This window comes from Aquisalimonas lutea, assembly GCF_030409225.1.
In the GTDB taxonomy this organism is placed as follows: Bacteria; Pseudomonadota; Gammaproteobacteria; order Nitrococcales; family Aquisalimonadaceae; genus Aquisalimonas; species Aquisalimonas lutea.
The window spans coordinates 350,604-405,376 of the sequence record NZ_JAUFPK010000001.1 but is presented as its reverse complement, the minus strand read 5'-3'; the positions used below and the strand labels follow the sequence as shown (position 1 = coordinate 405,376).

Here is a 54,773-nt window from a genome sequence, read left to right as displayed (position 1 = left end):
TACGCATGGCGATCACGGAAACCAGCGACACCGCGAGCATGGCGACGCCGATCTGCATGCCGATGAGGATCAGCACGAGCAGCGCGACGATGGCGAGGATGCCGATTTCCAGTGGCGTCATGGGGTCTGTCCCTTGCCGGCGGCGACGAGCCGCAGGCGGTATGCAAGCTGAAAGACGAACTGCAGGGCGGCGACGCCGGCCCCGAGCAGGATGAGGGCGCGGAACGGCCAGGTGGGCAGGATGAGCACACCGGTGACGCCGATGTACTGGCCTACCGCGATGTCACGCTCCAGCATGCCCAGCGTCGACCACGCGATCACGGCGATGACGACGGCGCCGACCAGGTCAAACAGGCATTCGAGCACCATCCGCAGGCGCGGCGCCGGGGCGTCCAGCAGGTTCAGGAGAATGTCCGAGCGCACCAGGCGGCGGTGGCGGATGGTCGTGGCCAGCTGGAGATAGACGATCATCACCAGCGCCAGCGCCCCGAACTCGGAGACCAGCGGCAGTGAGCCCCCCAGGAGGTTGCGGGCCAGGATGTCGGCGCAGATGATCGCCATGAGGACGCCGATCATCCCGGTGCCGAGCACGGCGAGCCCGTCGACCACCCATCCCCAGGCGCGTATCGCCAGAGGCTGCGGCCGGGAAGGGCCCTCGGCTCCCCCGGCCGCGTTGTCGGCCTCGCCGCGCATCAGTCGGTCTGGTCCCAGGCGCGCAGGGGCTCCTCGCCGCGCTCACGCAGGCCGTCCATGTAGGCCTCCAGGAACTCCTGCCCCGGGGCCCCGCGCTGCTCGGCGTCCGCCGCCCACTCGCCGGCCAGGTCGGGCAGATCCTGCGCCCACTGCTCCCGCTCGTCGGCGGGCAGGGTGGAGACGGTCACGGGCGGGTCCTGATCCGCGCCGAGCTCCTGCATCTTCTCCATGGCGGACTCCTCGCGGTCGACGAGATCCTGCGCGTGGGCGCGGGAGTAGAACTCGCCGGCCTCTGCCATGGCCTGCTGGACCTCCTCGGGCAGGGTCTCCCAGCGGGTGGCGTTGATGGCCACGCCGCCCGAGAACACGGTGCCGATGCGCACCCGCGTGATGTAGGGCGCGACCTCGTAGAGCCTTGCGGGCAGGGCGCCCAGGGCGACGATCACCACGCCGTCCGAGACCCCGGTCTGGATGTCGGTGTAGAAGCTGGTCAGCGCGCCGTCGACGGCGTTCGCGCCGATGCCGCGCAGCCAGTTCGCCAGGGGGCCGGCCACGGAGAGCTTCATGCCCTCCAGGTCGTCCAGCGAGGAGATGGGCTCCTTGGTATAGACGTCGTAGTTGTCCGACGCGGTCATGCCCAGCATGACGAGGTTGTGCTGCTCCCATTCCTCGCGGAAGGCGGGGATGTCCTCGTACAGCGAGCGCATGACGTTGAGCTGCGTGACCGGGTCGGAGGTCGAGAACGGCGTGTGGGCGGTGACCTGGCTCAGCGGCATGCGCGCCGCTTCCAGGTAGGAGAACACCCAGCCGATATCGGTGATGCCGTCGCGGACCGCGGTCAGCGTCTCACTGGTTCCGTAGAGCTGGCCGCCGAAGGCCTGCTGCCAATCGATCTCGTAGTTGCCCGTCTCCGCCAGAATGCGGTCGGTCTCCGCCATGAAATGGGTCTCGATCATGCCCACCCAGGGGATGGCCTTGGGGTGGCTCGAGCCCACGGTCAGGCTGATGGTCTCCTGCGCGCCGGCCGTCGGTACGGCGAGCGCGCAGCCCAGCATGGCTGCAAGAATTCTGTTCATGGTTCTCCTCCTGCCTCACTCTTATCGGTGTCATAGCATCGTCAGCTTCTGGCTGGACATCTCCAGCCGGAACGTCATTGCTCCTTCGTTGACCAGCCACGGGCGGACCGTGAACCGGCGCGCGCCGCACCGGTGCATGGGGTCGCGCTCGGCGATGGCGATCGCCTCGTCCCGCGAGCCGGCGCGCACGACCACCATGCCCTCGCCGTGCCATTCGGTCTCGTCGTCGTTCCACAGCGGGCCGGCGGCGAACATGGTGCCCTCGCGCTCGAGCTCGACCTGGAACGCCAGGTGCTCCTCCAGGTTCGCCAGCACGGGCCCGAGGTCCGCCGTCGGGGTGGTGAAGATGATATACAGCTGCTTCTGCAGCATCGCCGCGCTCGCCTGGAGGACATCGTCCTTGGGCAGCGCCCGGGGTCCGGCCTGATCGTCGGTCATGGCTGCTCCATCCTGCGGTTAACGTGAGCGCCCCCGCTCCAGCTCGGCGCGGATCGCCGCGCCGTGCTCGTCCAGCACGGGGGGCGGCAGAACGTCGGTATCCGGCTCGCCGTCGAAGGCATAGGGCGGCCGCACGGTGGTGAAGTTGCCCATCTGCGGGTGCTCGGCGCTGACGGCGATCTGCAGGTGCCTGGCCTGCGGATCCTCCAGGGCCTCGCTGGAGTCGTAGGCGGGCGAGTACGGCACCCCCGCGGCGGCGAGCCGCTCGCACCAGGTATCCCGCGATGCGGTCCGGAAGACGGGGGTGAGAATCTCGATGAGCTCGTCCTGGTGCTCGATGCGCTCGAGCCGCTCCGAGAAGCGCGGGTCGTCGGCCAGGTGCTGCTGCTCCGTGGCCTCCAGCAGGCCTTCCCAGAACTTCTCCGGCGACGACAGGTGGAAGGCGATCCACTTGCCGTCGCTGCACTCGAAGGTGTACGACTGCGACACCACCGGGCGCGACAGCGGCCCCATCACCTCGCCCACGCTGTAGTAGTGCGTGAAGCTGTCCAGGTTGAAGTGCGACATCGCCTCCAGCATGGAGATGTCCAGCCGCCGCCCCTTGCCCGTGGTGCTGCGCTCGATGATCGCCGCCAGGATGCCCAGGGCCGCGTACTGCCCGGTCACGGCGTCGGCGATGGCCGGCCCGATGACGCGGGGGTTGGTCGGCGGTGTCAGCAGCCGCAGATACCCCGCCGCGGCCTGGGCCACGGTGTCGTAGGCCGGGCGGTCGCGCGCCGGGCCCGAGGGCCCGAACCCGGAGATGGCGCAGTAGATGAGCCCGGGGTTGAGCCCGCGCAGCGTCTCCTCGCCCGCGCCCAGCCGTTCCGCCACGCCGGGGCGGAAGTTCTGGATGAACACGTCGGCGCCGGCGATGAGCTCGTGGAACAGCGCCAGATCCGTCTCGTCCTTGGTATCCAGGGCGATGGAGCGCTTGTTGCGGTTGTAGGTCTGGAAATGGGGCGAGTAGAGGCCGCCCTTGAAGGCGCGGAACGGGTCTCCCGTATCGGGACGCTCGACCTTGATGACCTCGGCGCCCAGATCGGCGAGGTGCATGGAGGCGGCGGGGCCCGTGATGTAGGTGCCCATCTCGACGACGCGGATGTTGCGCAGAATCTTCACCATCGTTCGGGTCTCACTTCTCGCCGTATTGTCCGGTTGCGGGGGCACCGTCATAGCTGATCGCCTGATCGGCGTGGTGGGACATGATGAAGCCGATGGAGCGCTGCGACTCCTCGAGCAGGTGCGCCGCGAGCCCCGCCGCGCGCGCCACCAGCGGCACCGCCTTGAGCGCGTCCGGTGACCAGCCGGCATCCATAAGCACCGCCGGGATCGCCCCGGAGACGTTCACCGGCAGCGGCCGGCCGATGATCCCGGGCGCGTGCACCTCCAGCAGCCGCAGGATGCCCGTGTAGCGGCCGGAGACGGCGTGCTCGTCCGCCAGCGCCATCAGGCGGTTGGCGCGCGGGTCGCCGCTGGAGTGCTGGGGATGGCCCAGGCCGGGCACCTTCGCCTTGCTCGCCTTCAGCGCCTTGAGGCTGTCGACCACTGCGGTCTCGTCATCACCGCCGTTGGCATCGGCGGTGCGGCGCAGCTCGTCGAGGTAGCGCCCGGCGGATTCCGTGGAGCCGGCCACCACCGTGCCCATGCCCAGCAGCCCCGCGGACATGGCCCCCTGCCAGGCCTCGGGCGCGGCCGCCAGGGTCATGCGCGCCGCCTGCACGCTGGGCACCAGGCCGTGCTCGGCGATGGCCACCAGGCAGGCGTCGAGCATGGCGCGCTGGCGCGGCTCGGGCTTGCTGCCCATGACCATCAGCCAGAAGTAGTCGGAGAAATCGATCTTGCCGATGAGCTCGTCGCACAGGTCGTAGCCGCGCACCGTGATGTGCTCGGCGTCCGAGGTGGCAATGGCCGTGTAGGGCTGCTCCTGCTTGCCAATTCGCATCCAGATTCCTCCGAGAGTTTTCGCTATGCGCAATAATTTTCGCTTGTCGTAAATTATTGCATCCCATATGATCGTGTCAAATAACGATCACGACCCGGGTGACGAGCATCGAGGGAGGAGAGGTCAGAAATGCGAGACGTCAACCAGTTCACGGTCACCGAGGCGGTGAAGAGCTCGTTCGACACCGAGGACGGCAGCCGCTTCCAGTTCCTGCTCGAGACGTTCATCGAGCATCTGCACGACTACGTGCGCGAGGTGAACCTCACCCACGACGAGTGGATGCGGATGCTGAACTTCCTCTACGACTGCGGGCAGATCTCCACGCCGGAGCGGCACGAGTACATCCTGCTCTCGGACGTCCTGGGCCTGTCGGCGCTGGTGGACATGATCAACACCCGCGGCGGCGCCACGGAGGGCTCGAACCTGGGACCGTTCTACCTGGACGACGCCCCCGTGAAGGAGCTCGGCGCGGACCTGGCCGAGGGCCGCGAAGGCGTATCCGTCCTGGTGGAAGGGGTCATCCGCGACACTCTGGGCAACCCGCTGCCCGGCGCCACCATCGACACCTGGCAGGCCGACAGCTCGGGCACCTACCCCATCCAGGAACAGGAGCAGGGGCAGGACAAGTACGACCTGCGCGCCAAGATTACCGCCGACGAGCAGGGGCGCTACTACTACACCACCGTGCTGCCCAAGCCCTATACCGTCCCCTACGACGGCCCCGTGGGCGAGCTGCTGCGGGCGGGCAACCGTCACGCGTGGCGGGCCGCGCACCTGCACTACATCGTCCGCCACCCGGGCATGCGCTCCATCACCACGGAAGTGTTCTTCGAGAACGCCGAGTACCTCGACAACGACGCGGTTTTCGGTGTCCGAAAGTCGTTGATCGCCAAGCTCGAGCCTGTTAAGAAGGCCTCGGCAATCGATCTTCCTCTGGAACGCCGGCCGGACGCGAAGGTGCACTTCGACTTCACGCTGGCGCCGGAGGGCTGAACCGGATGGAGGAGCTGGCCCGTCCCGTGACAGACCCGAGCAACCGGCCACCGGAGTTCGTCGAGGCGCTGGCCAAGGGGCTGGCCCTGCTGGAGGCATTCGACGCCGCCCACCCCGAGATGACGCTGAGCGAGCTCGCCCGGCGCATCGATGCATCGCCGGCGGCGGTGCGGCGCAGCCTGATCACCCTGCAGGCGCTGGGCTACGTCGGCCAGACCGGCAAGCGCTTCCATCTGCAGCCCAAGGTCATGGGGCTCGGGTCGTCGTTCTATTTCTCGGCCCGCCTGGACGAGCTGATGCTGCCCGAGCTGCGCCACCTGGTGGAGACGTTCGGCGATGCCTCGTCGGTGGCCACGCTGGACGAGCACGACGTCATCTACATCGCCCACCACTCGCGCCAGCGCGCCCGGCGTGCCAGCGCGGTGGTGGGGGCCCGGTACCCGGCCCACGCCACCTCCATGGGGCGCGTGCTGCTCGCCGGGCTCGACGACGACAAGCTGGACGCCTACTTCGCCACGGTGGAGCCGCAGGCCCTGACCAAGCTGACGGTGACCTCCGTCGACGAGCTGCGCGGGATCATCGAGCAGGCGCGCCGCGACGGCTACGCCACCGCGGTGGATCAGCTCGACTACGGCATCACCGCCCTGGCGGTACCGGTGCGCGATGCCGCCGGCAACACCCTGGCGGCGCTCAACTCGTCGGGGTACACGGGGCTGGTGACACCGCAGCAGATGGTCGCCGAACGGCTACAGGATCTGCGCGCCGCCGCCGACCGGATCGCCGAGGCCATCGCCCGCTACCCGGTTCTGACGTCCATTCTCGGCAGCACCTGAGCGTCGGGGCGTGCCCGCTGACGCGGGCGCGCGTCTTCTGCATGAAGCGCAACAATTTGCGCAATACGAAAAGACCCATGACAAACGCCTGGAGGATCCCATGCTTCTCCCTACATCTCTTGTCGGCAGCTACTGCCAGCCGGACTGGCTGATCGATCGTGACAAGCTCGCCGGGCGGTTCCCGCCCCGCGCCCGCGCCCAGGAGCTTTGGCGCATCCCCGAGCCCTGGCTGGCCCAGGCCCAGGACGACGCCACGCTGCTGGCCATCCGGGCGCAGGAGGAGGCCGGGCTCGACATCATCACCGACGGCGAGATCCGGCGCGAGAGCTACTCCAACCGCTTCGCCACCGCCCTCGACGGGCTGGACCTGGACAATCCCGGCACCGCGCTCGACCGCTCGGGCCACCCCAACCCGGTGCCCCGCATCGTCGGGCCCATTCAGCGCCGGCACGCCGTCGAGGTCGAGGACGTGAAGTTCCTCCGCGCGCACACCGACCGCATGATCAAGATCACCGTGCCGGGCCCGTTCACCATGAGCCAGCAGGCCCAGAACGACTACTACCCGGGCCTGGCCGAGGCGGCCATGGACTACGCCCGCGCCGTGCGCGAGGAGATCAACGACCTGTTCGCCGCCGGCGCCGACATTGTCCAGATCGACGAGCCGTACATGCAGGCGCGCCCGGAAGCGGCCGAGGAGTACGGGCTCGAGGCCCTGAACACCGCGCTCGACGGCGTCCAGGGAACCACGGCGGTGCACATCTGCTTCGGCTACGCCGCGCTCATCCACGAGCGCCCCGAGGGTTACTCGTTCCTGCCCCAGCTCAAGGACTGCAGCTGCAACCAGATCAGCATCGAGACGGCGCAGTCCAACCTCGACACCTCGGTGCTGGAGAGCCTGCGGGGCAAGTCGATCATCCTCGGGGTGCTCGACCTGTCCACCGCCGAGGTGGAAAGCCCCAAGACCGTCGCCGCCCGCATCCGGCGGGCCCTGCCGCACGTGGATGCCGACAAGGTGATCGTCGCCCCCGACTGCGGGTTGAAGTATCTGCCCCGCGATGCCGCCTTCGGCAAGATCAAGGCGATGGCCGAGGGCGCCCGCATCGTGCGCTCGGAGCTGAGCGGGACGGCCTGATCCGCAACGGCTGCCGTCGTCGGCCGCGACGGCGGCACGGTGCGTCGATGGCGCGGCGCGTACCCGGGGCCCGGGATGGCCCCGGGTGCGGGCCTACGTGCCGTCCGGATACCACACGGCCGTGATCACGTAGTGCACCTCCCCGGCGGGCAACCGCACGGCGACCTCGTCGTCGGCGCCCTTGCCGAGCACCGCCCGGGCCACGGGCGAGTCGATGCTGATGAAGTGCTGCTCCGGGTCGATCTCGTCCGGGCCCACGATCCGGTAGCGGTTGAGCGAGCCCGCGTCGTCCTCGACCTCGAACCAGGCGCCGAAGCGGATGCGCGTCGGGTCCGCCGGGCGCTCCTGCACCACGGTGAGCTCGTCGAGGCGCTTGCTCAGGTAGCGCACGCGCCGGTCGATCTCCCGCAGCTGCTTCTTGCCGTAGATGTACTCGGCGTTCTCGGAGCGATCCCCCATGGCGGCGGCTTCGGCAACCGCCTGGGTCACCTCCGGCCGGCGCACCCGCCAGAGCCACTCCAGCTCCCGCTCCAGCGTGCGCCAGCCCTCCCGCGTGATGTAGGCGGACCGCTTACCCTGCGGCGGTCGATATCGGCTCATGTGCGTCCATCGGTTATCATTGCCGGATGCCCGCAGCGCGGCGGGGAACCATGTCACGAAGGAGACTAGCGGGTGACGGCTGACGGGGGCAACAGCGGGCCCAAGGGACAGGATCGTTTCCAGCTCACGGATCGCTCGGACATCATCGCCGTGCTGCGGCAGCTGAGCCGCCGGCCCGAGCTGGTCACGGCCTACTTCAACCGGGGGCGCGAGAGCCTGGTCACCGCCGTGCTCGGGGTCGATATCGAGCGCGGCGAGGTCGAGCTGGACCAGGGGCCGGATGACGCGGTGAACCGCCGCGCCCTGGCGGCCGACAGCCTGATCTGCATGACCCGCGAGCAGAATGTCAGCGTGCGCTTCCGCGTGAGCGGGCTGCGCGCGGGCACGCGCAGCGACGGTCCGGTCTTCCGTGCGCCGCTGCCGGACAGCGTCCAGCGGATGCAGCGCCGGGAGTTCTTCCGGGTCCCCATGCCGGTGTCCACGCCGGTGATCTGCCGCATTCCCACCGAGGACGGCACCGTCTACACGCTGCGGGCCATGGATCTGAGCCTGGGCGGCGTGGGTCTGGTGGATGCGGCCATGTCGCTGCCGCTGCGGGTGGGCGACGTGTTCACCGACTGCGAGCTGGAGATCCCCGGGCAGGACGTCCTGGCTGTGCGCCTGGAAGTGCGCAACATCTCCCGGCACATCTTCCGCGACGGCAGCGTCGGCCGGCGCCTCGGGCTCGCCTTCGGCGGTGTCTCCGGACGCGGGACCACGCTGCTGCAGCGCTACCTGCAGCGCCTGCAGATCGCGCAGCGGGATACCTCCCCGGACCACCAGTAACGCCGCCTCCATCCGTGCCGACCCCTGTCTCAGATCGGAGACATCCGGAAAACCGAGAATAAACAGGGCATTGGTTGATTGCGCGGTGAATGGTGTCGCCGATCGTCGACAGTTCGAGCGCTGGGTGTCGGCGCGGGTTGACGGTAATTTACTGACAAAAAAGGGTTTTTCTTTTCTGGCACGACGCGTGCTACGTCATGGATGCCATCGCCTGGTCGTCGTGGCCCGCCTCAGCGTATGCCCTGCTACCACGACGACAGCGCGGCCATCGGTGTCCCGCGCACCCATCACCGGTGGCCGTCAGGCGGCGCGTCTGCCCACCCTGACGCGTTAATGTTGCCCCCGGTAACCCCGGGGGTTTTTTTTGCTCAGGCGTCGCAGAACGGGCCGAACTCCCAGAAGTGCCGGCACTGGAACCGGGACTCGCACTCCTGCAGCTGGGCACGGTAGGTGCGGGCCGTGCTCTCGACGCGCGCGGCGGTGCGCTGGAGCCGGGGGTCGTTCTGCCAGTGGCCGCGCCGGTAGCCGGTGTGGCCCTCGTGGTAGGCGAGGTACAGGTGGCGGGCGTTGCGCTTGCTGATGCCTAGGCGCTGGTGGGTGTTGTTGTTGTACCAGCCGATGAAGTCCAGGGCGTATTTCATGTGGGTGCGGCGCGAGAACAGCCCGCCGCGGTCGTCCAGGTACTCGCCCCAGACGGGATTCTGGGCCTGGGCGTAGCCGTAGGCCGTGGTCGGCCGCCGCCACGGGATGAAGCCGAGCAACCACTGGCGGGGCGGCCGGGCATCGTGGCGGAAGGATGACTCCTGGCGCACGAACGCCATCTGCACGGCGATCGGCGTGCCCCAGCGCTCCTCGCTGGCCCGGGCGTAGTCGTACCAGCTCGGCTGCTGCTCGAAGACCCGGCACAGGTTATCCGTGCGCTCCGGCGGCCCGCCGGCGCACCCGGCCAGCGCCAGCATCGCCAGTATGGCAAGAAGCCGTCTCATCGGTCCTCCAGGCGCCGGATCAGGCCGTCGACGCCTTCCCGGCGGATGATGCTGGTGTACTCCCGCCGGTAGTTGGTGAGCAGGCTCAGGTTCTCGATGACCACGTCGTAGGCCCGCCAGCCGTGGCCGTCGCTGCGGATCAGGCGGAACTGCAGGGGCACGGTGGTATCACCGGCGTGCAGCGCCGCCCGCACGGTCACGCGGCCCCGTTCGTCCGGGGGCGTCGCGCCCCGGATCTGCAGGATGTCGGGGTCATCGCGTACCAGCGCCACCGCCCGGTGCACGTGATCGCTGAGCGCGCGGGCGTAGACGCGCACGGAGTGCTCGCGGAAGGCCTGCGTGAAGCGCTCGCGCTGCCCGGGCGTGGCCTCGCCCCAGTAGCGGCCGAGGATCAGCCGGGCCATGAGCCTGAAGTGGAGGTGCGGGCCGAGGATGTCCTCGATCAGGCGCGCGGCGACGGCGGGGTCGTCGGCAATGGCCTCGTGGTGCTCCATCAGGGCGTTCAGCGCTTCCTGGAAGGCCTCGTGCACCACGGTCTCCGGCGCTGGGGGGTCGCTCTCCTGCGCCTGCGCTGCGCCGGTGGCCACCACGGCCGCCGCGAGGGCCCCGGACAGTAGCGCCCGGTGCCAGGTTGCGCGTTTGCTTGAGTCCCGCCGGTTACACTGCATGGTCTATACTGAGCGTACGCGGATTGGTACGTGATTATGCTCGATATCTACGTGTATTACCCCCGTCGCCTGGAGCTGACGCCCCCGCGCCAGGTCGGCCAGGTGCTGGCGCCGTCGCGGTACGCCGATCATGGGGTCGGCGAGCAGGAGCATACCGCGGGCCGGGACGCCGAGGATGCCTGGGTGCGCGATGCCATGCAGCGCCGCGGCCGGCAGCGGCGTCCGCAGCGCGCCGGCACGGCGGAAACGCCGGCGGAGCCGGCCGAGGAGGCTGACGACCGGCGCGTCGCCGACCGCCGTTCCGCTGACCGCCGCTCCTCCCGGGACGAGCCGCCGCGTTCGGGCGGGACCATCGATACCTTCGTCTGAGCCAGGTCAGTCGTCCGCCACCACCGCCTTGCCGCCGCCGCGCGGGTCGCTCTCGGCGGCCATCCGGCTCTCGCCCCGGTGCCACATCACCACCTGCATGTCGCCGTACCGGCGCAGCATGGGTCGCACCGTGTGGCCCATCTCCACCAGGGCGCGGCGCGTGTCCACGGAGATGGCGCCGGGCTCGTGCTGAATGCGATCCGGCAGGTACTGGTGGTGATAGCGCGGTCGCGAGACCCAGAATTCCGGCTCCAGGCCGTCGACGAAGCTCATGGTCGCCAGCAGGACCTGGGTGATGATCCGGCTGCCGCCGGGGCTGCCGATGACGGCCACGCGGTCGTCCGTCTCCAGGAACGTCGGCGTCATGCTGGACAGGGGGCGCTTGCCCGGCTCGATGGCGTTGGCCTCGCCGCCGACCAGGCCGTAGGCATTGGGCTCGCCCGGCCGCGTGGCGAAGTCGTCCATCTCGTTGTTCAGAACCACGCCCGAGCCCGGCGGCATGAACCCGGAGCCGAAGGGGTAGTTGATGGACAGCGTCGCCCCTACGCGGTTGCCGTCGGCGTCGATGATGGAGAAATGCGTGGTATTCCGGCCGCCGCCTTGGGCATCCTCCAGGGCCTCGCTCGGGGTGGCCCGCTCCGGGTCCAGGCTCTGCGCCAGGTTGCGCGCGTGCTCCCGGCTCAGCAGGCGCTCCCGCGGGATGTCGACGAAATCCGGGTCGCCCAGGTACAGGCGGCGATCGCGGTAGGCGCGGCGCATTGCCTCCACCTGGAGGTGGATGCGCTGTACTTCGGTGGCATCGTGGACATCGTACCCGGCGAGGGTGTTGAGCATGGTGACCAGGCCGATGCCTCCGGCCGAGGGCGGCGCCGCGGAGGTCACCCGGACGCCGCGGTAGTCGCCGCGCACGGGCTCGCGCTCGACGACGGCGTAGTCCTGCAGGTCCTCCCGCGTCCAGATGCCGCCGGCCTCCCGGGTTCCGGCGACCAGGCGCTCGGCCACCGCGCCGTCGTAGAAGCCCGCCAGGCCGTCGTCCGCCAGGCGCTCCAGGGTCAGGGCCAGGTCGGTCTGTACCAGGGTGTCGCCGACCTCGGGGACGTCGCCGTCGTCCAGGAACACCGCGGCGGCTGCCGGGGACTCGCGCAGGGCGTCGCGGCGGAAGTAGGCCATGCGCTGGTAGTGCTCGGTTACCGGAATGCCCTCGCGGGCATGCCGGATCGCCGGTGCCAGGTTCTCGGCGAGACTCCGGTTGCCGTACTCCCGGGTGATATGCACCAGCGCCGCCGGGGTTCCGGGGATTCCGGCGGCGCGCGGGCCGTCCAGGGAGTCCCGTTCGCGCAGCTCGCCGTCATCATTCTGGTACATGGTCCGGGTGGCGGCGCCGGGCGCCTCCTCGCGGCCGTCCACCATGACCTGGTGACCGTCGGCCTGCCGGTGCAGGAGCCAGAATCCGCCGCCGCCCAGGCCCGAGCCGTAGGGCTCCACCACCGCCAGGGTGGCGGTGGCCGTCACGGCGGCATCGAAGGCGTTGCCGCCGTTGTCCAGGGTCTCCAGCGCGGCTTCGGTGGCCAGCGGGTGGGCCGTGGCCACCGCCGCGCCCGGAGGATCGGCCGCGGCGCTGCCCGGGAAGGTGACGACGAGGAGGAGGGCGGCCAGGACTCCCTTGCAGCATGCGCGCATCATCGGGATCACCCCTGCAGGCGGTTCGCCAGGGCCTCGGCGACGCGGGGATGGACGAACCGCTCGATGTCTCCGCCCAGCGCCGCCACCTCGCGGACCAGGCTGGAGGAGATGTAGGCATATTCTTCCGAGGGCGTGAGGAAGACGGTCTCCACGTCCTTGATCAGCTGGCGGTTCATGCTGGCCAGCTGGAACTCGTACTCGAAGTCGGAGACGGCCCGCAGCCCGCGGAGGATGACCTGGGCGTTCTCCTTGGCCACGAAGTGCGCCAGCAGCGTATCGAAGGCCTTTACCTCGATGTTGGGGATGTGCTCCAGGGCGATACGGGCCAGCCCCAGGCGCTCGTCGTTGGTGAACGCGGGCTTCTTGGTCGGGCTGGGGAAGGCCGCGACGCCGATGATGAGCCGGTCGAAGATCCTGGCCCCCCGCTCCACCAGGTCGATGTGGCCGTTGGTGATGGGGTCGAAGGTGCCCGGGTAGATGGCTGTGACGCTCATGTGCTGGCCCTGTGTTTTACCGTTTAGGAAACGCTGAACAATTCCCGCGTGCCTCTGCGCTTCACGGCGGCGCTCTGGCAAGGCGGCGTTCGCAGTGAATGGCCGTCGCCCTTTACAAGAACGCCAACGCAGCCCAGAGCGCCGCCGTGAAGCGCCCTTCGGGGCCGCACAGCACGCCTGCAGCCATCGTTGTGCTGCTTGACTGTACCAGCCAGTACAGCGCTGCGCAGCCCGCCTCGTCTGCAGGCGTGCTGTGCGGCCAGAGGCGCGCGCGAATCGTTCAGCGTTTCCTTAAAGGGCTTCTCATCAAACCATCCGCCGGGCCCGCAATCAATCGCCGCCGGCCACCGCGAACAGCCGCATGGTCGCGTCGCCCGCCGTCCGCGCGCGGAGCTCGTGCCAGTCGCCGGGAACGGGCGGGGCGTGCTGGCGCGCGTGCTCGACGTAGATGCGGGTGCCGGCACGCAGCCAGTCGCCGGCCGCCAGCGCCCGGCAGGCGGGCTCCAGCAGGTCGCCGGCGAAGGGCGGGTCCAGGAAGACCACGTCCACGGGATGCCCGGGGCCGCGCAGCAGGGCGACGGCGTCGCCGTTGTGCACCCGGACCCGGTCACCTGCCTGCAGGAGGCCGACGTTGTCGCGCAGCTGCGCCGCGGCCTTGCGGTTGCGCTCGACCAGAAGCACCGAGGCGGCGCCCCGGGAGGCGGCTTCCAGGCCCAGGGCGCCGCTGCCGGCGAACAGGTCCAGGCAGTGGCTGCCCGGCAGCAGCGGCTGCAGCCAGTTGAACAGGGTCTCGCGGTTACTGTCCGCGGTGGGGCGCAGGCCCGGGCCGTCGGCGAAGCGCAGCCGACGGCCCCGCCAGGTGCCGGCGATGATCCGCACCTGGTTGCGGCCCCGCGAGCTCACTGCTCGCCTTCGTCCGCCGTCTCGCCTTCCGCGTCCCTGGGGCCGACGATGACCGTGACGAACGACTCCGGCTCCAGGTGCTGCTGCATGGCGGCGACCATGGCCTCCCGGTCCACCTCCTTGATGCGCTCCGGGAACCGCTCCAGGTAGTCCAGCGGCAGGTCGTGGAAGGCGATATTGGCGACGTAGGCGAGAATGTTGCGGTTGCCTGCCAGCTGCAGGGGGAAGCTGCCGGTGATGTTCTCGACGGCCCGCTCGCGCTCGTCCGGCTCCGGCCCCTCGTTGCGCAGGGACGTCACCGTGTCGCGGAGCACCTCCAGCGCCTCCGACGTGCGGTCGCTGCGGATCTGGGTGCTGATCAGGAACGGGCCGGCCCGCTCCATGGGAGTGAACCGGCTGCCCACGCTGTACGACAGCCCCCGTTCCTCGCGCATCTGCTGGGCGAGACGGCTCACCAGGCCGCTGCCGCCGAGGATGTGGTTGGCCGTGTACAGGGCGAAGTGGTCCTCGTTGCCCCGGGCGTAGCCCACCTGGCCCATCATGACGTGGCTCTGGCTGCTGTCGAAGGGGATGTGGATGGTCTCTCCCGCCCGGACGCTGGGTCCGGGCTTCGGCAGCGGCTCCGGCGCGGCTCCCGGGCGCAGGCTCTCGCCCAGGTGATTGGCGATGGCCTCGGCCTCGGCGCGGCTGAGATCGCCGACGATGGCCAGGGTGGCATTGCCGCGCACGTAGTAGTCGCGGTAGAAGCCGCGCACGTCGGCCCGCTCCAGGGCGTTGAGGCTCTCTTCCGTGCCGCCGGGCGGATGGCCGTAGGGATGATCCCCGTACAGCGCCTCCCAGAACGCCTCCTGGGCCCGGTAGCCCGGGTCCTGGCGGTTGTTGCGCAAGGCCGTGAGCATGCGCTGGCGCTCGCGGTCGACAGCGGCCCCGGGGAAATCCGGCTCGCCGACGACCAGGCTCAGGGCCTCGACCGCCGCGCTCATGGTCTCCGGGTCGTTCAGCGTACGCAGCCGCACGCTGGCCGAATCGCGGTCGCTGCTGGCGGAAAAGCGGGCGCCCTGGTCCTCGAAGCGCCGCGCGATCGCGCCGGCATCCAGCCCCGCCGCGCCTTCGCCGAGAACGTTGCTGGTCAGGCGGGCCAGGCCCGGGTGCTCGCCGTCCCGGGCGGAGCCGGCATCGAAGGTGAGCTCCAGGTCCACCATGGGCAGGGCGGTGGTGCGCACGAAGTAGACCTCGAGGCCCTCGTCGGCGGTCCAGTGGCGGATGTCGGGGGTGGCGGCGGCGCGGCCGGAGGCGGCCAGCGCCAGGAGCACCAGGAGGCCGGCGACGAGCCCGGTGCGCGTGGAGAGAATACGACGCGGTGCCATGGTTACTCCTTATTGGTCGCTCGGGTTTCCGGTCGGCCCGGGGGGACGACGGATTGCGGGGCAGCGGGGGCGTCGTCGCTGCGCTCCAGGTGGCCCACGGTCAGGCGGTCGTCGACGAGATACTCGCGGGCGACCGCGCGCACGTCCTCACGGGTGACCGCGGCGAGTCGCTCCTCGAAGCGGTTCATGGCCTCGTAGCCGATGCCGGTGGTCTCCAGCATGCCGATCTCCGTCGCCTGCCGGGACAGGGAGTCCAGGCGGTAGACGTACTCGGCGCGCAGCTGGACCCGGGCGCGCCGCAGCTCTTCCTCGGTGATGCCGTCCTCGCGCACCCGGCGGATTTCCTTGCGCAGGGCCTCCTCCAGCTCCGCCAGCGAGGTGTCGCCGGTGGGACGTGCATGGAACTGGAAGTGGGTGTCCAGCCGGTTGATGCTGCTGTAGCCGGCACCGACGCTGGCGGCGATCTCGCGGCCGCGGACCAGCTCGCTGGGCAGGCGGGCGCTCTCGCCGCCGTCCAGGACCTGGGCGAGCACGCTCAGCGCGTAGGTCGTGCCCGGGTCCTCGGCCGTCGCCAGCGACGGTACGTGGTAGCCCATGAGCAGGAACGGGGTGGCATTGGGGTGGTGCACCGTCAGGCGGCGCTCCCCCAGGGGCTCGATCTCGCCGTGGTCCTTGAGCTCCGGGGTGGCGCGCGGCTCCAGCGGCCCGTAGTGCTTCTCGGCCAGCTCGCGGACGGCCTCGGGCTCCACGTCCCCGACCACCACCAGCACCGCGTTGTTGATGCCGTACCAGTCCCGGTACCAGCCGCGCACGTCGTCCAGGGTGAGCTGGTTGAGATCCCCTTGCCAGCCGATGATCGGCTGGCGATAGGGGCTGCGATGCCAGGCGACGGCGTTGAAGCGCTCCTGCAGCACCGAGGTCGGGTTGTCGTCCACCCGCAGCCGGCGCTCCTCCTTGATCACGTCGAGCTCGCGCTGGAACTCGTCCGGGTCGAAGACGATGTTCGCCAGGCGGTCGGCTTCCAGCTCCATGGCGATCTCCAGGCGGTCCGCGCCCATCTCCTCGTAGTAGGCGGTGTAGTCGCGGCCGGTGAAGGCGTTCAGCTCGCCCCCGTGCCGGGAGATGATCCGCGAGAAGCTGCCGCTCTCGCGGTTCTCCGTGCCCTTGAACATCATGTGCTCCAGGGCGTGGGAGACGCCGGTGGTGCCGGGCTGCTCGTAGCTGGAGCCGACGGGGAACCAGACCTGGTGGATGACCACCGGTGCCCGGTCGTCGGGCCTGACGATGATCTCCATGCCGTTGTCCAGCTCGAAGGTCTCGATGTCCGTGTCCAGGGTGGCGCCGGCGGCAGTGCCGGCGAACAGGCTGCCGGCGGCCAGCAGGGCGAGACAGGATCGCAGCATGGTGGCAGTCGCTCGCTTGTTGGTTCGTGTTCCCGGTGAGGCGCCCGGGCCGTGGGTGGTAGGATACGTCATCCACCCGCAGGGAGGGACCACGACAACCATGTTCGGGTTCGGAAAAAACAGGCCGGCCGAGGGCACCGGCGACGATGCCGCGGCGGCGGGCAAGGACCGGCCCGGGTTCTTCGGGCGCCTGCGGGAGCGGCTCGGCAAGACCCGCTCGGGGCTGACCGAGGGGCTCGCCACCGCCTTTCTCGGCCGCAAGACCATCGACGACGAGCTGCTGGAGGACCTGGAGACCCGGCTGCTCATGGCGGACGTGGGGGTCGAGGCCACCACCCGCATCATCGAGAGCATGACCGAGCGCGTCCGCCGGCGGGAGCTGGACGACATGGGCGCGCTGATGCGGGCCCTGCGCGAGGACATGATCGCCATGCTCGCTCCCTGCGAGCAGCCGCTGGTGCCGGAGAACCCGGACGGCCCCTTCGTGGTGCTCACCGTGGGGGTCAACGGCACCGGCAAGACTACCACCATCGGCAAGCTCGCCAGCCGCTACCGCGACGAGGGGCGCTCCGTGCTGCTGGCCGCCGGCGATACCTTCCGGGCGGCGGCGGTGGAGCAGCTCCAGCTGTGGGGCGAGCGCACCGGGATCCCGGTCATCGCCCAGCACACCGGCGCCGATTCCGCATCGGTGATCTACGATGCCCACCAGGCCGCGCAGGCCCGGGGGACCGATGTGCTCATCGCCGACACCGCCGGCCGTCTGCACACCCAGGGCAATCTCATGGACGAGCTGCGCAAGGTCCGCCGTGTGCTGGGGCGGCTGGACGAGGGCGCGCCCCAGGAGGTGCTGCTGGTGCTGGACGCCAGCACCGGCCAGAACGCCCTGTCCCAGGCCCAGCACTTCCAGGAGGCCGTGGGCGTGACCGGGCTGATCCTCACCAAGCTGGACGGTACCGCCAAGGGCGGCGTGATCTTCGCCATCGCCCACCGCCTCGGGCTGCCCATCCGCTACATTGGCGTCGGCGAGCGCCCGGAGGACCTGCAGCCGTTCCGGGCGGAGGAGTTCGTCGACGCCCTGCTGGGCGATGCCCTGGGGGCGGAGCAGTAGCGGTGCGATGATCGAGTTCGACGGTGTCGGCAAGCAGTACCCCGGGGGCCACGAGGCGCTGCGCGGCCTGTCGTTCCGCGTCGACCCGGGCGAGCTGGTCTTTCTCACCGGCCACTCCGGGGCGGGCAAGAGCACCCTGCTGCGCCTGATCCCGCTGCTCGAGCGTCCCAGCCGCGGGCAGATCGTTCTCAACGGCATCAATCTGGCGCGGCTGGCCCGCCGCCGGATCCCCTACCTGCGCCGGCGGGTGGGCATGATCTTCCAGGATCACCGCCTGCTGTACGACCGCACGGTCTACGCCAATGTCGCCCTGCCGCTGGTGATCGCCGGTACGCCGGCCGCCGACATCGGCCGGCGCGTGCGCGCGGCCCTGGACAAGGTGGGGCTGCTGCACCGGGAGACCGCCTACCCGGTGACGCTGTCCGGCGGTGAGCAGCAGCGGGTGGGCATCGCCCGGGCCGTGGTGACGCGCCCGCCCATCCTGCTGGCGGACGAGCCCACCGGGAACCTGGATCCGGAGCTCTCCGAGGAGATCATGGGCCTGTTCGAGGCATTCAACCGCGTGGGCGTCACCGTGCTCATCGCCAGCCACGACCTGGGCCTGATCCAGCGGCTGGGACATCGCTACCTGCGCCTGTCCGAGGGGCGCCTGGTGGGTGACACCCTCAACGACGGAGCAGGCGGCTAACCATGGCCCGAGGGCGGCAGCAGCGCAGCAGCCGGACGCGCCGCAGCGCCCCGGGCGGAGGCCGGCTGCGGGCCTGGGGGGCGGATCACGCCCGTGCGGCCATCGGCGCCCTGGGGCGGCTGTCCCGCAGCCGTGTCGCCAGCGGCATGACCGCCGGCGTGCTGGGCGTGGCGCTGGCCCTGCCGGCCGCCTTCCTGCTGGCGCTGGACAACCTGGAGCGCCACGCCAGCGGCTGGGACGACGGCGCCCAGATCTCGCTGTTCCTGCAGGAAGAGACCTCCCCGGACGAGCAGCAGGGGTTGGCGGAGGAGATCCTGCAGCGCCCGGAGGTGCAGCGCACGCGGACCGTGACCCCGGAGCAGGCCCTGGCGGAGTTCCGCGAGCTCTCGGAGATGGACGACGCCGTGGCGATGCTGGACGACAACCCGCTGCCGCCGCTGGTGGTGGTCTACCCCGAGCCGGGCACGCCGGCGGGGGCCGTCGAGGCGCTGACCCGTGAGCTGGGCCGCAAGCCCGCCGTCGCCCGGGCAAGGCTGGATCTGGAGTGGGTGCAGCGGCTGCAGGCCATCATGGAGCTCTCCCGCCGCATCGCCTGGCTGGTGGCGGTTCTGCTCGCCCTGGCCGTGGTCATGGTCGTGGGCAACACCATCCGCCTGGCCATCGAGAACCGCCGGGAGGAGATCGTGGTCACCAAGCTGATCGGCGGAACCGATGCCTTCATCCGGCGTCCATTCCTGTACGAGGGGGCCTGGTACGGGCTCCTCGGCGGCGTGCTGGCGGTCATCCTGGTGGAAGGCGGCCGGCTCGTGCTCAGCGGCCCGCTGGAGCGGCTCGCCGAGCTCTACCGCACCGGTCCCCTGCTGACGGGTCTGGGGCTGGACGGGATCCTGCTGGTCTGGCTGGCCGGCGTCGGCCTGGGGCTGTGCGGCTCCTGGGTCGCGGTCGGGCGGCATCTGGCGGCTATCGAGCCGCGCTGAGGCCGGTAATGGGACGGCCCTTGAAAACGCGTGTGCCGGGCCGCATGTGCAACAGTGGTGGCGAGCGCTCCGGCGCAGGCCATCCGATGCAGCTCCGATCAGGACTGCGCAGGAACTTCTGCTGCGTTTAGCACTCAAACGGGGTGACTGCTAAACTGGAGGCGGCAGTAAAGAGGGGGAGTAACGATGGGTACTGCACTGACGCAGACTGCAATGCATCAGGTACCGCTGCGTGCCGGCAGCGAAGAGGCCTACATCCAGGCCGTGAACCAGATTCCCGTTCTGAGCGCCGAGGAAGAGCACGAGCTCGCGGTGGAATACCGCGACCACGAGAACATCGACGCGGCCCGGCAGCTGGTGCTCGCGCATCTGCGGTTCGTCGTGCACATCGCCCGGGGCTACAACGGCTACGGTCTGCCCCTGGCGGATCTCATCCAGGAAGGCAATATCGGCCTGATGAAGGCGGTCAAGCGCTTCGACCCGGAGGTCAAGGTGCGCCTTGTCTCCTTCGCCGTGCACTGGATCCGGGCCGAGATCCACGAGTACATCCTGCGCAACTGGCGCATCGTCAAGGTCGCGACCACCAAGGCCCAGCGCAAGCTGTTCTTCAACCTGCGCAGCTCCAAGAAGCGCCTGGGCTGGATGACCCGCGAGGAAGTCGACACGGTCGCCAGCGACCTCGGCGTCAAGCCGGAGACGGTGCTGGAGATGGAGTCCCGGCTCAGCGGGCAGGACATGGCGTTCGATCCGCAGCCGGACAGCGACGGCGACGAGGACACGGTGATCCGTGCCCCGGCGGCGTACCTCACCGACCACCGCATGGACCCGGCGGCGCAGATCGAGGCCGACGACTGGGACGATCACCAGGTGGATTCGCTCAACGCCGCCGTGGAGCGACTGGACGACCGCAGCCGGGATATCGTCCAGCGGCGCTGGCTGGCCGAGCAGAAGACCACGCTGCAGGAGCTGGCCGACAAGTACGGCGTCTCCGCCGAGCGCGTGCGCCAGCTCGAGAAGAACGCCATGAACAAGCTCAAGGCCGCCATGGCGGCCTGAGCCCCGGCCCGGCGCTGTTCTCTTCTCCCTTACTGCGTCGCGCGTGCCACCCCTTCGGCCGGCTGTCCCCGGGGCAGCCGGCCTACATGGTTGCGGTGTCGGTCCAGTCCACCGACACCCCCAGCCGCTCCCGCAGCGATTGCTCGTCGATGTCGCCCAGCTCCCGCTCGCCGTCCAGCCAGGTGTCGGCGGTCATGAGCGCCTTGCGTACGCCGCCGCCGTCCAGCGGCATGAACAGGAACACCTGCATGCCGTAGGATTCGCGTCCCACGGTGACGTCCCACTGCCGGCCCTGCTCGTCGCTGAAACGGCGCATGATGCCCCTCGCGCTGGTCCGATCGAGCCGCCATCATACTAGCCCGCGTTCCGCCAGGGACACCGGCGCACCGTCGCCGATGACGAAATGGTCCAGCAGGCGCACGTCCACCAGCGCCAGCGCATCCCGGAGCCGTCGCGTGATCTGCTCGTCCGCCCGGCTCGGCTCCGTCACGCCCGAGGGATGGTTGTGCGCGGCGATCACCGCCGCGGCATTGAGCGCCAGCGCCCGGCGCACGATCTCCCGCGGGTAGACCGCGGCGGCGTCGATGGTGCCGTGGAACATCTCCTCGAAGCGCAGCACGCGGTGGCGGTTGTCCAGGAACAGGCAGCCGAAGACTTCCCTTTGCTGGTGGCGCAGCTGCGCCCGCAGGTACTCTGCCGTGGCCCGGGGGCTGGTGAGCGCCTCGCCGCGGTCCAGCTCAGTGGCCAGGTAGCGCCGCGCCATGGCGAGCACCGCCTGAAGCTGCGTGTACTTGGCGTCGCCGAGCCCGGGGTAGGCACAGAACTGCTCGCGGTCGGCCTCCAGCAGGCCGCGCAGGCCGTCGAAGCGGGTGAGCAGCTCCCGGGCCAGCGCCACGGCGCTGACGCCGCGGTGGCCGGTGCGTAGGAAGATGGCCAGCAGCTCGGCATCCGACAGGGTGTCCGCGCCGTGCTCCAGCAGACGCTCCCGCGGCCGTTCCGTGGCGGGCCAGTCCGTGATCGCCATGGTGGTCTCTCCCGATCTCGTCCGTGAGTCGAACCCCTTGTAGCCGTTCCGCCCGCCGCAATGCAACCCGGCCCCGTTACGCAACGCCGGTATATCCCGTACACTCTGGTGTCCCGAGTTGGACCTGTGCGCCATGACTGAGCTCGACGGCAAGAACATCCTCCTGGGCGTGACCGGCGGCATCGCGGCCTACAAGAGCGCCGACCTGGTGCGCCGGCTCCGCGATGCCGGGGCCGACGTGCGCGTGGTCATGACCCGCGGCGCCGAGGAATTCGTGCGGCCGCTCACCTACCAGGCGGTGTCCGGCAATCCGGTGCACACCAGCCTCCTGGATCCGGATGCCGAGGCGGCCATGGGGCATATCGAGCTGGCCCGGTGGGCCGACGCAGTGCTCATCGCGCCCGCCAGCGCCGACGTCATCGCGCGCCTGGCCCAGGGGCTGGCCGACGACCTGCTGACCACCCTGTGCCTGGCCACGGAAGCGCCGCTGGTGCTGGCGCCGGCCATGAACCGGATCATGTGGGCGCATCCCGCCACCCAGGCCAACGTCGCCCGCCTGCGCGAGCGCAGCGCCACCATCCTGGGGCCCGGCGCCGGGGACCAGGCGTGCGGGGAGGTCGGCGACGGCCGCATGCTGGAGCCCCTGGAGCTGGTGGCCGGGCTGGCGGCGCTGTTCCCCGGCACGGAGCTGACCGGCACCCGCGTGCTGATTACCGCCGGGCCCACGCGCGAGGCCATCGACCCGGTACGCTATATCAGCAACCGCAGCTCGGGGCGCATGGGCTTCGCCCTGGCCGCCGCCGCCGCCCGCGCCGGCGCGCGGGTGACCCTGGTGGCCGGGCCGGTGACGCTGGCGACCCCGGCGGGCGTGGAGCGCGTGGACGTGGAATCCGCGCAGCAGATGCACGAGGCGGTCATGGAGCGCGTCGACGCCTGCGACGTGTTCATCGCCTGCGCGGCGGTGGCGGACTACCGCGTCGCCACGCCGGCCGAGGCCAAGATCAAGAAGCAGGACGCGGACATGGAGCTGGCACTGGTGCGCAATCCGGACATTCTCGCCGACGTGGCCGCCCGGCAACGGCCCCCGTTCACCGTGGGCTTCGCCGCGGAGACCCACGCCATGCAGGCCCATGCTGAGGACAAGCGGCGGCGCAAGGGGCTGGACATGATCGCCGCCAACTGGGTCGGGCGGCCCGAGGGCGGCTTCGATACCGAGGACAATGCCCTGGAGGTCACCTGGGAAGGCGGCGGTATCTCCCTGGGGCCCAAGGCCAAGACGCGCCTGGCCGCGGAGCTGGTCGACGTGGTGGCGGACCGCTACCGCCAGAAGACGGCGCACGCCGGGGGGCCGGCATGACGGACACCGTGGACGTACGCATCCTGGATGCCCGCCTGGAGCGGGAGTGGGGTCTGCCCGACTACGCCACCGACGGTGCCGCCGGGGTCGACCTGCGCGCCTGCCTGGAGGAAGACACCGAGCTGGCGCCCGGCCAGACGCTGCTGATTCCCACCGGGCTGGCCATCCATATCGGCGATCCGGGCGTGGCGGCGACGATCCTGCCCCGCTCCGGGCTGGGGCACAAGCACGGCATCGTCCTGGGGAACCTGGTGGGGCTCATCGACTCGGACTACCAGGGCCAGGTGTTCGTGTCCTGCTGGAACCGCAGTGACCGGGGCTACACCATCGAGCCCGGCGACCGCATCGCGCAGCTGGTGTTCGTGCCGGTGGTACGCCCCGCGCTGCGCGTGGTGGACGACTTCGAGACCAGTGAGCGGGGGGCCGGCGGCTTCGGCCACTCCGGCCGGCGCTGAACAGGGACAACCTGCAGGAAACGGTATGAAGCGCGGGAACAGGGAGGCAAGGCAGCCGCGTCGCCAGGGACGCTCCGGACCGGCGGGGATCATGGCCCTGACCGCGGCGCTGATTCTGGTCGTCGCGCTGGGGGCACTGTGGCTGGTCGCGGACGGTACCGGCCAGGCGCGGCAGGCGGAGCGCGCGCGCCTGGGCGCCGCGACCTCCGGGCTGCTGGCGGATCGCCTGGGCACGGCGGTGGCGGATGTGCGCCGGCGCCTGGAGCTGGCCGCGGAGCAGCCCGCCATCGCCGCCGCCGTGGCCGACGGCAGCCAGGAGCGCATGAACGACGCCGTGGCGACCCTGGAGCCGGCATTTCCGCGGGCGCTGCGCATCGCCCTGGTGCCGGCCGGGTTCGACCGGGCCGACCGCGACGCCGATCCGCCCGTGGGCTACGCCCTTCTCGACATGCTGCGCGCCGCCGAGCGGGACGCGGCCCCGGTGGGGCCCGAGGGGCATCTGCTCGGGGGCGCGGACGCCCACATCAACCTGGTACATCCGGTGCGCACCGAGGGGGCCGTGGTCGGCCACGTCATCGTCGCCCTGGCGCCGGACTGGCTGGCGCGGCATCTGCAGCCGGGCGACGGGCCGGACGGCGGCCGGGTGGAGCTGGTCCAGGACGGCGCCCGCGTGCTGGCCCGCGGCAGCACGGGGCCGGCCGCGACCGCGTATACCGCGGCCGTGCCGGAGACGTCCTGGCAGGTGCGCTATACGCCCGCAGCATCCCGGGGCGGCGCGCCGCCGCTGGCCGATCGGTGGTTCCTGACGATCGCCGGGGTGGCGGCCGTGCTGATCCTGCTGATCGCGGCCGTGGCCAACCGCGCCCTGGGGCGTGTCATGCCCGCCGATACGGAGGCGGATACCGCGGCCGAGCCGGCGGCGCCCGTCCCCGAGCCGGCGCCCGAGGAGCCGCCGCGCTCGCACCCAGGGAACGACGGCGGCATCCGCGTGGAAGAGCTTGACGCCGAGCCGTCCGCGGACGATACCGATCCCGAGGCTGCCCAGGTGGCGGCGGCCGAGCAAGACAAGGAGCCTGCCGTGAACGTGGATCCCAGCCTGTTCCGTGCCTATGACATCCGCGGCGTCGTCGGCAGGACGCTGTCCGCCGACGTCGTGCGGGAGATCGGCCGCAGCATCGGCAGCGAGGCCGCCGCCCGCGGCTGTACCGAGGTGGTGGTGGGCCGCGACGGGCGCCTGTCCAGCCCCGAGCTGGCCGAGGCGCTGGTGGAGGGGTTGCGCACGACCGGTCGCCACGTCATCGACATCGGCCAGGTGCCCACCCCGGTGATGTACTTCGCCACCCACCACCTGGGGACCGGAACCGGCGTGGAGATCACGGGCAGCCACAATCCCCCGGACTACAACGGCATGAAGATCATGATCGCCGGCGAGACGCTCTCCGGCGAGGCGATCACCGGCCTGTACCGGCGTATCCGGGCCGGGGACCTGGTGGAGGGCGAGGGGCAGGTGCGCCGCCAGGACGTCGCCGAGGACTACATCGACGCCATTGCCAGCGACATCACCCTGCACCGCCCGCTGCGCGTCGTCGTCGACGCCGGCAACGGCGTCGCCGGGGCGATCGCGCCGCGCGTCCTGGAGGCCATCGGCTGCGAGGTGGAGCCGCTGTACTGCGAGGTCGACGGCAACTTCCCCAACCACCATCCCGACCCCAGCGACCCGCACAACCTCGAGGCCCTGATCCGCCTGGTGCGGCTGCAGCAGGCGGATGTCGGCCTGGCGTTCGACGGCGACGGCGACCGGCTGGGCGTGGTGGATGCCACCGGCAAGATCATCTGGGCGGACCGCCAGATGATGCTCTATGCGCGGGATGTGCTGATCCGCAACCCGGGCGCCGACATCGTCTTCGACGTCAAGTGCTCGTCCCAGCTCGCCCAGGTGATCACCGACAATGCCGGGGTGCCGGTGATGTGGCGCACGGGGCACTCGCTGATCAAGGGCAAGCTGAAGGAGAGCGGCGCGCCGCTGGCCGGCGAGATGAGCGGTCACATCTTCTTCAACGACCGCTGGCCGGGCTTCGATGACGGCATCTACACCGCGGCGCGCCTGCTGGAGATCCTGTCCATGGAGGAGCTCTCCAGCACCGAGGTGTTCGCCGCCCTGCCCGAGGCGGTGAGCACGCCGGAGATCAAGGTCGACCTCCAGGAGGGCGAGCCGCCGCAGGTGATCGAGCGGCTGGTCGCCGCGGCGTCGTTCCCGGATGCCCGCGTAACGACCATCGACGGCCTGCGCGTGGACTTCGCCGACGGCTGGGGCCTGGTGCGCTCGAGCAACACCACGCCGTGCCTGGTGCTGCGCTTCGAGGGTGACGACCAGCAGGCCCTGGAGCGGATCCAGGCGCGCTTCCGGGAGCTGCTGCTGGAGGCGCGCCCCGGCCTGGAACTGCCGTTCTAGGATGGGGAGTTTTCAGTGTTCAGCTTGCAGTGTTCAGCAACCGGAATGGAGGGTGGGAGGTGATCGGAAAGGCGCATTGCCCGCGGGAGCCAGATCCAGCAAGCTCTTCAACTGAAAACTGAAAACTCCAAGCTATGCGAGAGCCGACACCGCACCCATGACCACCTCCAAGACCCCCGCCGAAGTCGCCGAAGTCCTCACGGAGGCGCTGCCGTACATCCGCCGCTTCCACGGCAAGACCATCGTGGTGAAGTTCGGCGGCAATGCCATGGTGGACGATGCCCTCAAGCAGAGCTTCGCCCGCGACATCGTGCTCATGAAGCTGGTGGGCTTCAATCCGGTGGTCGTCCACGGCGGCGGGCCCCAGATCGGCCAGCTGCTGGAGCGCATCGGCAAGAAGACCGAGTTCATCGACGGCATGCGGGTGACCGACGCCGAGACCATGGACGTGGTGGAGATGGTGCTCGGCGGCCTGGTGAACAAGGAGATCGTCCAGCTCATCAACGCCCAGGGCGGCCGGGCCGTGGGGCTGACCGGCAAGGACGGCGGGCTCATCCGCGCCCGGCAGCTGCGGCTGCAGGGGGTCGGTGCGGAGAGCCCCGGCAGCGAGCAGCCCGATATCGGTCACGTGGGCGAGGTCGCTTCCATCGATGCCTCCGTGGTGAACATGCTCGACACCGGCGAGTTCATTCCCGTCATCGCGCCCATCGGCGTGGGGGATGACGGTCGGGGGTACAACATCAACGCCGACCTGGTCGCCGGCAAGCTGGCGGAGGTCCTGGATGCCGAGAAGCTCATCCTGCTGACCAACACCCCCGGCCTGCTGGACCAGCAGGGCAGCCTGCTCACGGGGCTGGATGCCGCGCGGGTCGAGGAGCTCATCGGCGACGGCACCATCCAGGGAGGCATGCTGCCGAAGATCCGGTGCGCGCTGGAAGCGGTGCAGTCCGGCGTGCGCGCGGCCCATATCATCGACGGCCGCGTGGATCACGCCGTGCTGCTGGAGCTTTTCACGGACCGGGGCGTCGGCACGCTGATCCAGGGACCCGGGGCGGCATAGCGTCGCGCGGCGGGGCGGGATCAGCCGTCGTCGCGCGCCTGCAGCTCCCGGAAGCGCTCGATGTGGTCGCCGAAGGTCTCGCGGATGTCCTCCATGTCCGCCCGGTGCCGCTCGATGAACTCCTGCTGGCGCTGGATGCGCCCTTCGATCTGGTCGATGCGCTCGTAGACGGGGCCGGGATTGCCGTTGGCCATGCGTTCCTGGCGGGCGGCATCGCTCTCCAGGCGCTCCAGCTCCTCGCGGTAGCGGGCGATGCGGCTGCGCGAGAGCTCGATGGTGGCCTCGAGATTCTCCAGGCGCTCGTCCCGCGCCTCCTGCACCGCCTCGACACTGGTGTAGGTCCGCCGCAGCATGCGGTCGTACTTGGCCTGCTCCCTGGCCTCCTCGCGGCGCAGGGCCTCCGCCTCGCGTTCCTGGCGCCGGCGTTCCCGCTCCAGCGCGCGCTCCTCCTCCGACAGGGCCGCGTCCACCTTCTCTAGGTGCCGTCCCGCGCGATCGTAGATATCCCGCGCGTCCGGCGCCCGCTCGGCGGGCAGGGTGTCGCTGTAGTGCACGTTGCCGTCCTCGTCGGTCCAGCGGTAGAGCTCTTCGGCACCCAGCGGGCTCCACAGGACGACCGCCCCAAGAACCACCAAGCTGGCGGTACGGGCGGGCTTGCGCCCTCTGCGCGTGCACCGGACCGTCAACGGCATGGCTACCTCCCTGCGATGGTTGTCCCGGAGTCGGCAGTGTACTCGGAAACGGTCGTGGTGACGCAAATCGGAGACAGACCCGCGATCGCCGCGCGGCTACCGTGCCAGCGTGCGGGCCAGCTCGAGCCATGCCTCCGGCAGCACCTTGCGCTCGCGGCCGACCCGCTCCAGCGGCGTGGTCGCAATGGCGCCGTCGCGGATCCCGAGCATGATGTCGCTGTGGCCGCCCTGGATGTGGTCCACGGCGCTGGCGCCCAGCACCGAGGCGAGAACGCGGTCGTGGCCGCTGGGATTGCCGCCGCGCTGGACGTGGCCCAGGATGCAGGCCCGGGCGGGATGCCCCAGGGCGCCCAGCTCGGCGGCCAGCCGGGTGGTGTAGCTGGGGTCGGTGCCCTCGGCGACTACCACGAGGCTGCTGGCCTTCTCCCGGGTACGGGTGCCGGCGATGCGGGTCATCAGGGCATCGCCGGTGATCGCCTGGTCGGGCAGCAGGATGGCTTCCGCGCCCCCGGCGATGCCCACCGACAGGGCGATGAATCCCGAGCTCCGGCCCATGACCTCCACCAGGAACAGGCGGTCGTGGGAGTGGGCGGTGTCGCGGATGCGGTCGATGGCCTCCAGGGCGGTGTTCACCGCGGTGTCGAAGCCGATGCTGTCCTCCGTGCCCACGATGTCGTTGTCGATGGTCCCCGGCAGGCCGACCACGGACAGCCCCGACTCCCGGGCCAGGTGATGGGCCCCGGTCAGGGAGCCGTCGCCGCCGATGACCACCACGCCGTCCACGCCCTGGGCGCGCAGGTCGTCCGCGGTCCGGGCGCGCACCTCCGGGTCGAGAAAGGCCTCGCAGCGGTCCGTCTTGAGAATGGTGCCGCCGCGCTGGAGGATACTGCCCACCGAGCCCATGCTCAGCGGCTGCAGCTGGCCGTGGACCAGGCCGCTGAAGCCCCGTTCCGCCGCCAGCACCTCGATCCCGCGGGAGCCGGCGGTGCGCGTGATCGCGCGTACGGCCGCGTTCATGCCGGGGGCGTCGCCGCCGCTGGTGAGCACGGCCAGCCGGCGGATGGTCCGGGTGACGGGAATGTCAGGGGGCGTCCACACGATTCAGTCTCCATTGTCGTCTGCCAGGGTGAGTATCCGGTAGCCGGCGCGCCAGAGCTGCCAGCCGCTGTACAGACCCGGGGATACCTCGACATGATACAGGCCGCTGGCAGGATACAGGTGCGCCTGGTCGTCGCCGACGGCGGCCTGCAGCTGCCTGCTGTGCCCGATGGGGATGACGCGGTCCTGCGTGCCGTGGATCAGGACCAGCCGGGCTTGCAGCCGGGACAGGTCACGGCGGGCCAGGTCCAGCGCCTCGATGGTCGCGCGCACGTCCGCCGGCAGCGCCTCCAGCAGCTCCGGTACGCGCTCGGGGTCGGTGTTCGTCACCAGCGCGTATACCGCCCGCCCGTCTGCGCTCAGCCCGGCCCGCAGCGCGCTCACGTCGGCCCCCGGTGATTCCAGGCGGCGCTCGGCGATGGCGCGCAGCCGCTCCCGGTCCCCGGCCCTGTCGAGCCGGTCCAGCTGGCTCCGCAGGACGACCCACCGCGCCTGGCGGCGGGCGTCCGTCATGGCGCGCCGCTCGCCGCTGTACGGGTCCAGGCCCGTGGTGACGTACGTGATCGCCTTGTCCAGGTCGTAGTAGCCGCCGACGGCGACCACGAAGCGGAGCTCGTCGGCGACGGCCGGCCGGGTGGCGGCGATGATCGCCGGTCCCACGGCGAAGCTGAAGGCCATCAGGCCCACGGGCGGCTCGGCGAGGTCGTCGGGATCCCGGAGCGCGTATGCCACGCTGTCGCGGATGGTGCGGGCGTCGTCCATGCTCACCGACAGGGTCCGCGGTCCCTCGACGTCCGGCGCGATGACGACGAACCCGAGCCGGGCCATGCTGTTGGCGAAGGCGACCAGCCGGGGGTCGCGGCGGCCCTCCTCGGTGAAGCCGTGGATGAGCACCAGCGTGGCGCGCGGGGCCCGGTCGGCGGGCCGGTAGACGTCCGCTACATGCGTTCGCCCGTCCATGGTGTAGCCTACCGGCGTACGCTCCGGGGCTGCCGTCGTGGCCTGGAGGCGGCTCGACGCGCCTTGCGACTGGAGGTCGTCGAGCACCAGGTAGCTCTCGTAGCCCCGGTGGATGCTGCCGCAACCAGCGAGGGCGGCCATGCAGGCGGCGAGAAACACGAGCCTTGCCAGACGCCGCAGGAGAAGGGGCATGATGGCAGCGGGCGTGATCGCCCTGGCGGTGCTGGGCGCGTACCTCGCAGTCATGGGCCTACTGTACGGGATGCAGTCGCGGCTGATCCATCTGCCCGGCGTGCCGGGGCGGGCGATCGCGGCGACACCGGACGAGCACGGACTGCCCTGGGAAGAGGTGACACTGCGCACCGAGGACGGGGTGCGTCTGCACGGCTGGTTCGTGCCCGGGCCGGGAGGCGAGGCGCGGTGGACATTCGTCTTCTTCCACGGCAACGCCGGGAACATCAGCCACCGGCTGGACAGCCTGGTGCTGTTCCACGAGCTGGGTGTCGCTACGCTGATCATCGACTATCGCGGCTACGGCCGCAGCGGGGGACAGCCGAGCGAGCAGGGACTCTACCGGGATGCGCGAGCCGCCTGGCAGTACCTGGTGGAGGAGCGCGGCCTCCCGCCGGGGGAGATCATCGCCTTCGGCCGCTCCCTGGGCGCCGCCGTGGCAGCACACCTGGCGGCCGAGCGGCCCGTGGGCGGGCTGGTGCTGGAGTCGGCGTTCACGTCGGCGCCGGATCTCGGCGCCGAGCTCTATCCCGTCTTCCCGGTGCGCATGCTGGCACGGTTCCGGTATCCGACCCGGGCGCTGGTGGACGATGTGGATGCGCCGGTACTGGTGGTGCACAGCCCCGACGACGACATCGTGCCCTTCCGTCACGGCAGGGCCATCTACGACGCCGCCCCGGAGCCGAAGACCTTCCTGCGTATTCAGGGCGATCACAACACGGGGTTTCTGCGCAGCCGGGCGACGTACATGGACGGGCTCGCCGCCTGGCTGGGTCGCCTGCCGCGCGACCGGCCGGAGTGAGCGCGACCGCCCAGCGGCAGCGGATAACGGGGACGGCGCCCGGGTCGGCGCTCGCCGGTGCCCGTTTTGCTACTTGCGGCGGCGGCTGTTGACCACGGAGATCATGGTCGCCGCCGTCGGGAATCCCTGGAGGTCCTCAGCCCCGCCGTTGTCCTCGGCCTGTTCCTGCTCGTCCCGGGCGGCGAGGTCCTGCTCGAGGCGCTGCACCAGTGGTCGCAGGTGCTTCAGCTTCACGGGCAGCGCCAGGCTGTGCTGCGGCTCCTCCGGCGGCGTGGTGCTGCACCACACGGGAACCGCGTCCGTGATGGCATCCCAGGCGGCCCGGCCCTGCTCGTCATCCATGCCCACGAAGACGACCTGGGCCCCGGACGGCTCGGCCTCCTCCCACTGGCCGTCGTCCGCGTGCAGCAGGCTTAGGATGGAACGCAGGATGGAGTGGTCGTGATCACTGAGATGCAGTACGGCATACGTGCGCGTCGCCACGGTCGATCTCCTTGTTCGTTCGCCCGTTTCGGTGCCCCGGGGCTGCGGCGACGAGGCGGGAAACGAGGCCCGGTCCCGGCGGAGCGGCCGGGGCGACCGCGGGACGTGTTAACAGGCCCTGGTACCCCCGTCACCGTTTCATGGTGTGAGCGGGTGGGGCGAAAATCCGTGAAACAGGCCTCAGAATGGCGGAGTGCTGATGGGCCCGGGCGGCGTTGCCGCCGACGCCGCTCAGCGGCCGCCGGCACCGCTCGCCGCGCCGTAGCGCTGCCGGTAGGCGCGGATGTCGGCCAGAGAGGCGTCGTGGTCGCCGCGCTCGGTCAGCCACTGGACCAGGTCGTCCAGGTCCACGATGGGGGCCACGGGGACGCCGTGGTTCTGCCGCACCTGGTCCACGGCCGAGGCCTCGCCGCTGCCGCGCTCCTTGCGGTCCAGGGCGATGGCGACCCCGGCGAACTCCGCGCCCGCGGCACGGATCAGCGCGGCGGACTCGCTCACCGAGGTTCCCGCGGAGATGACGTCGTCGATGACCAGAACCCGCCCGGCCAGGGGGGCACCCACGATGCTGCCGCCCTCGCCGTGGTCCTTGGCCTCCTTGCGGTTGAACGCCCAGGGCACGTCGCGGCCGTGCTCGTCCGCCAGCGCGACGGCCGTGGCGCTGGCCAGCGGAATGCCCTTGTAGGCGGGCCCGAACAGCATGTCGAAGGCGATCCCCGAGGCCATGATGGCGCGGGCGTAGTACCGGCCCAGCGCGGCCAGGGAGCGCCCGGTGTTGAACAGCCCGGCATTGAAGAAATAGGGGCTGATGCGGCCGGACTTGAGCTCGAACTCGCCGAAACGGAGCACGTTCCGCTCCAGGGCGAAGTCGAGGAATTCCTGCTGGTACGGTTCCATGGGCGAAGCCTGTGCTCGTGGTTTGCCGCAAGCTGCGAACTGAAAACTGAAAACGTCTATCCCGTATTGCGCATACCCGCGGCGATGCCGTTGATGCATACCTGCAGGGCCTTGCGCAGGTGCTCCTCGTTGCGGTGGCGCACGCGGTGGAGCAGCTCCACCTGCAGGCGGTTGAGCGGATCCACGTAGGGGTTGCGCACGTCCACCGAGCGGCGCACCACCGGGAAGTCCGCCAGCGGCCGGTCGTGTTCGGTGACGGTGAGAACGGCCTCCAGGGTCGCCCGGTAGCGCTCGCGCAGATCCTCGCCCAACGGCTGCAGCTCCTCGGGGACCAGCCGCCGATCGTACTGGCCTGCCACGTCCGGGTCCCCCTTGGCGAGAACCATTTCCACCATGTCCAGGAAGGCGTGGAAGAACGGCCACTCGCGGAACATGGTCTGCAGCTCGCCGGTGCGGCCCTCCGCCTGAGCCTCGCCCAGGGCCTCGCCGACGCCCAGCCAGGCGGGCAGCAGCAGGCGGGTCTGGGTCCAGCTGAAGATCCAGGGGATCGCCCGCAGGCTCTCGACCCCGCCGTCCTGCTTGCGCTTCGCCGGGCGCGAGCCGATGGTGAGCCCGGCGATCTCCTGCTCCGGCGTGGCGGCGCGGAAGTAGTCCACGAACCCGGGCGTGTGGCGCACGGTGCCGCGGTAGCTCGCCACGGCCGTCGCCGACAGGGCGTCCATGCGCTCGCGCCAGGCCTTGCGGGGTTCCGGCGGGGGCTGCAGCGTCGCCTCCAGCACGGCGGTGGTGTAGAGCTCCAGGTTGCGCAGGGCGATGCCGGGCAGGCCGAACTTCGCCTGGATGACCTCGCCCTGCTCGGTCACCCGCAGGGTGCCGTTCACCGACCCCGGGGGCTGGGACAGGATGGCGGCGTGGGTGGGCCCGCCGCCGCGGCCGATGGAACCGCCGCGGCCGTGGAACAGCGTCAGCGCCACGCCGTTGCGCCGGCAGCAGGCCACCAGCCGTTCCTGGGTCTGGTACAGGGCCCAGGCCGCGGTCAGGTGGCCGGCGTCCTTGCCGGAGTCGGAATAGCCGATCATGATCTCCTGGTGGCCGTTGATGCGGCCGCGGTACCAGTCGATCTCCAGCAGCCGCTCCAGGCAGTCCTCGGCGCCATTGAGGTCGTCCAGGGTCTCGAACAGCGGCACCACGCGCAGGTAGTGCCGCACGCCGGCCTCCTTCTGTAGCAGCTCCACCGCCAGGATGTCCGACGGCCGCGCCGCCATGGAGATGACGTACGCGCCCAGGCTCTCCGGCCCCTGCTCGGCGATGACGCGGAAGGTGTCCACGACCTCCTGGACGTCCTCCGACGGCTCGAAGCCCCTTGGGATGAGCGGCCGGGGGCTGTTGAGCTCGCGCACCAGGAAGGCCTGGCGCGCCTCCTCGTCCCAGGCAGCGTAATCCCCGAGCCCCAGGGCCTGCGTGATGGCGGCCAGGGTGTCGGTGTGGCGGCTGGCCTCCTGGCGGATGTCGATGCGCATCAGGGTCAGGCCGAAGCAGCTCAGCCGTCGCAGCAGGTCCAGCAGGCGGCCGTCGGCGACCACTCCGGCGCCGCAGCGGTGCAGGGAGTAGTAGCAGTCCTGCAGAGGCCGGCGCAGCTCGTCCGCGTGCTGGTAGATCTCGCCTTCCGGCGGGGCCTTGCCGTCCAGGCGCGCTTCCAGCCAGCGCAGGGTCAGCCGCAGGCGTGCGCGCACGCGCTTGAGCAGCACCCGGTAGGGCTCCCAGGCGTCCCCCACCTGCTCGCTGAGCTCGGCATCCCGGCACTGCAGGGACAGCTCGGAGATGAGCTGGCCCACCTCGCGCTCGTACAGGCTGGCCGCCTGCCAGCGGGCCATGAGGCAGGCGTTGCGGGTGACCCGGGCGGTGACGCGCGGGTTGCCGTCGCGGTCGCCGCCCATCCACGAGCCGAAGCGGATGGGGGCGACGTCCAGCGGCAGGCCCCGGCCGGTATGGTGGCGCAGGATGCGGTCCAGGCGCCGGGCGTGGCGGGGGATGGCGTTCCACAGGGTCTGCTCCACCACGGCATAGCCCCAGCGGGACTCATCCAGGGGCGATGGCCGGCGCTGGCGGATCTCGTCGGTGTACCAGGCGGCGGTGATCTCGCGCTTGAGCGCGGTGCCCAGCTCGTCCGTCTCTTCCGGGGTGAGATCGAAGCGGTCCTGGGTCTCCAGCAGGCTGGCGATGGTGTTGTGCTTCTGCAGCAGCGTGCGCCGCGTGATCTCCGTGGGGTGGGCGGTGAGCACCAGGCCCACCTGCATGTTGCACACGGCCTCGAACAGGTCGTCCGGGTCGGTGACCGCGGCCACCCGCGCGAATCCTTCCTCCAGGGAGCCGCGCAGCGGCCCGGAGTCGGGGTCCAGGGCCCAGGCCCGGCTGCGGCGCACCCGGTGGTGCTGCTCGGCGATGTTGGCCAGGTTGAGGAAGTGGGAGAAGGCGCGGACGACGGGCATGATCATCTCGTCGTCCAGCCCCGTGAGCGTCTCCTCGAGGCGCAGGGCCGCCTGGTCGTCGCCCTCCCGGGCCTGCTTGGCCAGGCGCCGGATGGTCTCGATGGTCTCGAACAGCTGCTGGCCGCCCTGCTCGCGGATCACGGCGCCGAGCAGGTCGCCCAGCTCGCGGATGTCGTCGCGCAGGGGTTGATCGGTACTGGTTCGGTCGGTCATGACGACCTCGGTGCTGCGTGTCCCGGGACTACCGGAGGGACCCGGCGCCGGCCCCTCCCATGGGTTGCGGGAGGGGGACGGCGCCGGTCGTGCCCGCGTCCGTGCCGATCACGCCGGTGCCGGCATTACTCCGGCAGGCCGAACTGCTCGACGCTGGCGAAGATGTCCGTATCGGAGATGATGCCGATGGGCTCCTGGTCCTTGTCCTTGACCGCGCAGCGGCGGATGTTGCTGCCGCCCATCTTCTCGGCGCAGTCGTGCAGGGTCATGTCCACGGGCACGGTGACCAGCGGCTTGGACGCCACCTCGCCGACCTTGACGGTGTTCGGGCGCCGACTGGGCTGGACGATCCGCGCGAGGACGTCGCGCTGGGTCATGATGCCCCATTCGCCGTCCTCGCCGGGGCGCACGATGACGCTGCTGATGCCCTTCTCGCGCATCAGGTGCATGGCGTCCTCGACGCTGGTGTCGGCGGGCACGGACACCGGGCTGGGGTTCATGAGATCGCCCACGGTGTGCGGGATGCGGCCCGAGGCGATCATCTCCTCCAGCGGCGAGGATACGCGGCGGAGCTCCCGGGCCTTGCGGTCCTTCTCGATGGCCTGGTCGCGCTCGGAGCGGAACTGCTCCAGGTCCAGGCCGCCCTGCATCTCGGCGATGATGGCGTCGGCGAACTGACTGGTGCGCACCTCCGAGGCCCCCTCGATCTGGCGGGCGAAGTCGTAGGTAACGATCTTGCTGGTGACCACCTGCTCGTAGGCGGCGCTGATCAGGTCCGCGGCCTCGGACCAGCCGATGTGGTGGAGCATCATCACGCCGGAGAACAGCAGCGAGCCCGGGTTCACCTTGTCCTGGTTGGCGTACTTGGGCGCGGTGCCGTGGGTGGCCTCGAACACGGCGATGTTGTCGCTCATGTTGGCGCCGGGGGCGATGCCCACGCCGCCCACCTCGGCGGCGACGGCGTCGGAGAGATAGTCGCCGTTGAGGTTCATGGTGGCGATGACGTCGAACTCGTTGGGCCGCAGCAGCATCATCTGGAAGATGATGTCGGCGATGCGGTCCTTGATGACCACCTTGCCCTCGGGCCGCTTGCCGCCGTAGGTGCTGTAGAGCTCTTCCTCGGTAATGGTGACGTCGCCGAACTCCTCGCGGGCAAGCTCATACCCCCAGGAGCGGAACGCCCCCTCGGTGAACTTCATGATGTTGCCCTTGTGGACGAGGGTGACGCTCTCGCGGTTGTTGTCGACGGCGTACTGGATCGCCTTGCGCACCAGGCGCTTGCTGCCGAACTCGGAAATGGGCTTGACGCCGATGCCGGCGTCCTCGAAGAAACGCTCGCCCATCTCGTTGCGCAGGAAGTCGGCGACTTTGCGGTTCTCCGGGGTGCCGGACTGGTACTCGATGCCGGCGTAGACGTCCTCGGTGTTCTCCCGGAAGATCACCACGTCCACGTCCTCCGGGTGCTGCAGCGGGGAGGGCACGCCGTCGTAGTGGCGCACCGGGCGCACGCAGGCGTAGAGATCCAGGTCCTGGCGCAGGGCCACGTTCAGCGACCGGAAACCGCCGCCCACCGGCGTGGTGAGAGGGCCCTTGATGGAGACGAGGAGGTCCTGCAGGGCGTCCTTGGTTTCCTGCGGGAAGTAGTCGCCGTCGTACATGCCGGCGGCCTTCTCCCCCATGAACAGCTCCGCCCAGTGGATCTTGCGCTTGCCGCCGTAGGCCTTTTCCACCGCGGCGTCCCAGACGCGCATGGAGGCGCGCGTGATATCCGGCCCGATGCCGTCACCCTCCACGTAGCCGAGGATCGGGTTGTCGGGGACCTGGATCGTACCGTCTTTGACGGAGATCTTCTCGCCGCCGCTGGGGTAAGAGATGTGTCCGGTCATGCGTCCTCCTCTGGTGGTTCGCGCCGCGCCCGTCAACGGGGGGTGGCCCCGACGCCCGGGATCGCCGGGCGTCACGGTTCGCGGCCGGGCGGCCTGTACAGGGGCGTTGCCCTGTCAGCCCTGAGTATAAACCTTGCGCCGGACGCCCACGGTCCGGCGGCGGCAGGCCACCGGCTCGTGATCAGCGCGCGCACACCGGGGCGGGGCGATCAACGCAGGCGCGGGCCGTTTTGCAGCTCCTGCGACACCTGCGGATCAGCGCTAGCGCACCTGCAGCGGGGGGTTATTCTGCCCCGGGCGCCGGGAGCGTTCAAGGAACGCCCAGCCGGCGCCCGCGCGTCGACACCGGTGCGGGGGCTGTCTACAATGCCTCGACCATGATCGAGGAGGGTTTGTCATGACGCGCGAAGTCGTAGTGGTAGGCGGAACCCGAACGGCCATCGGCACCTACGGAGGCGGGCTGAAGGACGTCTCCCTGGGGGACCTGGTCGCCGACGTCCTGCGCGAGTCGGTGCGGCGCGCCGGGGTGGACCCGGAGCAGGTGGGCCACGTGGTGTTCGGCAATGTCATTCACACCGAGCCGCGCGACATGTACCTGGCGCGGGTGGCCGCGATCAACGGCGGGCTGGCGCATAACACGCCGGCGCTGACGCTCAACCGGCTGTGCGGCAGCGGGCTCCAGGCCATCGTCACTGCCGCGGGCTACATCCGCAGCGGCGACGCCGAGTGCGTGGTCGGCGGCGGTGGCGATGCCATGTCCCGGGCGCCGTACTGGCTGCCGTCCGGGCGCTGGGGCCAGCGCATGGGCGACGGGGTCATGGTCGACGCCATGGTCGGCGCCCTGACGGACCCGTTCGACAAGTGCCACATGGGCATCACCGCCGAGAACGTGGCGGAGAAGTGGGGCGTCTCCCGCGAGGACCAGGACGCCCTGGCCGCGGAGAGCCACCGGCGCGCGGCGAACGCCATCGACGAGGGGCGGTTCCGGGACCAGATCATGCCGGTGGAGATCAAGAGCCGGAAGGGCACCAAGGTCTTCGATACCGACGAGGGCCCGCGCCGCGATACCGACCTCGAGGCGCTGGCGGGCATGAAGCCGGTGTTCAAGCGCGAGGGCGGCACCGTGACCGCGGGTAATGCCTCGTCACTGAACGACGGCGCCGCGGCGGTGACCATGATGGAGGCCGGCGCGGCCGACCGGGCCGGGCTCAAGCCCATGGGCCGGCTGGTGGACGCGACGGTGGCGGCGGTGGACCCCAAGTACATGGGCATCGGCCCGGTACCGGCGGTGCGGTCGCTCATGGAGCGCACCGGCGTGCGCACCGACCAGGTGGATGTCTGGGAGATCAACGAGGCCTTCGCCGCCCAGGCCCTGGCCGTGGTGCGCGACCTGGAGCTGGACGAGCAGAAGGTCAACCCCAACGGCAGCGGCATTTCCCTGGGCCATCCCATCGGCGCCACCGGGGCCAATCTCACCGTCAAGGCGCTCTACGAGCTCCAGCGCACCGGCGGCCGCTACGCGGTGGTGACCATGTGCATCGGCGGCGGCCAGGGCATCGCGGCGCTGTTCGAGCGCATGTAATTACGGGCTCGTCGTTCAGCCCGTCGGTTGCCGCGAGTCATGGGGCTCCGGCGACCGGAATGGCGCGTAGGAGCGACGTGAGTCGCGACATTCCAGAGAACCGGATGCCCTGGAAAGTCGCGGCTGAAGCCGCTCCTACACGACTTCGGTAAAGCCTGCTGCAGGATCCTGTGGGAGCGGCTTCAGCCGCGACCGTTGCACGAATGAGGTTCTCTGGAAGGTCGCGACTGACGTCGCTCCTACGGTTCATACGAATCCAACTGCCAACGTGTATCCCATGCGCATCATGAGCCTCAACTGCAACGGCATCCGTGCCGCCGCCCGCAAGGGGTTCTTCGACTGGCTGCCCGGGCAGCAGGCGGATGTCGTCTGCCTCCAGGAGCTCAAGGCCCAGGAGGAGCAGCTGCCTGCGCGGCCGTTCTACCCCGGGGAGTACCACGTCCACTACCACCCGGCGGAGAAGAAGGGCTACAGCGGCGTGGGCCTCTACGCCCGCCGGCAGCCGGACGAGGTCATCCGCGGGCTGGGCTGGCCGGAGTTCGACACCGAGGGGCGGCTCATCGAGGCCCGTTTCGGGCGCCTGTCGGTCATCTCCCTGTACTTCCCTTCCGGCTCGTCCGGGGACACCCGCCAGGAGGTCAAGGAAGGCATCATGGAGGGGTTCCTGGAGCAGCTCCGCGCCTGGATGGCCGACGACCGCGAGTACATCATCTGCGGCGACTGGAATATCGCCCACCAGCGCATCGACCTGCGGAACTGGCGCAGCAACCAGAAGAACTCCGGCTTCCTGCCCCACGAGCGGGAATGGCTGGACCGGATCTTCTCGGAGCTGGGCTGGGTGGACGCCTACCGGGCGCTGTACCCGGAGCGCGAGCAGTACACCTGGTGGTCGAACCGCGGCCGCGCCTGGGACAACAACACGGGGTGGCGCATCGACTACCAGATCGTCACGCCGGGCCTGAGGCCGTATCTCCGCGACGCCTGGGTCTACACCGACGAGCGCTTCTCCGATCACGCCCCGCTGGTCGTGGATTACGACTGGAGACTCTAGGTGGGTTCGCGGCGGGGACGGGTCGGTCTCCCGCTGCGTGGGGCGAGGGCCCGGGGGCTTTCATTGGAACTCCGGGGCTCCGCTAGTCGTTCCAATGAAAGCCCCCGGGCCCTCGCCCCACGCAGCGGGCCATGCACCACCGCCGCTACGCGAAGCGCTTTTCCAGGTAGCTCATGATGGCGTCGGACTCGTAGAGCCACTCCATGGAGCCGTCATCGTTGTGGATCAGCAGGCACGGGACGGTGCTGTCACCGCCGCCCTGCAGCAGCTGCTCCCGGTAGGCCGGCACCTTGCGGATATTGCGCAGCTCGATCTTGAGCCGGAGCCGTTCGATGGTGCGCAGCACGCGGATGCAGAACGGGCAGGTCTCGTAGTAGTACAGCGCGAGCTTGTCCGTCTCGCGGTCGACCTGTTCCTGCTCCTCGGGGCTTCTGGTGACAACGGCTGGGTTCTGCGGGCTTGTCGCCATGGCTCTCGTCTTCGGCTCTCTAGGGTTCGCGGGAATCCTGTCGGCCCGGGCAGCATGCGACTCGCCGCCCCGGCCTTGCTTCTCCTCATTTCCGTAAGCCTGGGGCCTCACGGGCCGTTTCACAAGCCCGAAACCCATGAATGTTCCTGATGCCTCAGGCGCCGGCGATGGTCTCCGCCGGCTCCGCGGCCTCCGTATGCTCGGGCAGCCGGTCCAGGTAGCGCTCGGCGTCCAGCGCTGCCATGCAGCCCGTGCCGGCGGAGGTCACTGCCTGCCGGTAGACGTGGTCCATGACGTCGCCGGCGGCGAACACCCCGGGGACGCTGGTGGCCGTGGCGTCGCCGTCCAGGCCGCCCTTGACCAGGATATAGCCGCCCTGCATGTCCAGCTGGCCCTGGAAGATGTCCGTGTTGGGCTTGTGGCCGATGGCGATGAACACCCCGGAGACGTCCAGATCGGTGGTCTCCCCCGTCCCGGTGTGCTTGACGCGCGCGCCGGTGACGCCGGAGTCGTCCCCCAGCACCTCGTCCAGGGTATGGTTCCACTGCAGGGTGACCTGGCCGGCATCCGCCTTGGCGAACAGCTTGTCCTGGAGGATCTTCTCCGCCCGCAGCTCGTCGCGGCGGTGGACCAGGGTCACGTGCGATGCGATGTTGGACAGGTACAGCGCTTCCTCCACCGCCGTGTTGCCGCCCCCGATCACGGCCACCTTCTGGTTGCGATAGAAGAACCCGTCGCAGGTGGCGCATGCCGACACGCCCTTGCCCATGAACGTGCTCTCCGATTCCAGGCCCAGGTACTGGGCGCTGGCGCCGGTGGCGATGATCAGGGCGTCGCAGGTGTAGCTGCCCATGTCGCCTTCCAGGCGCAGCGGGCGCTGCCCGAGATCCACGGTATGGACGTGATCGAAGAGGACCTCGGTGCCGAAGCGCTCGGCGTGCGCCTTCATGCGCTCCATGAGATCCGGGCCCTGCAGCCCTTCCACGTCGCCGGGCCAGTTGTCCACGTCGGTGGTGGTGGTCAGCTGGCCGCCCATCTCCATGCCGGTGACCAGCACGGGCTCGAGGTTGGCCCGGGCGGCGTAGACGGCTGCCGTGTAACCCGCCGGGCCGGAGCCCAGGATCAGGAGACGCTGGTGTCGGGTGTCGCTCATGTTCACTCCTCGGAAATCCGGTAAGGCGCCCGCGGTGAGCGCATCGCCATGACTGCATACTGTAACGCACACAGGGCCTGGCCACACGGGCAGCCCCTCCGGGTTGACCGCGGTCAAGATGCGTGTGTTGCATTGCAGGAAAATGGGGGCGACAACTGCAAGGGACAACGACCAAGGGGGCCGGATGACCGGGACGACCACGGGGGAGGCGCCGCGGCCGTGGCACGCCGAGGAGCCGGAGGCGGTGCTGGCGGCCCTGGCCTCGGACGCCGACGGGCTGGACGACAGCGATGCCGGGGTGCGCCTGCAACGGTACGGCCCCAACCGCCTGCCGCCGCCCCGGCGCCACGGCGTCGTGATGCGCTTTCTCCTGCAGTTCCACAACGTGCTGATCTACGTGCTGCTCGGCGCGGGCTTGGTCACGGCCCTGCTCGGGCACTGGGTGGATACGGTGGTGATCCTCGGCGTGGTGGTGATCAACGCCGTCATCGGCGTGGTGCAGGAGGGCAAGGCCGAGCGCGCGCTGGACGCCATCCGCGACATGCTCTCCCCGCAGGCCACCGTCGTGCGCGGGGGGCGCAGGCGCACCATTGCCGCCGAGGCGCTCGTGCCCGGCGATATCGTGGTGCTGCAGTCCGGCGACAAGGTCCCGGCGGACCTGCGCCTGCTGCGTACCCGCGAGCTCCGCGTCGACGAGGCCATTCTCACGGGCGAGTCCGGGGCCGTGGAAAAGCACCCGCGGCCCGTTGCCGCCGAGGCCGTGCCCGGTGACCGCCTGGGCATGGCGTTCTCCGGCACGCTGGTGACCTACGGCCAGGGCACCGGCGTGGTCGTGGCCACCGCGGCCGCCACGGAGATCGGCCGGATCAGTGCCATGCTGGAGGAGGTGGATGCGCTGACCACGCCGCTGCTGCGCCAGATCGCCGTGTTCGGCCGCCGGCTCGCCGGCGTCGTGCTGGCGGCCGCGGCGGCGACCTTTGTCTTCGGCGTGCTGGTCCGCGGGTATGCCTGGGCCGAAGGTTTCCTGGCGGCGGTGGGCCTGGCGGTGGCCGCGATCCCCGAGGGCCTGCCGGCGATCCTGACCATCGTACTGGCCATCGGGGTGCAGCGGATGGCTGGGCGCAACGCCATCATCCGCAAGCTGCCGGCGGTGGAGACGCTGGGCTCGGTGACGGTGATCTGCTCCGACAAGACCGGCACGCTGACCCGCAACGAGATGACAGTGCGCAGCGCGGCGACCGCGGCGGCGGAGTACGCGGTCAGCGGCGTCGGCTACGGTCCCGACGGCGCGGTGGAGCGCGGCGGCGCCGCGGTCACGGCGGAGGACGACTCGGGCCTCGCCGAGCTCCTGCGCGCGGCGCTGCTATGCAACGATGCCGGCGTCGAGCACCGCGCCGGGGAATGGCACGCAACGGGCGATCCCACCGAGGCGGCGCTGGTCGCGCTGGCCATGAAGGCCGGCCTGGACCCGGTGGCGCATCACGACGACAACCCGCGCGTGGACGGGATTCCGTTCGAGTCCGAGCACCGCTTCATGGCCACGCTGCACCACGACCACCGCGGCGGCCGGGTGATCCTGGTCAAGGGCGCGCCGGAGCGCATCCTGGACATGTGCTCGCGGCAGCGCGGCCCGGACGGCACCGAGGCGCCGCTGGACCGCGGCCGCTGGCACGAGGTCATGGACCGCATGGGCGATGCCGGGCAGCGGCTGCTGGCCCTGGCGACCCGGCCGGCCGACAGCGACCATCATGACCTGTCCTTCGCCGACGTCGAGGCCGGGCTGGTGCTGCTGGGCGTGGTCGGCATGATCGATCCGCCCCGGAACGAGGCCGTCGCCGCGGTCCGCCAGTGCCGGGACGCGGGCATCCGCATCAAGATGATTACCGGCGATCATGCCCGCACGGCCCGCGCCATCGGCCGCGACCTGGGTATCGGCGACGGCCTGCGCGTGCTCACCGGCCGCGAGGTGGAAGCCATGGATGATGCCGCCCTGCGGGAGGCGGTGCAGTCCACGGATGTCTTCGCCCGGGCCAGCCCGGAGCACAAGCTGCGCCTCGTGCAGGCCCTGCAGGCGGCGGGGCAGCGGGTCGCCATGACCGGCGACGGCGTCAACGACGCGCCGGCGCTCAAGCGCGCCGACGTCGGCGTCGCCATGGGCCTGAAGGGCACCGATGTCTCGCGCGAGGCGAGTGACATGGTGCTGGCCGACGACAACTTCGCCTCCATCGCCCGCGCCGTGGAGGAGGGCCGCACGGTCTACGACAACCTGCGCAAGGCCTTGCTGTTCCTGCTGCCCACCAATGGCGGCCAGGCCCTGGTGATCATCGCCGCGGTGCTGGCCGGCGTGCTGCTGCCCATCACCCCGGTGCAGATCCTGTGGGTGAACATGGTCACGGCGGTGACCCTGGGCCTGGCGCTGGCCTTCGAGCCCGCGGAAGCGGGCGTCATGGCCCGCCCGCCGCGGCCGCCGGGCGAGCCCATCCTGTCGGCCTTCCTGGTGTGGCGGGTGGCTTTCGTGGCCGTTCTGCTGGTGGTCGCGACCTTCGGGCTGTTCCTGCATGCCTCGGCCGGGCCGGAGGCCGTCGACCACGCCCGCACCGTGGCCGTGAACACGCTGGTGGTCTGCCAGGCGTTCTACCTGGTCAGCGCCCGCTTCGTCGCGCAGCCGGCGCTGGCTTCCGGCCCGCTGCGGGGCAATCCCTGGGTGCCCGGGGCCATCGCCGGCATCGTCGTGCTGCAGCTGCTGTTCACCTATGCACCGCCCCTGCAGCTGCTGTTCGGCACCCGGCCCCTGGGGGTGGTCGACTGGCTGCCCGTGATCGCCGCGGGAGTCGCGGTATTCCTGGCGGTGGAGCTGGAGAAGTCGCTGCTGGCGCGGTTCCGGTCCCGCCCGCGGCGCGCCGCCCGAGGGGCATGACCCGCTTTCGCCGCGGTGCCGACGAGGGTACAGTCGCCGCATCGCGAGTAGCGGGGACCGCCATGGACACACCCGAACCGGCCAGCCGTTTCCGCGCCCTGCGCGTGTACGCCCACCCGCGCGTACTGGTCATGCTGTTCCTCGGGTTCTCCGCCGGTCTTCCCCTGCTCCTGGTGGGCGGCACCTTTACCGCGTGGCTCCGGGACCTCGGCGTGGAGCTGGCGGCCATCGGCTTTCTCAGCTGGGTGGGTATCGCCCACAGCATCAAGGTCCTGTGGGCGCCCCTGGTGGACCGGCTGACCCTGCCGGGGCTGACGCGGCTGCTGGGGCGGCGGCGGGCGTGGATCCTGCTGGCCCAGCTGACCGTGGCGCTGGGCCTGCTGGGCATGGCCTTCACGGACCCGGTGGCGGATCTGTGGCTGGTGGCGGTCTGGGCGGTGCTCACCGCCTTCGGCTCGGCGACCCAGGATATCGCCGTGGACGCCTACCGGGTGGAGGCCCTGGAGACCCACCGCCAGGGCGCGGCGGCGGCGACCTACGTTACCGGCTACCGCATGGCGATTCTGCTGGCCGGCGCCGGCGCGCTGCACGTGGCCGACGTGGCCAACTGGAGCCTGGCGTACCTGGCCATGGCGGTGTTCATGGGCGTCGGGCTGGTGACCACGCTGGTGGTGCGGGAGCCGCGGGCGCAGGTCTCCGCGGACACCCACCGGCTGGAACAGCGGGTGACCGACTACCTGGCCCGGACCCACCACCGGGGCTGGCGGCGGGATCTGACGGCGTGGTTCCTGGGGGCGGTGGTCTGCCCGTTCGCCGACTTCTTCCGGCGCTACGGGCTGGCGGCGCTAACGGTACTGCTGTTCGTGGGCACGTTCCGGATCAGCGATATCTTCATGGGGGTGATGGCGAACCCCTTCTACCTGGACCTGGGATTCACCAAGGGGCAGATCGCCAACGTGGCCGCGGCCTTCGGCCTGGCCATGACCCTGGGCGGCGCCCTGGCCGGGGGCGCCCTGGTGGTCCGTTTCGGCATTGCCCGCATGCTCATCTTCACCGCCGTCATGGCGCCGCTGACGAACCTGACGTTCTCGTGGCTGGCCGTGCTGGGCCCCGAGGTGCACGGGCTGGTGGTCGCGATCATCGCGGACAATGTCACCGGCGGCATGGCCGTCGCCGTGCTGCTCGCCTATCTCGCGAGCCTGACCAATAGCGCCTACACGGCCACGCAGTACGCGCTGTTCAGCTCCCTGATGACCCTTCCCGGGCAGTTCCTGGGCGGATTCACCGGCTGGGCGGCGGAGCAGGTGGGGTGGTTCTGGTTCTTCGTCGGCGCCGCCGGCCTCGGCCTGCCCGCGGTGGCGCTCGCCGTGGTGCTGCTCCGGGTGGCGCACCCGGACGGCGGCATGCGTCGGCCGGGTGACGCAGCGTGACCGCATGTTGACGTGCTCGGGTGCCGGCGTGTGTCAGCAACCCCGAAGAGAAAATATAAGATGCTGTTTTTGAAATAATAAAAATGTTGGCCCGAATCCTGCTTTTATCCCGGGCAGACTGAGGTAGCAGGTAGTACGCTGGAAAGGGCGGGAACAACAATGACGACGAGTAAAGACATGGCACAGGCGGCCTACGCCATCGGCCGCCGCTACGAGATGGGTGACGGCGTGGCCATGCACATGGAGACCGCGGCCCGGTTCTATCGGCAGGCGGCCCTGCGCGGTCTGCCGGACGCCCAGCACGCGCTGGGCTTTCTCCACGCCACCGGCCAGGGTGTGCCTCGCAGCGGCGAGCTGGCCGTGTCCTGGCTGCAGGCGGCCGCCGAGCAGGATCACGCCGAGGCGCAGCACAACCTCGGCGTCATGTACGCCGAGGGGCGCGGCGTCGCGGTGGACTACCGGCAGGCGGTGCACTGGTTCTATCGGGCCGCCATCAACGGCTGCAGCCACGCGCGGGAGTGGCTGGAGTCGCGCAGCGACGAGGCCATCATCGCGGGCGAGTAGGCGCCGGTCCGTCCGGCCCGTGTCGCCGGGCGAGGAAGCGCCAGATGCCGCTGTCCGGGTGGCTCTCGCCGGTAAGCATGTAGTGCAGGTTGCGGTCGTGCTGCAACGGCACCCGCATCAGTCCCAGTGCGCGGCTGGAGCCGCAGAACAGGATGCGGTCGCCGGAGGCCAGCGCGGTCTCCGGTCCGGGAAGCAGGGTCATCTCCCCCTCGCGTACCAGGGCGAGCGCAATACAGTCCAGCGGCCGCCGGCGGTCCCGCGGGTGATGGGTGATGCCCGCCAGCGTCACCGGCCGGTCGCGATCCAGGGCCCGGAGCACGGCCGGGGCGCGGTTGCGGCTGACCCGCAGCGTCCACGTCTCCGGCGTGGTACCGCACGCCACCGCGCGGATGTGCCCCATCAGGCGGTGCTGCCAGTCCTTGTCCCGGGCGCGTGCCTGCGCCAGGAAGTCCTCCAGGAGCGGGGCGTTGAGCACGGACAGGATCCGGCTCGCCAGGATATAGCTGGGCTCGACGAGCAGATCGATGCCCGCCTCCTGATACAGCGGCTTGCTGGAGAGCTCGTTCTCCCGGGCGGCGAGATAGATGGTGTCGTTGATCTGCCGCGCCGTCATGACGATGGACAGGTTGTCGGCATCGTCGTCGGTGGCGGCGAGCAGCGCACTGGCGCGGTCGATCCCGGCCGCCCGCAGGGTATGGGCCTCGGTCCCCTTGCCCGGGATGGTGTCGGGCGGGCAGCCGTTGCCCACCGGGTCCTCGTCCACCAGTACCGTGCGGATCCCCTGCCGGGCGAGGTCGCGGCAGACGGCGCGACCGAGCCGGCCATAGCCGCAGATGATCCATGTCCCGGCCGGCGGCTGCGGGCGCTCCCGCAGCGGCGTGGCGGGGATGCCGGTGAGCCAGTCCAGGATGCGGTGCATGTCGGGCGTGCGAATGGCGAGTACGAGCCGGTCGGCGAACGCGTCGTAGGCGTTGACCACGGAGTCGGTGCCGAAGGACGCGATATTGGCCGCGCCGGCCGCCGTCTGGGAACGCGCCACCACGGTCATGCCGGGGTTGAGCAGCTTGCTGGTCAGGGCGACCTTGAGGTTGGCGTGGTCGCTGTCGGTGACCGCGATGATGCCGGCGCACCAGCGGTGCCGCAGCCCGGCGGTGTCCAGGTTTTCCGGGTGCTCGGCGTCCAGGTGGAAGCCGGGTACGTGGACCTTGAGGTCGCGCAGCTCCAGGCTGTGGATGGCACTCTCGCGGTGGTCCACGACCACGGCGCGCCGCCGGTGCTCCGTCAGGGCCCGCACCAGCAGGCCGCCGGTGTCGCCGTAGCCGCAGACGATGTAGAAGGGCTCGCTCATCTGTCGCACGGCGCGGCGCAGCCGGCCCCGTTTCATTGCGCCGCGGAAGGACGGGTCCTGGATCAGGGCTATGATGGTGCCCACGGCATACAGCCAGGAGAGCACCGTCAGATAGATGCTGAAGGTCACCCACAGGCGCTGGGCACCGGTGAACTCGTACGGGATCTCGCCGAAGCCGATGGTCGGTGCGGTGTAGGTAACGACGTAGAATGCGTGGAAGAAATCCATTCGCCAGGGCTCGCCGTCGGGGGTCTGGCCCGGCATCAGGGTGAGCCCGACCACGGCGATGGCGTACGCGCTGATGAGAACCAGCAGCGGCATGCGCATCCGGCGCAGGATCAGTGGAACCACGGCATTCGTCATGGCGTCAGCGCTGCAGGCTGGAGGTCTCGACGACCAGCAGGGTGGCCGAGACCAGGTTGGCGAGCAGGGCGCCGCCGGACAGCGAGACGATGCTCGCCATCACCGACGGCGTGAGCCCGGTGTCGGCGACGTGCACCGCGATGCCCCAGACCAGGGCCGCGGCGATGAGCTGGAGGTCGGCGACCAGGCTGGCCGCGAGCAGCACGGCGCCGATCTGCGTGCGCTCGCCGAACTTGAGTACCGTGGCGATCAGGCTGACCACGAGAGCGGCGAAGAACTCGTAGACGTCGTGGTGGGCCGGATTGTCGAATTCGCCGAGAAAGAATCCGAAGTTCAGCGTCAGCGCCAGCAGGATGAAGAATCCGAAGACCACCTTTTCGAGGTTCATGCAGTCGGCTCCCGTAACGGCAAAGGTCCTGCCGGTTACCGTAGCATCTTGGCCACGAGGCGGAGTCTGTGACTGGTCCCGCAAAACCCGGGCCGGCGTTCGTGCCATAGTGCCGGGGTAACCGTTGGGCCCGCCGCGGCCCGCTTGCAGCGCACGGCCGGGGTCAGCCGTCCCGGCCCCTGCCAGGGAGGAAATCGATGACGCTTCGCAAGGCCCTCGTGGTGGATGACTCGCGGCTGGCGCGGGTGGCGTTGAGCAAGCAGCTGACGCGGCGCGGCCTGGAGGTGGATGTGGCCGGCTCCGGCGGCGAGGCCATCGACTACCTGCGCGGCAACACCCCGGACGTGGTCTTTCTCGACTACATGATGCCGGACATGGACGGCTTCGAGGCCGCCCGTGCCATCCAGGCACTGCCCGAGCGCGATCCGCTGCCCCTGGTCATGTATACCTCCCAGGACAGCGACAGCGACCGCGCGCGTGCGCGGGAGATCGGCATCTGCGGTTTCCTGTCCAAGCCCACCAGCGACGACGGCCTGGATACGGTGCTCCGGGACGTACAGAGCTGGCAGCCGCCGGCCCCGGATCCCGACGCGCTCGTGGACGAGGAGGCCGGTGACGCGTCCCGTGCCGGAAGCACGACGGCAGCGGCGCCGGCGGACGAGCCGGATGCCCCGGAGGATGTCCCTGCCGGGCCCGCATCCGGCGGACCCGCGGCCGTTCCGGAGCCCGAGCCCGCTTCCGCGCCGTCGGCAGCGGCTGGGTTCCCCGCCCGCGAGACCGAACGTGCGCAGCCTGCCGGGCCCGAGGCAACGGCCACCGGGCCCGATGCGGATGAGCTGCAGCGCCGGGCGGTGCAGGCCGCCCGCGACTCCGCGCGGGACGAGGTGGAGCGGCAGCTGGACGAGGCCGGTGTCCACTGGCAGCACCAGCTGCAGCGGGTGCGCGCCGAGATGGAGGACACCCTGCAGCAGCGGCTGGACGAATCCGCCGCGGCCCCCGGGGATCTCGATCAGCGGCTGGCCGCCCTGCGCGACGAGCTCCGCCAGGACAACGAGCAGGTTCATCGAACGGCGGTGGAGGCCGCCGGCACGGCCGCCGAGCAGGCGGTGAAGCAGGCGGCGGAGCGTATCCGCCGGGAAGCCGAGCAGGCCGCCCGCGACGCCGCCGGCGAGGCCGCCGAGCGAGCGCTGGCCCGCCAGGAGGCCTCGGGCCCGGACACGGAAGCCGTTACGGCGCAGGTGGATGCCGTGCTGACCCAGCGCCTGGAGGGACTGGCGGACAGCGAGGTCTTCCGGGAGCAGCTCATCGCGTCTCTCAACGACCACGGGGTTCCCGTGCTCAAGAATGCGCTGGATCAGTGGGTGCGGGACGTGGCCGCGGAAGCCGCCGCCGGGGCGGTGGACAAGGCCGTGGAAAGGGGCTCGGAAGCGATGCTCAAGGAGGCGGTCGCGGCGGCGGCGGAGTCCGCGGCCGCCGAGGCCCATGCCGCGCACGCCCGCACCCGGCACTACATGCTCGTGGGCGGCGCGGTGCTGGCCGTCGGGGTGCTGGCGGCACTCCTGCTGGCCGTCTGATCGCGCTCAGCGCGCCCTGCCCGAGGCGATCCGGTCGGCCGCCCGGATGGGCTCGGGCAGGCGGTAGCGCCCGGTGCAGGCCAGCACCCAGTCCACGGCGGCGGCGTGGCTCACCCGGTGGCCCGGCGAGATGAACAGCGGTCGCACCCGCGTACGGCTGCGCAGCACGGTGCCGATGCGCTCGTCACCGTCCAGCAGCGGCGCGCTCGCGCCCTTGTCCGGCGCCGGCGGCGTAAAGCGGCCGCACAGGCGGCTCTTGCCGACGCCGATGCTCGGGCGGTCCAGCCACACCCCCAGATGCGAGGCGATGCCGAGACGCCGCGGGTGGGCGATGCCCTGGCCGTCGCACAGGAGCAGGTCGGGCAGCTCGGCGAGCCGGTCCACGGCTTCGAGAATGGCAGGCATCTCCCGGAACGACAGATAGCCCGGGATGTAGGGGAAGGTCACCGGGCACCGGCCCACGACCCGGGTCAGCGGGGTCAGCGCCGGCCAGCTGAAAACGGCGATGCATGCCCGGGCGACCGTGCCGTCGGCCTCGAAGCCCGTATCCACGCCGGCGACGGTGGCGGTACCGCCGGTCTCGTCGCGGAGACGCACCTGCGCCGCCAGCCGCTGCTGCAGTCGGCCCGCGGTCGCGGCGTCCACGTCCCAGTCATGGGGTGCCGACCCGGTCACCGGGGGCCCTCCCGCGTGGTTTCCGGGCGGGCGGTCAGCGCTCGAAATCGAACCCCTCCAGCGGGTTGCCGCCGAAGTGGAGGCTGCGCGAGCCGTCGTCGGTCTCGATGCCGTAGTCCTCCCGGGAGATGTCCAGCGATCCGGAGTAATCCTCCGGCGGTTCGATGGGAATCAGGTCCAGCTCCAGCCACGTCTCCAGCTCCAGCTCCTCGATGGCGCCATCGAAATACTGGATCTCCAGGGTCCCCTCGTCCGGGTCCAGCGCCACGACCTCGAACGCCTCGCCCGTCGCCGTCTCGTACCAGTCGCCGACGACCGGCTGGTAGTGTGTGCCCATGCCTGCTCCTCCTCCGCAGGAGCGCACCTGCGGTTTCCAGCGTCTGCCGGTCCCTGCGCAGCGACAGTGCCGTACAGGGATGGCGGACGCTCGGCAACGGAGCGGGATCGCAAGCCCGCCGGAAGAACGCGCAATCCGGGACGAAGCCGCCCCGGCTGCGCGAACGAAGCCGCGGCATTCGATGCCACGGTTCCGTAGGTATAGAACCCGCCCGCTGCCAGGGCAAGGCCTGTAGCGAATTGTTCAGTGTGCCCTAGGGGCAGGGGTTGGGCATGCGGTCGTGGATCGCCTCGATCTCCTCCCGGACGTCCTCGCCCAGCGCCACGTCCGCGCTGGCGATGTTGCTGCGCAGCTGCTCCATGCTGGTGGCGCCGATGATGTTGCTGGTGACGAACGCCCGGCTGTTCACCCAGGCAAGCGCCATCTGGGCGGGGTCGAGGCCGTGCTTGTGCGCGATCTTCACGTACTCCGCCGTGGCCGCCCTGCCAGCTTCATTGAGGTAGCGGGTGAAGCGGCTGAACAGGGTCAGCCGGGCCCCCTCCGGCCACTGGTCGTTGAGATACTTGCCGCTGAGCATGCCGAAGCCCAGCGGGGAGTAGGCGAGCAGTCCGCAGCGCTCGCGGTGGCTCACCTCGGCCAGCCCCACCTCGTAGGTGCGGTTGAGCAGGTTGTACGGGTTCTGGATCGACTGCATGCGCGGCCAGCCGCGGGCCTCGGCCAGCTCCAGGAACTTCATCACGCCCCAGGGCGTTTCATTGGACACGCCGATCCAGCGGATCTTGCCCTCGCGTATCAGCTTGTCCAGGCCCTCGAGGGTGTCCTCCAGGGGCGTGAGAATGTCGTCGTCCTTGGGGCGGTAGCCCAGCCGGCCGAAGTAGTTGGCGCTGCGGGCCGGCCAGTGGAGCTGATAGAGATCGATGTAGTCGGTCTGCAGCCGCCGCAGGGAGCCGTCCACGGCCTCCCGGAGCTGCTCCGGCGTATGGCGGGAAGCGCCGTCGCGGCAGTGATCCAGACCCGGCCCGGCGATCTTGCTGGCCAGGACCAGGCGGTCGCGGTCCGGGCGGTTGCGCAGCCAGGTGCCGATGTATTCCTCCGTGCGTCCGGCGGTCTCGGCCTTCGGCGGTACCGGGTACATCTCCGCGGTGTCGATGAAGTTGATGCCCTGGTCCACGGCGTAGCTCAGCTGCTCGTGCGCCTGGGCCTCGGTGTTCTGCTCGCCCCAGGTCATGGTGCCCAGGCAGATCAGGCTGACGTCGGTGCCGGTGGTACCCAGCGGACGATATTCCATGGTTCGTTCCCCCCCTAATGGGTCCGTAAGCATTCCCCAAGAAGATTGCTCGCTATGCGTCCGGGTGGTCCGGAGAGGCATTCGCCCGGCGCGTGTAGACGAGGTCGTAGACGGCGTGGCCCTTGCGGGTGCCGCGCTCCTCGAACTTGGTGCGGGGCCGCTCGCCGGCGTCGCCGGCGAACCGGCCCGCGCCCGCCGTGTTCTCGAACGCCCGGCTGGCCTCCATGACGTCGAGCATGTGCCAGGCGTAGTCCTCCCAGTCCGTGGCCATGTGCAGCCAGCCGCCGGGCTGCAGCCGGCTGGCGGCCAGCTCCACCCAGGCCGGCTGGACGATGCGGCGCTTGTGATGGCGCTTCTTCGGCCAGGGGTCCGGGAAAAAGAGCTGGATCCCGGCCAGGCACGCCTCCGGCAGCTGGTAGCGCATGACCTCCACGGCATCATGCTCGACGACCCGGATGTTGGTCAGGCCCTCGGCAGCAACCCGGTTGAGCAGGCGGCCGACCCCGGGGCGGTGCACCTCCACGCCGAGGTAGTCGCGTTCCGGGTGGGCGGCGGCCATGGCGGCCAGGGATTCACCGTTGCCGAAGCCCACCTCCAGCACCACGGGGGCGCGGCGCCCGAAGGCGGCGGCCAGGTCCAGGACGCGGTTGTCCGCCGGCAGGCCGTAGTCGGGCAACAGGGTCTCCAGCGCCTGGCGCTGGGATTCGGTCAGGCGCCCCTCGCGCCGGACGAAGCTGCGTATGGGCCGGTGGTGGCGAACGTCGTCGTTGCTCGCCATGGCCGCTTCAGAAGAACGTCCCGGACAGGGGCGACGAGGCGCTGGCGTTGCGCTTGCGGGGAATGCGCCCGGCGCGCCAGGCCTCGCGCCCCGCGGCCACGGCCTGGCGCATGGCCGCGGCCATGCGCACCGGCTCCCGGGCGCCGGCGATGGCGCTGTTCATGAGCACGCCGTCGCATCCCAGCTCCATGGCGACGGCCGCGTCCGAGGCCGTGCCGACGCCGGCGTCGACGAGCACCGGCACGCCGGCCTGCTCGATGATCTCCAGCAGCGTGTAGCGGTTCTGGATGCCCAGGCCGGAGCCGATGGGGGCGGCCAGCGGCATCACCGCCACGCAGCCGATCTCCTCCAGCTGCCGGGCGGCCACGGGATCGTCGTTCATGTACACCATGACCTCGAAGCCGTCGGCCACCAGCTCCTCGGCGGCACGGAAGGTCTCCCGCATCTCCGGGTAGAGGGTCTTCTCGTCGCCGAGGACCTCCAGCTTGATCAGCTGGTGGCCGCCCAGGAGCTCCCGGGCGAGGCGGCAGGTGCGCACGGCGTCCCGTGCCGTGTAGCAGCCGGCGGTGTTGGGGAGAATCGTGTAGCGGTCCGGCGGCAGCACGTCCAGGAGATTGGGCTGGTCCGGATCCTGGCCGATATTGGAGCGCCGCAGCGCCACCGTGACGATCTCCGCCCCGCTGGCCTCGATGGCGGCCCGGGTTTCGTCCAGGTCGCGGTACTTGCCGGTTCCCACCAGTAGGCGCGACTGGTAGGAACGGCCGCCGATCACCAGTGCGTCGTCGCTCGTCGACACTAGCCACCCCCGATGGCATGGATGATTTCCACCCGGTCTTCCGGGTGCAGATGGTGCTGCCCGAAGCGGCTGCGCGGCACCACGTCCTCGTTGACCTCCACGGCGATGCGCCGCTGCGTCAGCTCCAGGCGGGAGACCAGGTCCGCCACCGTCGCGGCGTCCGGGATGTCGGTGCGTTCGCCATTGAGCTCGATATGCATGCTCGGAAAATCCTGACTCCGTGCTGGCTCGCCGTATCTACGTCCCATTCTAACAGGAATCCGGCGGCGACCGCCCGCGGGGCTTGCCAATCCACTGCCATCGCCGCTACATTGATGCGCGTCCCGAGCGGGTGTAGTTCAATGGTAGAACGGGAGCTTCCCAAGCTCTTAATGTGGGTTCGATTCCCATCACCCGCTCCATTTCCTCTCTCTTGCCTCCTCCCCGTGTTTGGCCGGTTCATGGCCGCGTTCGTTCCGGCGTCCCCGTGCGGGGCAACTTGACCCCGTAGTGACCGCAAACCACACTCGTAACTGGGTCGATTCCTTCCCGACCCTGGCGCCCGGCGCTCCGCCGCGCGCCGTGCATCCTGACGATGCAGCCGCAGACGGCACACGCACGTGCTGCCGGCGGGAAAAGATCAAGAACATGGAGGAGACAATGATCACTCGAACGCTGCAGACCACCCTGGGCGCCGTCGCTGTCGCCGCGCTGGCCGCCGGCGCGGCCGGTACCGCAACGGCCCAGGACACCACCCAGATCCGCTGGGCCACATCGTCGGTGGGCTCCACCGGCCACGCCGTCAACGTCGACCTGATGGCCATGCTGAACCGGGAATGGGACGGCTATTCCATCACCGTGCTGCCGACCGCCGGTGCCATCGCCACCGTGCGTGGCTATGCCTTGGGTGAGTTCGACGGCTACTACGGGGCGGATGTCGCGTTCCAGGAGCTCGCCAACAACGCCGGCCGCTTCGAGGGCTTCCAGGACAACATGGAGCGCCAGCCCGTGCAGACGTTCTGGGCCTACACCATGGAGGTGGGGCTCGCCGTCCGTGCCGAGGACCAGCAGGAGTTCGACGGCTGGCGGGACCTGTCCGGCAAGTCCGTGTTCACCGGTCCGGCGCCGTGGGACGTCCGCGCCCAGCTCGAGCGGGCCATGGACGCCGTCGACGTGGGCCACGAGTACACGGAGATCGACATCAGCATTGCCGGCTCGTCGCTGGACGAGGGCACCATCGACGGCTTCATCGCCTACACCGCCGGCGAGACCACGCCGTCGCCCTGGGTGAACGAAGCGATGCTGTCCTCGGACTCCGCCATCCTCAACCCCAGTGCCGAGGAGCGCGAGATGATCCGGGAGGCGGGCATGGAGGTGGTCTCCATCGGCGTGGAGAACTTCGACAGCGACCCGGGCGTCGACCAGGCGTACTTCGTGCCGTTCTTCTACGGCTTCCACCTGGGGCCGGAAGTGCCCGAGGAGGACGTCTACGAGATGCTCACGCTGATCCAGGAGCACTCCGGTGAGCTGGCGGAGGCCAACGGCTCCTTCACCCAGATCGACGAGAACATGGTGGAGATGCAGCGCCGGGGCGTGGCCGCTTCCGGCGGCAGCGTGCCGGTGCACCCGGGCCTGGCCCGCTTCCTGCGCGAGAACGACGCCTGGAACGAGGAGTGGGACGACTGGGTGTACTGATCTCGTCCCGCATG

General features: G+C 70.3%; 54 protein-coding genes and 1 tRNA gene (1 of these 55 only partly in view). 22 read left to right on the top strand and 33 right to left on the bottom strand.

Annotated elements, in window-relative coordinates; genetic code table 11:
* The 6 genes in view from QWY84_RS01975 to QWY84_RS01950 are tightly spaced (at most 30 nt apart) and all read right to left on the bottom strand, a layout consistent with a single transcriptional unit that may run on beyond the window.
* Positions 1-121, bottom strand: partial view of a TRAP transporter large permease gene (locus QWY84_RS01975; RefSeq protein ID WP_290200770.1) — the 5' portion only. The gene continues 1,193 nt to the left of window position 1, outside the view; only the first 121 of its 1,314 coding nucleotides appear in the window; its start codon is at positions 119-121; its stop codon lies off the left edge, out of view.
* On the bottom strand, positions 118-693 hold the full coding sequence (locus QWY84_RS01970; RefSeq protein WP_290200769.1) for a TRAP transporter small permease subunit: 576 nt from the start codon (positions 691-693) through the stop codon (positions 118-120). Before QWY84_RS01970 ends, QWY84_RS01975 begins: the two co-directional genes overlap by 4 nt.
* Positions 693-1,769 (bottom strand): C4-dicarboxylate TRAP transporter substrate-binding protein, encoded by a 1,077-nt coding sequence (locus QWY84_RS01965; protein WP_290200768.1) that lies wholly within the window; start codon positions 1,767-1,769, stop codon positions 693-695. The genes QWY84_RS01970 and QWY84_RS01965 overlap by 1 nt, the downstream gene beginning before the upstream one ends.
* A 30-nt stretch (positions 1,770-1,799) precedes the next feature.
* The gene (locus QWY84_RS01960; protein WP_290200767.1) at positions 1,800-2,207 is read right to left on the bottom strand and encodes a YciI family protein; all 408 of its coding nucleotides are present in this window, start codon (positions 2,205-2,207) and stop codon (positions 1,800-1,802) included.
* 18 nt (positions 2,208-2,225) lie between these two features.
* Entirely contained in the window at positions 2,226-3,371 is a 1,146-nt protein-coding gene (locus QWY84_RS01955; RefSeq protein ID WP_290200766.1) for a CaiB/BaiF CoA transferase family protein, read from the bottom strand.
* A gap of 10 nt (positions 3,372-3,381) precedes the next feature.
* Positions 3,382-4,191: a citryl-CoA lyase gene (locus QWY84_RS01950; protein WP_290200765.1), complete on the bottom strand. Its 810-nt coding sequence runs from the start codon at positions 4,189-4,191 to the stop codon at positions 3,382-3,384.
* 129 nt (positions 4,192-4,320) lie between these two features.
* Between QWY84_RS01950 and QWY84_RS01945 the strand changes: the two genes are divergently transcribed.
* The 3 genes from QWY84_RS01945 to QWY84_RS01935 all read left to right on the top strand — a co-directional run bounded on the left by QWY84_RS01945 (position 4,321) and on the right by QWY84_RS01935 (position 7,149).
* A complete protein-coding gene (locus QWY84_RS01945; RefSeq protein WP_290200764.1) occupies positions 4,321-5,184 on the top strand; it encodes a dioxygenase family protein in 864 nt (287 codons plus the stop codon).
* Positions 5,185-5,189: 5 nt separating this feature from the next.
* Positions 5,190-6,017: an IclR family transcriptional regulator domain-containing protein gene (locus QWY84_RS01940; protein ID WP_290200763.1), complete on the top strand. Its 828-nt coding sequence runs from the start codon at positions 5,190-5,192 to the stop codon at positions 6,015-6,017.
* A 100-nt stretch (positions 6,018-6,117) separates the two neighbouring features.
* Positions 6,118-7,149, top strand: coding sequence for a uroporphyrinogen decarboxylase family protein (locus tag QWY84_RS01935; protein WP_290200762.1), 1,032 nt, complete (start codon positions 6,118-6,120; stop codon positions 7,147-7,149).
* 93 nt (positions 7,150-7,242) lie between these two features.
* On the opposite strand, the gene greB is transcribed toward QWY84_RS01935, so the two are convergent.
* The gene (gene greB / locus QWY84_RS01930) at positions 7,243-7,749 is read right to left on the bottom strand and encodes a transcription elongation factor GreB (protein WP_290200761.1); all 507 of its coding nucleotides are present in this window, start codon (positions 7,747-7,749) and stop codon (positions 7,243-7,245) included.
* Positions 7,750-7,821: 72 nt separating this feature from the next.
* Here greB and QWY84_RS01925 point away from each other — a divergent pair, with 72 nt between their 5' ends.
* Positions 7,822-8,574: a flagellar brake protein gene (locus tag QWY84_RS01925; RefSeq protein WP_290200760.1), complete on the top strand. Its 753-nt coding sequence runs from the start codon at positions 7,822-7,824 to the stop codon at positions 8,572-8,574.
* Positions 8,575-8,942: 368 nt separating this feature from the next.
* Here QWY84_RS01925 and QWY84_RS01920 read toward each other — a convergent pair whose 3' ends face one another.
* Together QWY84_RS01920 and QWY84_RS01915 are read right to left on the bottom strand one after the other, a co-directional pair.
* Entirely contained in the window at positions 8,943-9,560 is a 618-nt protein-coding gene (locus QWY84_RS01920) for a transglycosylase SLT domain-containing protein (protein ID WP_290200759.1), read from the bottom strand.
* Positions 9,557-10,228 carry an MlaC/ttg2D family ABC transporter substrate-binding protein gene (locus tag QWY84_RS01915; protein WP_290200758.1) on the bottom strand — a complete coding sequence of 224 codons (672 nt, stop codon included), beginning with the start codon at positions 10,226-10,228 and terminating at the stop codon, positions 9,557-9,559. Before QWY84_RS01915 ends, QWY84_RS01920 begins: the two co-directional genes overlap by 4 nt.
* Before the next feature lie 30 nt (positions 10,229-10,258).
* On the opposite strand from QWY84_RS01915, the gene QWY84_RS01910 reads away from it, so the two are divergent.
* Positions 10,259-10,597 (top strand): hypothetical protein, encoded by a 339-nt coding sequence (locus QWY84_RS01910; RefSeq protein ID WP_290200757.1) that lies wholly within the window; start codon positions 10,259-10,261, stop codon positions 10,595-10,597.
* Between the two features lie 6 nt (positions 10,598-10,603).
* Here the strand turns inward: QWY84_RS01910 and ggt are convergent, their stop codons facing one another.
* The 5 genes from ggt to QWY84_RS01885 all read right to left on the bottom strand — a co-directional run bounded on the left by ggt (position 10,604) and on the right by QWY84_RS01885 (position 16,447).
* A complete protein-coding gene (gene ggt, locus QWY84_RS01905; protein WP_290200756.1) occupies positions 10,604-12,280 on the bottom strand; it encodes a gamma-glutamyltransferase in 1,677 nt (558 codons plus the stop codon).
* Between the two features lie 5 nt (positions 12,281-12,285).
* Complete coding sequence (coaD, locus tag QWY84_RS01900; RefSeq protein WP_290200755.1) at positions 12,286-12,774, bottom strand: pantetheine-phosphate adenylyltransferase; 489 nt, start codon at positions 12,772-12,774, stop codon at positions 12,286-12,288.
* A gap of 330 nt (positions 12,775-13,104) precedes the next feature.
* Entirely contained in the window at positions 13,105-13,677 is a 573-nt protein-coding gene (gene rsmD, locus QWY84_RS01895; RefSeq protein WP_290200754.1) for a 16S rRNA (guanine(966)-N(2))-methyltransferase RsmD, read from the bottom strand.
* A complete protein-coding gene (locus QWY84_RS01890; protein WP_290200753.1) occupies positions 13,674-15,044 on the bottom strand; it encodes a M16 family metallopeptidase in 1,371 nt (456 codons plus the stop codon). The genes rsmD and QWY84_RS01890 overlap by 4 nt, the downstream gene beginning before the upstream one ends.
* 2 nt (positions 15,045-15,046) lie before the next feature.
* The gene (locus QWY84_RS01885) at positions 15,047-16,447 is read right to left on the bottom strand and encodes a M16 family metallopeptidase (RefSeq protein WP_290200752.1); all 1,401 of its coding nucleotides are present in this window, start codon (positions 16,445-16,447) and stop codon (positions 15,047-15,049) included.
* 100 nt (positions 16,448-16,547) lie between these two features.
* Here QWY84_RS01885 and ftsY point away from each other — a divergent pair, with 100 nt between their 5' ends.
* The 4 genes from ftsY (at position 16,548) to rpoH (ending at position 20,276) form a co-directional block, all read left to right on the top strand.
* Entirely contained in the window at positions 16,548-17,555 is a 1,008-nt protein-coding gene (gene ftsY / locus QWY84_RS01880; RefSeq protein WP_290200751.1) for a signal recognition particle-docking protein FtsY, read from the top strand.
* Between the two features lie 7 nt (positions 17,556-17,562).
* A complete protein-coding gene (gene ftsE / locus QWY84_RS01875; RefSeq protein ID WP_290200750.1) occupies positions 17,563-18,243 on the top strand; it encodes a cell division ATP-binding protein FtsE in 681 nt (226 codons plus the stop codon).
* A 2-nt stretch (positions 18,244-18,245) separates the two neighbouring features.
* Positions 18,246-19,220, top strand: coding sequence for a permease-like cell division protein FtsX (gene ftsX / locus QWY84_RS01870; protein WP_290200749.1), 975 nt, complete (start codon positions 18,246-18,248; stop codon positions 19,218-19,220).
* Positions 19,221-19,433: 213 nt separating this feature from the next.
* The gene (rpoH, locus tag QWY84_RS01865; protein WP_290200748.1) at positions 19,434-20,276 is read left to right on the top strand and encodes an RNA polymerase sigma factor RpoH; all 843 of its coding nucleotides are present in this window, start codon (positions 19,434-19,436) and stop codon (positions 20,274-20,276) included.
* An 82-nt stretch (positions 20,277-20,358) separates the two neighbouring features.
* On the opposite strand, the gene QWY84_RS01860 is transcribed toward rpoH, so the two are convergent.
* Both QWY84_RS01860 and radC read right to left on the bottom strand, forming a co-directional pair.
* Positions 20,359-20,592: a hypothetical protein gene (locus QWY84_RS01860; protein ID WP_290200747.1), complete on the bottom strand. Its 234-nt coding sequence runs from the start codon at positions 20,590-20,592 to the stop codon at positions 20,359-20,361.
* Positions 20,593-20,625: 33 nt separating this feature from the next.
* On the bottom strand, positions 20,626-21,300 hold the full coding sequence (radC, locus tag QWY84_RS01855) for a RadC family protein (RefSeq protein WP_290200746.1): 675 nt from the start codon (positions 21,298-21,300) through the stop codon (positions 20,626-20,628).
* A 133-nt stretch (positions 21,301-21,433) separates the two neighbouring features.
* Here radC and coaBC point away from each other — a divergent pair, with 133 nt between their 5' ends.
* From coaBC to argB, 4 genes are all read left to right on the top strand, one after another.
* Positions 21,434-22,657 (top strand): bifunctional phosphopantothenoylcysteine decarboxylase/phosphopantothenate--cysteine ligase CoaBC, encoded by a 1,224-nt coding sequence (gene coaBC, locus QWY84_RS01850; protein ID WP_290200745.1) that lies wholly within the window; start codon positions 21,434-21,436, stop codon positions 22,655-22,657.
* On the top strand, positions 22,654-23,112 hold the full coding sequence (gene dut / locus QWY84_RS01845) for a dUTP diphosphatase (protein WP_290200744.1): 459 nt from the start codon (positions 22,654-22,656) through the stop codon (positions 23,110-23,112). The genes coaBC and dut overlap by 4 nt, the downstream gene beginning before the upstream one ends.
* Before the next feature lie 25 nt (positions 23,113-23,137).
* On the top strand, positions 23,138-25,564 hold the full coding sequence (locus QWY84_RS01840) for a phosphomannomutase/phosphoglucomutase (protein WP_290200743.1): 2,427 nt from the start codon (positions 23,138-23,140) through the stop codon (positions 25,562-25,564).
* A 157-nt stretch (positions 25,565-25,721) separates the two neighbouring features.
* Positions 25,722-26,624 (top strand): acetylglutamate kinase, encoded by a 903-nt coding sequence (gene argB / locus QWY84_RS01835; RefSeq protein ID WP_290200742.1) that lies wholly within the window; start codon positions 25,722-25,724, stop codon positions 26,622-26,624.
* Positions 26,625-26,644: 20 nt separating this feature from the next.
* On the opposite strand, the gene QWY84_RS01830 is transcribed toward argB, so the two are convergent.
* From QWY84_RS01830 to QWY84_RS01820, 3 genes are all read right to left on the bottom strand, one after another.
* The gene (locus tag QWY84_RS01830) at positions 26,645-27,316 is read right to left on the bottom strand and encodes a DUF4124 domain-containing protein (protein ID WP_290200741.1); all 672 of its coding nucleotides are present in this window, start codon (positions 27,314-27,316) and stop codon (positions 26,645-26,647) included.
* Between the two features lie 96 nt (positions 27,317-27,412).
* On the bottom strand, positions 27,413-28,414 hold the full coding sequence (locus tag QWY84_RS01825) for an ATP-dependent 6-phosphofructokinase (RefSeq protein WP_290200740.1): 1,002 nt from the start codon (positions 28,412-28,414) through the stop codon (positions 27,413-27,415).
* A 3-nt stretch (positions 28,415-28,417) separates the two neighbouring features.
* Positions 28,418-29,566: an alpha/beta hydrolase gene (locus QWY84_RS01820; RefSeq protein WP_290200739.1), complete on the bottom strand. Its 1,149-nt coding sequence runs from the start codon at positions 29,564-29,566 to the stop codon at positions 28,418-28,420.
* Position 29,567: 1 nt separating this feature from the next.
* Here QWY84_RS01820 and QWY84_RS01815 point away from each other — a divergent pair, with 1 nt between their 5' ends.
* Entirely contained in the window at positions 29,568-30,407 is an 840-nt protein-coding gene (locus QWY84_RS01815; RefSeq protein WP_290202660.1) for an alpha/beta hydrolase, read from the top strand.
* A gap of 69 nt (positions 30,408-30,476) precedes the next feature.
* Here the strand turns inward: QWY84_RS01815 and QWY84_RS01810 are convergent, their stop codons facing one another.
* The 4 genes from QWY84_RS01810 to icd all read right to left on the bottom strand — a co-directional run bounded on the left by QWY84_RS01810 (position 30,477) and on the right by icd (position 36,372).
* A complete protein-coding gene (locus QWY84_RS01810) occupies positions 30,477-30,890 on the bottom strand; it encodes a hypothetical protein (protein WP_290200738.1) in 414 nt (137 codons plus the stop codon).
* Positions 30,891-31,121: 231 nt separating this feature from the next.
* On the bottom strand, positions 31,122-31,784 hold the full coding sequence (gene pyrE, locus QWY84_RS01805) for an orotate phosphoribosyltransferase (RefSeq protein WP_290200737.1): 663 nt from the start codon (positions 31,782-31,784) through the stop codon (positions 31,122-31,124).
* Between the two features lie 56 nt (positions 31,785-31,840).
* Entirely contained in the window at positions 31,841-34,486 is a 2,646-nt protein-coding gene (ppc, locus tag QWY84_RS01800) for a phosphoenolpyruvate carboxylase (protein ID WP_290200736.1), read from the bottom strand.
* Positions 34,487-34,611: 125 nt separating this feature from the next.
* Entirely contained in the window at positions 34,612-36,372 is a 1,761-nt protein-coding gene (gene icd / locus QWY84_RS01795) for an NADP-dependent isocitrate dehydrogenase (protein WP_290200735.1), read from the bottom strand.
* Between the two features lie 397 nt (positions 36,373-36,769).
* On the opposite strand from icd, the gene QWY84_RS01790 reads away from it, so the two are divergent.
* Positions 36,770-37,954, top strand: coding sequence for an acetyl-CoA C-acyltransferase family protein (locus QWY84_RS01790; RefSeq protein WP_290200734.1), 1,185 nt, complete (start codon positions 36,770-36,772; stop codon positions 37,952-37,954).
* A 277-nt stretch (positions 37,955-38,231) separates the two neighbouring features.
* Positions 38,232-39,005: an exodeoxyribonuclease III gene (locus QWY84_RS01785; RefSeq protein ID WP_290200733.1), complete on the top strand. Its 774-nt coding sequence runs from the start codon at positions 38,232-38,234 to the stop codon at positions 39,003-39,005.
* 145 nt (positions 39,006-39,150) lie between these two features.
* Here the strand turns inward: QWY84_RS01785 and QWY84_RS01780 are convergent, their stop codons facing one another.
* Both QWY84_RS01780 and trxB read right to left on the bottom strand, forming a co-directional pair.
* Positions 39,151-39,474, bottom strand: a complete 324-nt coding sequence (locus QWY84_RS01780) for a glutaredoxin family protein (RefSeq protein WP_290200732.1) — start codon at positions 39,472-39,474, stop codon at positions 39,151-39,153.
* A 154-nt stretch (positions 39,475-39,628) separates the two neighbouring features.
* The gene (gene trxB, locus QWY84_RS01775) at positions 39,629-40,627 is read right to left on the bottom strand and encodes a thioredoxin-disulfide reductase (RefSeq protein WP_290200731.1); all 999 of its coding nucleotides are present in this window, start codon (positions 40,625-40,627) and stop codon (positions 39,629-39,631) included.
* Positions 40,628-40,811: 184 nt separating this feature from the next.
* On the opposite strand from trxB, the gene QWY84_RS01770 reads away from it, so the two are divergent.
* The 3 genes from QWY84_RS01770 to QWY84_RS01760 all read left to right on the top strand — a co-directional run bounded on the left by QWY84_RS01770 (position 40,812) and on the right by QWY84_RS01760 (position 45,538).
* Complete coding sequence (locus QWY84_RS01770; RefSeq protein WP_290200730.1) at positions 40,812-43,544, top strand: cation-transporting P-type ATPase; 2,733 nt, start codon at positions 40,812-40,814, stop codon at positions 43,542-43,544.
* A gap of 62 nt (positions 43,545-43,606) precedes the next feature.
* Entirely contained in the window at positions 43,607-44,974 is a 1,368-nt protein-coding gene (locus tag QWY84_RS01765) for an AmpG family muropeptide MFS transporter (RefSeq protein WP_290200729.1), read from the top strand.
* A 159-nt stretch (positions 44,975-45,133) separates the two neighbouring features.
* Entirely contained in the window at positions 45,134-45,538 is a 405-nt protein-coding gene (locus QWY84_RS01760) for a tetratricopeptide repeat protein (protein WP_290200728.1), read from the top strand.
* On the opposite strand, the gene QWY84_RS01755 is transcribed toward QWY84_RS01760, so the two are convergent.
* A complete protein-coding gene (locus QWY84_RS01755) occupies positions 45,522-47,249 on the bottom strand; it encodes a potassium channel family protein (protein ID WP_290200727.1) in 1,728 nt (575 codons plus the stop codon). The genes QWY84_RS01760 and QWY84_RS01755 overlap by 17 nt on opposite strands.
* A 4-nt stretch (positions 47,250-47,253) precedes the next feature.
* Positions 47,254-47,637 (bottom strand): DUF6394 family protein, encoded by a 384-nt coding sequence (locus tag QWY84_RS01750; protein WP_290200726.1) that lies wholly within the window; start codon positions 47,635-47,637, stop codon positions 47,254-47,256.
* A 197-nt stretch (positions 47,638-47,834) separates the two neighbouring features.
* Here QWY84_RS01750 and QWY84_RS01745 point away from each other — a divergent pair, with 197 nt between their 5' ends.
* Complete coding sequence (locus QWY84_RS01745) at positions 47,835-49,211, top strand: response regulator (RefSeq protein WP_290200725.1); 1,377 nt, start codon at positions 47,835-47,837, stop codon at positions 49,209-49,211.
* A gap of 6 nt (positions 49,212-49,217) precedes the next feature.
* Here QWY84_RS01745 and nfi read toward each other — a convergent pair whose 3' ends face one another.
* The 6 genes from nfi to thiS all read right to left on the bottom strand — a co-directional run bounded on the left by nfi (position 49,218) and on the right by thiS (position 53,285).
* Positions 49,218-49,886 (bottom strand): deoxyribonuclease V, encoded by a 669-nt coding sequence (gene nfi, locus QWY84_RS01740; RefSeq protein WP_290200724.1) that lies wholly within the window; start codon positions 49,884-49,886, stop codon positions 49,218-49,220.
* Between the two features lie 34 nt (positions 49,887-49,920).
* Positions 49,921-50,223, bottom strand: a complete 303-nt coding sequence (locus QWY84_RS01735; RefSeq protein WP_290200723.1) for a DUF6763 family protein — start codon at positions 50,221-50,223, stop codon at positions 49,921-49,923.
* Between the two features lie 253 nt (positions 50,224-50,476).
* The gene (locus QWY84_RS01730; RefSeq protein ID WP_290200722.1) at positions 50,477-51,511 is read right to left on the bottom strand and encodes an NADP(H)-dependent aldo-keto reductase; all 1,035 of its coding nucleotides are present in this window, start codon (positions 51,509-51,511) and stop codon (positions 50,477-50,479) included.
* A 52-nt stretch (positions 51,512-51,563) separates the two neighbouring features.
* Positions 51,564-52,289 (bottom strand): tRNA (guanosine(46)-N7)-methyltransferase TrmB, encoded by a 726-nt coding sequence (gene trmB / locus QWY84_RS01725; protein ID WP_290200721.1) that lies wholly within the window; start codon positions 52,287-52,289, stop codon positions 51,564-51,566.
* Positions 52,290-52,296: 7 nt separating this feature from the next.
* Entirely contained in the window at positions 52,297-53,085 is a 789-nt protein-coding gene (locus tag QWY84_RS01720; RefSeq protein ID WP_290200720.1) for a thiazole synthase, read from the bottom strand.
* A complete protein-coding gene (gene thiS / locus QWY84_RS01715) occupies positions 53,085-53,285 on the bottom strand; it encodes a sulfur carrier protein ThiS (protein WP_290200719.1) in 201 nt (66 codons plus the stop codon). The genes QWY84_RS01720 and thiS overlap by 1 nt, the downstream gene beginning before the upstream one ends.
* 127 nt (positions 53,286-53,412) lie before the next feature.
* Between thiS and QWY84_RS01710 the strand changes: the two genes are divergently transcribed.
* Both QWY84_RS01710 and QWY84_RS01705 read left to right on the top strand, forming a co-directional pair.
* A tRNA-Gly gene (locus QWY84_RS01710) sits at positions 53,413-53,486 on the top strand.
* Between the two features lie 238 nt (positions 53,487-53,724).
* Positions 53,725-54,759, top strand: coding sequence for a TAXI family TRAP transporter solute-binding subunit (locus tag QWY84_RS01705; RefSeq protein ID WP_290200718.1), 1,035 nt, complete (start codon positions 53,725-53,727; stop codon positions 54,757-54,759).
* Positions 54,760-54,773 lie beyond the last annotated feature (14 nt).

What these genes read in the sequence shown, in the direction of transcription:
- QWY84_RS01860 (WP_290200747.1), bottom strand. Translation starts at nt 20,592, where the DNA reads ATGCGCCGTTTCAGCGACGAGCAGGGCCGGCAGTGGGACGTCACCGTG.
- dut (WP_290200744.1), top strand. Translation starts at nt 22,654, where the DNA reads ATGACGGACACCGTGGACGTACGCATCCTGGATGCCCGCCTGGAGCGG.
- QWY84_RS01760 (WP_290200728.1), top strand. Translation starts at nt 45,134, where the DNA reads ATGACGACGAGTAAAGACATGGCACAGGCGGCCTACGCCATCGGCCGC.
- ggt (WP_290200756.1), bottom strand. Translation starts at nt 12,280, where the DNA reads ATGATGCGCGCATGCTGCAAGGGAGTCCTGGCCGCCCTCCTCCTCGTC.
- QWY84_RS01965 (WP_290200768.1), bottom strand. Translation starts at nt 1,769, where the DNA reads ATGAACAGAATTCTTGCAGCCATGCTGGGCTGCGCGCTCGCCGTACCG.
- QWY84_RS01830 (WP_290200741.1), bottom strand. Translation starts at nt 27,316, where the DNA reads ATGCCGTTGACGGTCCGGTGCACGCGCAGAGGGCGCAAGCCCGCCCGT.
- QWY84_RS01935 (WP_290200762.1), top strand. Translation starts at nt 6,118, where the DNA reads ATGCTTCTCCCTACATCTCTTGTCGGCAGCTACTGCCAGCCGGACTGG.
- radC (WP_290200746.1), bottom strand. Translation starts at nt 21,300, where the DNA reads ATGGCGATCACGGACTGGCCCGCCACGGAACGGCCGCGGGAGCGTCTG.
- QWY84_RS01920 (WP_290200759.1), bottom strand. Translation starts at nt 9,560, where the DNA reads ATGAGACGGCTTCTTGCCATACTGGCGATGCTGGCGCTGGCCGGGTGC.
- ppc (WP_290200736.1), bottom strand. Translation starts at nt 34,486, where the DNA reads ATGACCGACCGAACCAGTACCGATCAACCCCTGCGCGACGACATCCGC.
- QWY84_RS01735 (WP_290200723.1), bottom strand. Translation starts at nt 50,223, where the DNA reads ATGGGCACACACTACCAGCCGGTCGTCGGCGACTGGTACGAGACGGCG.
- QWY84_RS01790 (WP_290200734.1), top strand. Translation starts at nt 36,770, where the DNA reads ATGACGCGCGAAGTCGTAGTGGTAGGCGGAACCCGAACGGCCATCGGC.
- trxB (WP_290200731.1), bottom strand. Translation starts at nt 40,627, where the DNA reads ATGAGCGACACCCGACACCAGCGTCTCCTGATCCTGGGCTCCGGCCCG.
- QWY84_RS01765 (WP_290200729.1), top strand. Translation starts at nt 43,607, where the DNA reads ATGGACACACCCGAACCGGCCAGCCGTTTCCGCGCCCTGCGCGTGTAC.
- QWY84_RS01770 (WP_290200730.1), top strand. Translation starts at nt 40,812, where the DNA reads ATGACCGGGACGACCACGGGGGAGGCGCCGCGGCCGTGGCACGCCGAG.
- QWY84_RS01915 (WP_290200758.1), bottom strand. Translation starts at nt 10,228, where the DNA reads ATGCAGTGTAACCGGCGGGACTCAAGCAAACGCGCAACCTGGCACCGG.
- QWY84_RS01780 (WP_290200732.1), bottom strand. Translation starts at nt 39,474, where the DNA reads ATGGCGACAAGCCCGCAGAACCCAGCCGTTGTCACCAGAAGCCCCGAG.
- QWY84_RS01755 (WP_290200727.1), bottom strand. Translation starts at nt 47,249, where the DNA reads ATGACGAATGCCGTGGTTCCACTGATCCTGCGCCGGATGCGCATGCCG.
- icd (WP_290200735.1), bottom strand. Translation starts at nt 36,372, where the DNA reads ATGACCGGACACATCTCTTACCCCAGCGGCGGCGAGAAGATCTCCGTC.
- QWY84_RS01815 (WP_290202660.1), top strand. Translation starts at nt 29,568, where the DNA reads ATGGCAGCGGGCGTGATCGCCCTGGCGGTGCTGGGCGCGTACCTCGCA.
- pyrE (WP_290200737.1), bottom strand. Translation starts at nt 31,784, where the DNA reads ATGGAACCGTACCAGCAGGAATTCCTCGACTTCGCCCTGGAGCGGAAC.
- QWY84_RS01885 (WP_290200752.1), bottom strand. Translation starts at nt 16,447, where the DNA reads ATGCTGCGATCCTGTCTCGCCCTGCTGGCCGCCGGCAGCCTGTTCGCC.
- QWY84_RS01890 (WP_290200753.1), bottom strand. Translation starts at nt 15,044, where the DNA reads ATGGCACCGCGTCGTATTCTCTCCACGCGCACCGGGCTCGTCGCCGGC.
- QWY84_RS01820 (WP_290200739.1), bottom strand. Translation starts at nt 29,566, where the DNA reads ATGCCCCTTCTCCTGCGGCGTCTGGCAAGGCTCGTGTTTCTCGCCGCC.
- QWY84_RS01950 (WP_290200765.1), bottom strand. Translation starts at nt 4,191, where the DNA reads ATGCGAATTGGCAAGCAGGAGCAGCCCTACACGGCCATTGCCACCTCG.
- rpoH (WP_290200748.1), top strand. Translation starts at nt 19,434, where the DNA reads ATGCATCAGGTACCGCTGCGTGCCGGCAGCGAAGAGGCCTACATCCAG.
- QWY84_RS01940 (WP_290200763.1), top strand. Translation starts at nt 5,190, where the DNA reads ATGGAGGAGCTGGCCCGTCCCGTGACAGACCCGAGCAACCGGCCACCG.
- ftsX (WP_290200749.1), top strand. Translation starts at nt 18,246, where the DNA reads ATGGCCCGAGGGCGGCAGCAGCGCAGCAGCCGGACGCGCCGCAGCGCC.
- QWY84_RS01730 (WP_290200722.1), bottom strand. Translation starts at nt 51,511, where the DNA reads ATGGAATATCGTCCGCTGGGTACCACCGGCACCGACGTCAGCCTGATC.
- QWY84_RS01750 (WP_290200726.1), bottom strand. Translation starts at nt 47,637, where the DNA reads ATGAACCTCGAAAAGGTGGTCTTCGGATTCTTCATCCTGCTGGCGCTG.
- QWY84_RS01955 (WP_290200766.1), bottom strand. Translation starts at nt 3,371, where the DNA reads ATGGTGAAGATTCTGCGCAACATCCGCGTCGTCGAGATGGGCACCTAC.
- QWY84_RS01785 (WP_290200733.1), top strand. Translation starts at nt 38,232, where the DNA reads ATGCGCATCATGAGCCTCAACTGCAACGGCATCCGTGCCGCCGCCCGC.
- ftsE (WP_290200750.1), top strand. Translation starts at nt 17,563, where the DNA reads ATGATCGAGTTCGACGGTGTCGGCAAGCAGTACCCCGGGGGCCACGAG.
- greB (WP_290200761.1), bottom strand. Translation starts at nt 7,749, where the DNA reads ATGAGCCGATATCGACCGCCGCAGGGTAAGCGGTCCGCCTACATCACG.
- QWY84_RS01745 (WP_290200725.1), top strand. Translation starts at nt 47,835, where the DNA reads ATGACGCTTCGCAAGGCCCTCGTGGTGGATGACTCGCGGCTGGCGCGG.
- QWY84_RS01705 (WP_290200718.1), top strand. Translation starts at nt 53,725, where the DNA reads ATGATCACTCGAACGCTGCAGACCACCCTGGGCGCCGTCGCTGTCGCC.
- QWY84_RS01970 (WP_290200769.1), bottom strand. Translation starts at nt 693, where the DNA reads ATGCGCGGCGAGGCCGACAACGCGGCCGGGGGAGCCGAGGGCCCTTCC.
- QWY84_RS01840 (WP_290200743.1), top strand. Translation starts at nt 23,138, where the DNA reads ATGAAGCGCGGGAACAGGGAGGCAAGGCAGCCGCGTCGCCAGGGACGC.
- coaD (WP_290200755.1), bottom strand. Translation starts at nt 12,774, where the DNA reads ATGAGCGTCACAGCCATCTACCCGGGCACCTTCGACCCCATCACCAAC.
- QWY84_RS01960 (WP_290200767.1), bottom strand. Translation starts at nt 2,207, where the DNA reads ATGACCGACGATCAGGCCGGACCCCGGGCGCTGCCCAAGGACGATGTC.
- argB (WP_290200742.1), top strand. Translation starts at nt 25,722, where the DNA reads ATGACCACCTCCAAGACCCCCGCCGAAGTCGCCGAAGTCCTCACGGAG.
- trmB (WP_290200721.1), bottom strand. Translation starts at nt 52,289, where the DNA reads ATGGCGAGCAACGACGACGTTCGCCACCACCGGCCCATACGCAGCTTC.
- ftsY (WP_290200751.1), top strand. Translation starts at nt 16,548, where the DNA reads ATGTTCGGGTTCGGAAAAAACAGGCCGGCCGAGGGCACCGGCGACGAT.
- coaBC (WP_290200745.1), top strand. Translation starts at nt 21,434, where the DNA reads ATGACTGAGCTCGACGGCAAGAACATCCTCCTGGGCGTGACCGGCGGC.
- QWY84_RS01945 (WP_290200764.1), top strand. Translation starts at nt 4,321, where the DNA reads ATGCGAGACGTCAACCAGTTCACGGTCACCGAGGCGGTGAAGAGCTCG.
- thiS (WP_290200719.1), bottom strand. Translation starts at nt 53,285, where the DNA reads ATGCATATCGAGCTCAATGGCGAACGCACCGACATCCCGGACGCCGCG.